Here is a 57,671-nt window from a genome sequence, read left to right as displayed (position 1 = left end):
TACCCATACCCGGGAATTCTACATCTACTACATCAAATTCATATTCTTCGTGTCTTCTCAATCCTGATCTCTCCTAGGTTATTTCTACTTTTATTTCATTGTAAAATTCTATGTAATCTATTATTAAATTTCAGTGCTTTCTAATAGTAATGCAGATACTCCCATTAAGTCCAATGGGAGTATTACATCAGTTAGTCATCAGATAAATTTTTAAGATAAAAATTCACCTTATGAACTGGCTTATTAAATTACTTACTAAAATTAATGACTCAAAATTTAATAAAAAATATTTATACATTCTGAAATTACATACTGCTTTTTAAAGTTGTTTACATTTTACTTCGTAATTTTTAAATGTGCTAGTTTTTCTCCAAAAGTACTTGATGCTTTTGCTTTATGCATTATTGTGTTATAGATTATGTTAACAACTACAAAGAGAATAATAAACATGCCTTCTTTGTCTTGAATATACAGTCCAAAAAGTCTTAAAATTAAATCCGCAATAAATAATACTGCTGCAGATATTCCTAAGGAAATAGCCTGATCTATTACGATGCTTATAAAGGAATCCTTTCCACTTACAGAATTTGTTTCCTTTTCAACTTTAATTTCTTCTTTAGTTTCTTCCTCTTTTTCTACAGCTCCTGTTTCTACTTCTGATACCTCATTAGATTGCTCAGGGGCTATCTCTGTGATATTTTCTTCCTTAATTTCCTTGTTTTCATTATCTTTTTCCATACTCATTTAGCATATCCTCCTGATTATTTAATATTATAATTCCAGATTGATTCTATGTATATCTATGCTGATGCATAACTTTATAAATTACTGTTCAGCATCGAAATATATTATAAAAATACAGCTTATACATATATTCATAACATTATTATGCAATAGTATATGTCATATGTAAACACATATTTGTTAAATATACTGTAACATTTACACTTGATATTATTAATTTTTTTGACTATAATATGTAAGAATTATTATATTACTAAATATTCATTTACTAAATATTCATTTACAAAATATTTTACATTTTATTTTTATTCTATACATAGTTTAAAGTTATACTATAATAGTATACTTTTGTATAGTTTATTTTAATAGGGGGTTCATATACTAATGTACATAAACAATAACATTGCAGAAAAAATCAAAAAATTTTTCATTAATAATTTAGATATAATTTATTTTGTAATTATATTATCAATAAAAGCCTTTAATTTCGATAAATCTATTTCCCCTACATATTTTAGCTATTTTTATGTTAGTGCAGCTATCATATCTTCTGTAGCTATTCTTGGAAGCATTGCTTTAATTTTTAAAAATAATACTAGGACAAGACTTCTCTATATATTTAATATAATTATAAGCCTACTTATAATTGTGGACACTGTTTATTATAGGTATTTTAAAGATGTAATATCTCTTGGAGTTGTGAGAAACGGCTTTCTTTTAGGAGGCGTTGGCGCCAGTGTAAAACAACTTATAAGTCCTACTGATTTCCTATATCTTTTAGATGTTTTCATATTAATCCCACTACTAAGATTCTATAGGAGAGTAGATAAACCAAATCCAAAATTTTTCAAAAGATTTGCCATGTTTCTAGTAGTATTTGCCATTTTTACCTCTATAGATGCGAAAAAAATCTATGACTTATCTGTAGAGCAGCCAAACCTTATATCTACAATGTTTAACAGAATCTATCTCACCCAGCACCTTGGAACAGTAAACTTTCATGTACTTGACGCTTATAATGTAATCAAGACAAGTGTATCCAATATGCAGAAATTGCCTCAAGAGAGACAAGATGAAATAAAAGCTTATCTTGAAAAGAAAAATTCCTCTACGGGAACAAATTTTAAGGGCGCGGCTGCTGGCAAGAATTTAATAGTAATCCAGGTAGAAGCTTTACAGCAATTTGTAATAAATCAAAAGATTAATGGTCAAGAAATAACCCCTAATCTCAATAGATGGATAAATAAAAGTATGTATTTTGACAATTACTTTTACCAGGTAGCAGCTGGAAATACTTCAGATGCAGAGTTCTTATCAAATAATTCACTATATCCTGCAGCCTCTGGTGCAGCTTACTATATGTATGCTGGTGATTCCTACAGTTCTCTTGCTAAGGAAATGGATGATAAAGGATATTATACTGCTGCATTACACGGTTTTCAGGAAGGCTTTTGGAATAGAAATGTAATGTATAAGGCTGAAAAATTTGATGATTTTTATGGAGAAAGAACATATAACCTTAATGAGAATGTGGGACTTGGTTTAAGCGATAAATCTTTCCTTAACCAAGCCTTTGATAAAATAAAAACTTTTTCTCAACCTTATTTTGCTTTTAACATAACCTTAAGCAGCCATTATCCTTATGATGATGTAAAAGGATATGCTAAGGGTACTACAGGAACCTTTAATACAGGCAAATATAATAATACTCTATTCGGTGATTATCTTAAGGGAATACATTATACTGATCAACAGCTTGGAATGTTTTTAGATAAGCTTCAAGCCTCTGGCATGCTTAATAATTCTATTGTTATGTTATATGGAGACCATTATGCTATCCCTAAAAATGACATGCCTTCACTCTATGATTTCGAGGGTATTAAAAATCCAACAGATTTAGATTGGTATGAACTCCAGAAGGTTCCAATGTTCATCCATTTCCCTGAGGATGCCAACAAAGGAGTAAATCATTTATATACCGGTCAAATAGATTTGTTCCCTACTATAGCTAATTTATATAATCTTCCTAACACATATATGCTTGGAAAAGATATGCTAAACAGTACTGAGGGAGACGTAAAATTCAGAAATGGTTCCTTTACAGATGGAAAGACTTTTTATGTATCCTGGACAAATACCTTTTATAATATTGCCAATAAAAAGGTTATTCCCTCTAATCCGGATTTGAATGCCAAAAAGAATACAACGCTTAAGGAACTTCAGTATTCTGATGATATTTTAAATCACAATCTTCTGAAGAAGTTTTTACAGGAAGATAGCCAGAGTAAGGCGGGTAACTAGAAAATAATTACTATTGTACAAAATATTTTGTGTAGAATACTCCCACCTCCTACAGGTGGGAGTATGTCCCTTACTTCCTTTTTATAATTATGTTAAAATAATATATAGCTTACTACATAGAAAGGATGTCTTAATAACATGTATCTTTTACAACTATATAATTATCCTGTGCTTACACTTGCAAAAAACATATCTACTCAAATAAATCTAAGTACATTGGCATTATTGTGCATATTCGGTTTTATTGCAGCCGCTGTAGATTCAATTGCTGGGGGCGGTGGTTTAATAAGTCTTCCTGCTTTTTTACTGGTTGGGCTTCCTACTAGATTAGCTTTAGGTACATATTATTTGCAGTACATGGACAAGTAAATTATGTTTTAGCAATTCCCGTAGCAATTTGCATGATTTTTGGTGCAAAATTAGGTACAAGACTTGCTTTACTTAAAGGTGCTAAGATAATAAAACCTGTATTTATAAGCATGTCCCTAGCTGTAGCAATAAAAATGTTAATTTCGATAATTAGTTAAATTGGAGCTGTATAAATAAAAAATCACTATCAAAACTTTAAAGAATAAATTTTGATAGTGATTATATGCTTAATATAATTTTTCTTATCTATATTTGTTCAAGAACTAATTTTCCCATTTCTGAAGTTCCCACTTTTTTAGTTCCTTCAGTATATATATCTGCTGTTCTATATCCAGCATTTAATACCTTTTCCACTGCTGCTTCCACATCTCTTGCTGCTTCTGACATATTCAATGAATATTCCATAAGCATGGCAGCTGAAAGTATCTGTGCAAGAGGATTAGCTATATCTAGTCCTGCTATATCTGGTGCAGAACCATGTATAGGCTCATACATTCCGAAGCTATCTTCTCTTATGCTTGAAGATGCCAGCATTCCTATGGAACCCGTTATCATAGAGGCTTCATCTGATAGTATGTCTCCAAATATATTGTTTGTTAATATAACATCAAATTGGGAAGGCTTTCTAACAAGCTGCATGGCGGTGTTATCAACATACAAATGATTTAATTCTACCTCTGGATATTCTTTAGCTACTTCGTTTACAGTTTTCCTCCATAATCTTGATGCATCAAGTACATTGGCTTTATCCACTGAAGTAACTTTCTTTTTCCTCTTCATGGCAGCTTTAAAAGCAGAATGTGCTATTCTTTTAACTTCATCTACATTGTATTTTTCTGTGTCATAAGCTGTTTCTACTCCATTTATCTCTTTGGTACCTCTGTCACCAAAATATATACCGCCTATAAGCTCTCTTACTACTAACAGATCAACGCCTTCATCTATTATTTCATTTTTTAAAGGTGATGCAGATTTTAATACGTTATAAACCTTAGCAGGTCTTAGATTTGCATATAATCCAAGTGCACCACGTAATCCAAGAAGAGCTCTTTCTGGCCTTTTGGAGCCTTCAAGATTATCCCATTTTGGTCCTCCTACAGCACCTAAAAGTACAGCAGTACTGCTTTTACATTCATCTATTGTTTCTTTAGGAAGTGGATTACCATAGGCATCTATAGCAGCTCCACCTGCCTTAACTTCCACAAAATCAAATTTCGTATCGTATTTTTTTCCAACCTTAGTCATTACCTTTACAGCTTCTCTCATAATATCTGGCCCTATTCCATCCCCAGGTATAACTGCAATTTTGAATTCATTCATCTATGATCAATCTCCTTATACTGCATATTCACTTTATCTTACTTCCACTGAAATTAAATATTCTTACTACTATAAGCTTATATGGCTTTAAATTCATACCAATAATCAGCAAAATTGCTATTAATATTTATTTGCAAAAATAACAGAATTGTATCTATTTCTATTATTTGAAGCTTCCATTTTTAACACAATTTATCAAACCTTCATTTTCCATAATATCTATCATAAACTGTGGATAAGCTTGAGCTTTATATTCTTTGCCTAAAGTAATGTTTTTTATTATGCCCGTAGTAAAATCAACTTCAAGTTCATGTCCATCTTTTGCATCATCCACAGCATCATCACATTCAAGTATTGGGAAACCTATATTTATAGAATTTCTATAGAATATTCTTGCAAAACTCTTAGCTACAACACAAGACACTCCTGCTGCCTTTAGTGCTATAGGTGCGTGCTCCCTTGAAGATCCACAGCCAAAATTTTTGTCTGCAACTACTATATCACCTTTATTTAATTTTTCTAAGAAATTTACATCCAGGTCTTCCATACAGTGTTTTGCAAGTTCCTTTGGATCTGATGAATTTAAATATCTTGCAGGAATTATAACGTCTGTATCAACATTATCTCCATATCTTAAAACTTTACCCTTTGCCTCCATTATAATACCTCCTCTGGTGAAACAATTTTTCCTGCTAATGCAGATGCTGCTGCTACTGCCGGACTAGCTAAATATACTTCGCTTTCAGGATGTCCCATTCTGCCTACAAAGTTTCTATTTGTGGTAGATATTGCTCTCTCACCTTTTGCAAGTATACCCATATACCCTCCAAGACATGGTCCGCAAGTTGGCGTACTAAGTACTGCTCCAGCTTCAATAAATATTTTTGCAAGACCTTCTTCTATAGCCTGAAGATATATACTTTGGGTTCCTGGAAGTATTATAAGTCTTACTCCCTTTTTAACTTTTCTACCTTTTAAAATTTCTGCTGTAACTCTTAAATCCTCTATTCGTCCATTAGTACAGGAACCTATAACAGCTTGGTCTATTTTTACATCTCCTACATTGTCTATAGTTCTTGTATTGTCTGGCAAATGCGGGAAGGAAACTGTTGGCTTTACTTCACCTAAGTCTATTTCAATTACTCTTGAATATTCAGCATCCTCATCAGCCTCAAATATTTTCCATTCTCTATTTGTTCTACCCTCTATATACTCTATAGCTTTTTCATCTACTGGGAATATTCCATTTTTTGCTCCAGCTTCAATAGCCATGTTTGCTATGGTAAATCTACCATCCATTGATATCTCTTTTAAGCCTTCTCCTACAAATTCCATGGATTTATAAAGGGCACCATCTACCCCTATCATTCCAATTATGTGAAGAATAAGGTCCTTACCACTTACCCATTTATTAAACTTACCCTTTAAAACAAATTTTATTGCTTCTGGTACTTTAAACCAAGCCTTTCCTGTTGCCATTCCAACAGCCATGTCTGTACTACCTACTCCTGTAGAAAAAGCCCCTAATGCTCCGTAGGTACAGGTATGTGAATCTGCTCCTATAACTATATCTCCAGGAATTGTAAGTCCTTTTTCAGGTAAAAGTGCATGCTCAATACCCATTTCTCCCACTTCAAAATAGTTTACTATTTCCATCTCCTGTGCAAATTCTCTCACCATTTTACAATGTTCAGCAGACTTTATATCTTTATTAGGTGTAAAATGATCTGGTACTAAGGCTATTTTATTTTTATCAAAGACTTTATCAAGTCCTAATTTTCTAAATTCTTTAATAGCTACAGGACTGGTAATATCATTACCTAAAACTAGATCTACATTAGCATTTACTAATTGTCCTACCTCAACATAATCTAGACCTGCATGCGCTGCTATTATCTTTTGCGTCATTGTCATGCCCTTTTTCATATTTCTTTTCCTCCTTGGGTTTAAGACTATATTTAATAATAATTTTATATAATAATCAGTTTTCCACTATATTCTAAACTACACTATATACTATTATAAACTTTTCTATTGTATAATTAAAATACATATTAATTATGTCTGTTATAACTATAGGTTATTTCAAAAACAATTGATCTCTAGAATATAGTATTATATTTTTCTTATAATTTCAATATTCAGTATATTCCAACTCTTTAATTGATAATTATGTTTATATTTTAATTATTTAATAAATTTACATATTCAATATATTAAAAAACCAAGTTTATTTTTTAATTATTAAACTTGGTTTTCTGAAAATACTATATTTAAATATTTTTATTATGTTAAATTATGTTTTATACTAATTTTTCTTTATCGCTCCAAGACATCATTTTTCTAAGTTCAGCACCAACTGTTTCCAATTGTTGATCTCTATCCATTCTCTTTTTAGCATTGAAATATGGTCTTCCAATTTGATTTTCTAAAAGCCAATTTCTTGCAAACACACCTTGTTGAATATCCTTTAATACACCTTTCATAGCCTTCTTAGTATCTTCTGTTATTATCTTTTCACCAGTAACATAATCACCGTATTCTGCAGTATCACTGATAGAATATCTCATTAGGTTAAGTCCACCTTGGTTTATTAAGTCTACAATTAATTTCATTTCGTGGCAACATTCAAAATAAGCCATTTCTGGTTGGTAACCTGCTTCAACTAATGTTTCGAAACCAGCTCTTATAAGAGCAGTTACTCCGCCGCACAATACTGCTTGCTCACCGAAAAGATCTGTTTCAGTTTCTTCTTTAAATGAAGTTTCTATAACTCCTGCTCTTGCTCCACCAATTCCAAGTGCATATGCAAGTGCTATATCTCTAGCTTTTCCAGTTGCATCCTGGTGAATTCCGATAAGACATGGTACTCCTTTTCCTTCTAGGAACTGACTTCTTACTGTATGACCAGGTCCCTTTGGAGCTATTAAGAATACATCTACATTTTTAGGTGGTACTATTTGACCAAAGTGAATAGCAAATCCGTGTGCAAATACTAATGCTTTTCCTTCAGTTAGATTTGGTTCTATTGATTCTTTATAAAGCTTACCTTGCTTTTCATCATTTATAAGAATCATTATTATATCTGCTTCTTTTGCTGCTTCTTCAGAAGTAGTAACTTTTAGGCCAGCTGCTTCCGCCTTTTCCCAAGACTTGCTGCCTTTATAAAGTCCAACGATAACATCAACTCCACTTTCATGCAAGTTAAGCGCATGAGCGTGGCCCTGGCTACCATAACCAATTACAGCAACCTTTTTTCCTTTTAAAAATCCTAAATTACAATCTTGTTCATAATAAACTTTTGCCATTATAAAATGCCCCCTAAATTTATTTTAAAAAATTTTTAAATTTTTTATGAGCTGATACTATTTATTATTTTACTACATTTGACGCACAATTAAAAAGCTTTTAATTTGTATTTTTTATAAAAAAATTATTTTTTTAATATATTTTATATTTTTTTACAAATTTCGGAATACCATACTTATTGCCTAGAATTATAGTTATTTATTTGAATATGCCTTAATACATGATTAAATTTCACTAACTATACTACGCAATAAATAAATGCATAACTTAGAAATTAATGCATTTTAAAAGTGTTATCAACTTTTCCAAAATCGTAACACCAAAATTTTAAATTGTCAACCTGTATAAATATATTTTTCAAAGTATCAATATTCATAAAATATTATATTATATTTATAATAAAGCATATGAAAAATTAAACAAATAAAAATTTTTAGAAAATATCATTGACATATTTTTATGATGATAGTATATTTATACGTAAATATTAGTTTTGAAAAACCTTGAAAGGGAAAAGTAAGTATAAGAGATGTCCAAAAGAGAGCAGGGGCAGCTGAAAACCTGCGGATAATTGTATACCGAAACTCACCCTGGAGTTGCAGACTGAATTAAGTAGGTTGTGCCGGCATGTAGCCGTTATATAAATTAAGTAATAAATTGGGTGGTACCGCGAAACAGTCTCCTCGCCCCAGGAAGGATGGCTGTTTTTTATTTTAAATTAAATGCTATGATAGGGACTAGTATACATAAGGATATCCAAAAGAGAGCGGGGGCAGCTGAAAACCTGCGGACAATTGTATGTTGAAAATCACCCTAGAGCTGCAGGCTGAAATCAGTAAGCTGTGCCGGTCTATTGATCGTTATTCCTACAAGAAAAATTTTGGGTGGTACCGCGAACAGACACTCGCCCCAGGGCATTGTGTCTATTTTTTTATACTTTTTTAGTTCACATTATAATATTAAGGGGGATTTAAATTGAAATTATCAGGTGCGCAAGTACTATTAGAATGCCTAAAGGAACAAGGAGTTGACGTAATTTTCGGTTATCCAGGTGGAGCTGTATTACCAATATATGACGCTTTATACCATGAGAAAGAAATAAAACATATATTAACTGCTCATGAGCAAGGCGCCACTCACGCTGCTGATGGTTATGCAAGAGCAACTGGAAAAGTCGGTGTTGTAATAGCAACCTCAGGGCCTGGTGCTACTAATACAGTTACAGGAATTGCTACTGCCTTTAGTGACTCAATACCACTAGTAGTTATTACGGGGCAAGTTGGTAAATCCTATCTTGGAAAGTCTTCTTTTCAGGAGGTTGATATAACAAGTATAACTAAGGCAATAACTAAAGAAAACTACATTGTACAGGATCCTGAAAGCCTTTCAGACACTATAAGAAGAGCTTTTAAAATAGCCTCAACTGGTCGTCCAGGTCCTGTACTTATAGATATTCCAAAGGATATACAAAATACTATTATTGATCATTATCCTTTAACTGAAACTGTTAGGGATATTTTGCCTGAAGCTGGTGATTTATCTCAAGCTATTAATCTAATAAAAGCGTCAAAAAAGCCAGTTATCTTTGCAGGCGGTGGAGTTATAAGTTCTAATGCTTCTAAGGAGTTATATGACTTTGCAAAAAAAATACAATGTCCCGTATCCTGCTCTCTTATGGGTCTTGGAGGTTTTCCTGGGGATGACCAATTGTTTCTTGGCATGGTAGGTATGCACGGAACTTATACCTCTAACTATGCATTTTCCAATTGTGATCTTCTTATTGCCATAGGTTCACGTTTTAGTGATAGAGTTACAGGCAAGGTTAGTTCTTTTGTGCCAAATGCCAAAATAATTCATATAGATATTGACGCTTCTGAGTTCAGCAAAAATTTGCCAGAGGACGTTTCCATAAGAGGCGACGTGAAAACCGTGCTTACAACTTTAATATCTTCCTTAGAGAATAAATGTGAGTCTCAATGGCTGGAACAAATTAACCTTTGGAAAAAATCACATCCACTTATGTATAAAAAAAATACCAGTGTAAATCCTCAAATCTTACTGGATAAATTGCATAAGTTTACAGAGGGAAACTGTATAGTTACCACAGAGGTTGGTCAAAATCAGATGTGGACTGCACAATTTTTTAAATTCTTGCATGCAAGAAGCTTTATTACCTCTGGTGGACTTGGAACCATGGGCTTTGGGCTTGGTGCTGCTATAGGTGCCTGTATAGGCAGTGGTAATAAAAAAGTAATAAATGTAGCTGGAGACGGCAGCTTTAGAATGAATTGCAATGAGCTGGCAACTTTAGCAAAATATAAACTTCCAGTAATTCAGCTTGTTTTAAATAATCATGTACTGGGTATGGTATATCAATGGCAGGATATGTTTTATAACAAAAACTTTTCCCAAACTGTATTTGATTCCACACCAGATTTTTGTAAACTTGCAGCAGCTTACGGAATAAAATCCTTTAAAATATCTTCAAATGATGAAATAGATGCAGTACTAGAAACTGCTCTGTCTTTAAATGAGCCTGTAATAATTGATTGTGAAATATTAAAGGAAGAAAAAGTACTGCCTATAGTTCCTCCTGGTGCTGCAAATACAGATTTGATTGAGCTTGAAGATTAAAAAAAGTTGGGATATATATCCCAACTTTTTTAATCTGAAATTCTATTCTGGTAATATTAAGAATCTTATTATAAATATTACTGCTAATATATAAATCAATGGGTGTACTTTCTTACCCTTTCCAGTAACTAATTTTACTATAGGATAAGATATTATGCCTGCAGCTATTCCATTAGCAATGCTATAAGTAAAAGGCATAATTACTATAGTAAGAAATGCAGGAAATGCTTCAGTAAAATCCTCGAAATTAATTTTTATAATTGAACCCAGCATCAAAACTCCTACAATAACAAGTGCTGGAGCCGTTGCCTGTGCCGGAACCATACCTACAAGACCTGAGAAGAATAAAGCAAACAAGAATAATACTCCTACTACTAATGATGTAAGCCCTGTACGTCCACCTTCTGCCACTCCAGCAGTAGATTCCACATAAGTTACTACAGTACTAGTACCAAATATTGAACCTACTGTTGTAGCTACTGCATCACATATAAGCGCCTTTGGCATATTTTTAACTCTTCCATTTTCATCAACCATATTTGCCTTTTGTGCTGTTCCAACTAGAGTTCCAAGAGTATCAAATAAGTCAACCAAGCAAATTGTTATAACTACCATTAATACACTGACTATTGCTCCTACAACACCTGCTTTACCTAGTCCAAGAAGTCCACCAAAATCCATTTTGAAAAATGTAGGTGCTATGCTTGGAGGAAGACCCACAAGCTGACTAATTGGTACCGGGTGAGTTATTTTAAGAGGTATACCAATAACTGTTGTAACTAATATACCTATTAAGATTGAACCCTTAACCTTTTTTGCCATAAGTATTGCTGTAATGACAATACCTATTAGTGTAAGGGTGGCACTTGGCTCAATAAGTTTACCAAAGCCTACCAATGTAGCTTCATTGGCGACTATAATACCACCATTTTTAAGTCCAATAAGTGCAATAAAAAGACCAATTCCACCTGAGATAGCAAATTTTAAAGTTTGAGGTAGTGCATCTACTATCTTTTCTCTTATAGAAGTTAATGTAATTATTATAAATAATACACCTGAAATAAAGACTGCTGCTAATGCCTGCTGCCATGTATAATGCAGCGTAAGACATACAGTGTAGGTAAAGAATGCATTAAGTCCCATACCTGGAGCCTGTGCAAAGGGTAAATTAGCATACAATGCCATTATAATAGTTCCCACAGCTGCCGCTATGCAAGTTGCAACAAAGACTGCATTTGCATCCATTCCAGTAAGCTTAAGTATACTTGGGTTTACAAATATAATATAAGCCATAGTAATAAATGTAGTAATACCTGCTACAATCTCTGTTCTTGGATTTGTCTTGTTCTCTGACAATTTAAAATATGATTCCAAAAATGATTTGTTTTGAGTTTCTTCCCCGTTTGTCAAAAGTCATTCCTCCTTAAAAATAAAATGTAGAATAAAGCAAAAAAACCCGTTATGAATATATAATTACATCCATTAACGAATCTTATTTTAAATTTTCTTATAAAGAAAATTTAAAATATTAACTTAGATTCATCCATAGTCAAAGATTTAAGGTACCTTGGTAGAAACTCTTGACCCATATTGTCAAGATTATACGGATGTTTTAACATTACGTGAAGAATTTTAACATTTAACATTTCAAAAGTCAACCTAATTTTTATTTTATACTGTTATAAATCAGTTTTGTATTGAATAAATGATAATACCGTACACCCTAATTAATATGTGCTGTACAGCATTATATGCTTAGCTTTATGAACGATTCTAATGCAATATTGATAATCGTTTTCTTTAATATATTTGCATGAATAAAAAAAATATATGTCATTATTGATTACGTGTATAATTTTAATTGTGACTTATATATAATTTATTTTTAATAAAAATTAGTATTAAAGAAGATTTTGAAAAAGATATCTATTATAATTGTAATAGATAAAATAAGGAGGCATTTACTAATGAAAACTAAATACTTTTTAGCAATAATTCTATTATCAGCCTTATGGGGTTTCTCTTTTCTATTTATGAAAATCAGTTCCCCTGAAATGGGAGCAATTTTTACAACAAATTTAAGAGTTCTTATATCTGCAATCACCTTGATAATTATCTGCTGTTTAAATAAATGTAAGATATCATTTTTAAAAATGTGGAGGGAGTATTTTATTTTAGGTCTGTTAAATGCAGCATTGCCCTTTGCCCTTATATGCACTGCAGAATTACATATAACTGCATCATTAGCAGCAATCTTAAATGCAACTACACCAACCTTTACGGCTATTGTTTCAGTAATTTGGAGCAAAGAACATTTAAATATGAAAAAGGTACTTGGTCTAATTTTAGGTTTTTTAGGGGTTATAGTTCTTGTTGGATTAACAAGTACACATGTTAGCAATATATGGATATATGCTCTTTTGTCTATATTAGCTGCATTTTCCTATGGATTTGTAGGAGTATATTCTTCTCTAAAGATATCTAAAAATGTGCCTCCCCTAAATTTAGCTTTTGGTCAACAATTAGCTGCTACAATAATATTGTTACCTTTTAGTATTTTAACTCTACCTAAACAAGTACCTAGTTCTAGAGCAATTATTTCTGTCATTTTATTAGGTATACTTTGCACTTCTATTGCTTATCTAATATATTTTTATCTCATTAGAGAAGTTGGTGCAGTAAAAACCTTAAGTGTAACTTTTTTAGTTCCTGTATTTGGCATTATATGGGCTGCTCTCTTTTTAAGAGAAAAGATTACTATTCAAAATATTATTGGATTAATAATTATAGCCGTAAGTATTATTTTAATTAACAATAGGATTCCCTATAAGAAAAAAATACAAACTCTTGAGAATAAAGTTATATAATAAATTCTGTTTATGCACTATCGTAAATCTTGATTCTAAAGATTGCATTGAAAATTTAATTGAAAATAACAAAGCACCATGAAATTCATGTAATTTTGTAAAAATTCTATAGTGCTTTGTTACAATCATAAAAGTTTAGTTATAATTGAATTTTACAATCCACATTTCTCAAAGGCTTGTTTTAAATCATTTATAATGTCATCAGGATCTTCAAGACCAACACTAAATCTAAGATGTCCATCCTTAAATTCCTCTGGATAAAAATGATTTCTTTCATCATCAGGTCCAGTGTAGACAATTAAACTTTCATCATGTCCAATGGATACCGCAGAAATAACAATTTCTAAAGAATTTACAAATTTATTATGGGTTTCCACATCTGCCTTTAGTCCAAAGGATATAACTCCAGAAAACATGTTCATCTGTTTCTTTGCAATTTCATGTTGTGGATGACTTCTAAGTCCAGGGTAAGCAACAAATTTTACTGCTGGATAACTCTCCAAAAACGCTGCAATTTTAAGTGCACTTTCACTATGTTGTTTCATACGTAGAGGAAGTGTTACAACACCACGCATTATTAGCCATGCATTGAAAGGACTTATAGCCCCTCCTACATTTACCATAGCCTCACGTTTAATCCTATCTATGAGTTCTTTCTTACCAATTACACCTCCACCCATAGCATCTCCATGTCCATTTATATACTTTGTCAAGCTGTGTACCACAAGATCTGCTCCTAGCTTAAGTGGATGCTGTAAAAATGGTGATGCAAAGGTACTATCTACTGAAAGTAAAGCTCCTGCCCTTTTTGCAAGCTTAGATATCTCTTCAATATCACTTATTCTAGTAGTAGGATTTCCCGGAGTCTCTATATGTATAAGCTTAGTATTTGGCCTTATTGCCTTTTTTATTTCATCTATATTTGAACTATCTACAAGAGTAGCTTCTATACCATATTTATCAGGTAGATATTCATTTAATAACCTGTATACTGCTATGTATGAAACATTAGAACAAATTACATGAGAATTCTTATCTAAAAATGTAAAAAATACAGCAGAAAGTGCAGCAACACCGCTAGCTAATACAACACAATCCTCTCCGCCCTCTAAAGCTGCTATTTTCTGTTGAAGATATATCTGATTAGCAGAAGTATTTCTAGTGTAAACTAAATTATTGGGATCACTCCAATTTAGAGTTGATGCATCTTCTGGAAGTCTATAGCTATTTGCCATGGTAAGGGGCCTTCTTATTGCTCCAGTTTCTTTGTCTATATCATTACCAGCATGGACACATTTTGTAATAAAGCTAATTTCATTTTTATCGGTCATAATATATCCGACCTTTCCTATATGTTTTATAAATATTATACAAAAATTATAAGTCATTTTTAAAAAAATAGCAAGTCACAATGTCACTAACTTCTTATATAATAAAATATATAAAATATATAAAATATATAAAATTTAAAAATATATGCATAAATAATAATTATATGGTAATAATGTTAAATGTAGTCTTCATGAAAAATCACTTTTCGAAAGACCTAGGTTTATATTGAACCTAGGTCTTTAAATTTTTCTAAATACTTGATGAATTCTATAGTAGAATTTAATATAATTTCCAGAAAAAGCTCTAGATAAGTTAGACTTAAAAAAACACTAGGCACGAAACCTAGTGTTTTCAATGGACGAGCAATCCTGTAAGCCGAGTTCTGTATTAGACAATCATCTATCTAGGCCTATTGTTACCATATAGGCTCAAGCGATACACCCAAAGACGGAACGGGCCATTCCATAAAGTCTTTCTATTCGATCTTGCTCCAGATGGGGTTTACATAGCCACATAGTTGCCAATGTGCTGGTGAGCTCTTACCTCGCCTTTCCACCCTTACTAGTATAGCTAAAAGCTACCTTTAGCGGTATATCTCTGTTGCACTTTCCTTAGAGTCACCTCCACCAGGAGTTACCTGGCACCCTGCCCTATGGAGCTCGGACTTTCCTCTCCTGCAAAAGCAGCAGCGATTGTCTGGCTTACTCGCAAATAATAGAATACCACATTACAATTACAAAATCAATGTTTTTTTGAATTTCATTTAGCTTCTTTCAGTTTTTTCCCATTATCATATATTAAAATCCTTCCACAATTATCACAATACACTATATCTTTTCCTTTGTATATATTATCTAAAGTCACTGATGAAACTCGCATTTTACAGCCTTCACAAATTTCATTTTTTAATTTTACTACTGCAACTTTCCTCTTATCAATCATAGAATAAAATACTTTTAATTCATTTTCTGGAATTATTTTTTTCAATTCCTCTACTCTATCCTCTGATTCCTTTAACTTATCTTTTGCATCATTTATTTTTTCACTAGTGACTTTTTTATAATTATAAAAATTGTTTTTAACATTTATTAAATCCATTTTGAGTGACTCTATATCTAGTTTTAATTTTTCTTCTACTTCTAAAAGTTCTATAGCTTTATCCTCTAAAGCTTTTAATTTCTCTTTGTTAATTTCAATATTGTTTTGAAGTGCATTTATAGATTTTACATCATTATCAGCATTATTATATAAATCATGTTCATTTTTATCTATTTTATTTTTTAAATTTCTTAAGTCCTTACCTATAGAAGTGTATTCAATTTTTAAATCTCCAAGAGCCTTACGCTTTCCATTGTATTTATCCTTCATATTTTCAAATTCTTTTTTCATCTTTTTTAATAAATAAAGATATGACCCATCATTTAAGACCTTTTTGCTCTCTTCAATATCCTGATAACACCTTTGAAGTTCAAGTAATAATTTTGAATTACCCATAGTAATCATTCCTCCCTGATTCTATAATAAGTAAGGTATTTTAGTTATAAATAACAAATATTAAGCATTTATCTATATAAAACAAAAGGAAGCAGAAATAGCATTAAGCTATTCCTACTTCGTTTTGTATGGATTTCTTGTAACTTCTGATAATAATACAGAATTATTATATCCTAATTTATTAATTTCATTTTTAAGAACAGAGGCTACTTTCTTTAATGCAAGCCATTCTGTTCCAAAATGTCCTGCATCAATGACAGCTATACCCATTTCAGCATAATCACTAGCATAATGATAAGTCACATCTCCTGTAATTATACAATCTACACCTAATTTTCTGCTCATATCCATATAAGAAGTTCCACTGCCATTAATCAATGCTATTTTTTCAATAAAACTTTCTTCCTCACCAGTATATGTTAAATGAGTAAGTTCCAGTTTCTCCTTTACTAATTCACATAACTCAGAAAGTTTAATTCTTTTATCTAAAACTACAACTCTTCCAATACCAGAATTTCCATCATTAAAACCTTCAGCTGTTGATGGTTCTATTACACTTGCATTAGAGAACCCTAAAATTTCTACCAATATATCGTTTAATCCACCCTTTACAGAGTCCAAATTAGTATGACTGGAATATAAATCTATATCATCTTTAATTAATTTTATAATTTTTTCTCCAAGGAGGGTTCCCGTGGTTATGGAATTTGGTCTTTTAAAGAGTAGAGGGTGATGTGTAAATATAAAATTACATTTTTTCCTCTTAGCTTCCTCAATAACAGTTAAAGTACAATCCAGTGCAACTAAAATAGAACTTATATTTTTCTCGAAATTTCCAACCATAAGTCCAACATTGTCATAATTTTGGCTTAATTTTTTAGGTGCAACTTTCTCCATAATGGAACAGATATCCTTAACTCTTAAAGACATTTCAACAACTCCTTAAGTTTTATGACCTTTCCTTCTAATTCACATTTTCTACTCATTGCAAGTTTACTAGTATAATTTATATCAGTTAATATTTTATCATATTTTCTAATTTTAAAAAAGATATATTTTTTTAAAAGTGGATGTTTTTTTTCTAGTAGTTTTTTACTTATTTCACAATATATATTATCAAACTTTTCAAGCTTACTATCATAAGCGATTTTTATAATCTCATAGTATTTATTCTCATCAACACAAAGTTCCTCGTCAATTATATTATAGCCATTTTCCAAGATATATTTTCTAAGTACATCTACATTCTGAACGGGCTGTAAAATTACATAATCTAAACTTTTGAAAACATCAATACTCTCTTCTAATATATCTCTTATTAAATTTCCACCCATCCCTGCTATAACAGCACAATTTACCTCTTGTGGCAAAATTGTAGTAAGTCCAGCTCCCAACCTACATTGTATCTGCTCTGATCTGTGTGAAAAATAAATATTGCGTTTTGCCTTTTCTACAGGCCCCTTATTTATATCAGAGGCAATAGCTCTATTACAAATCCCCTGTTCCACTAAATATATAGGTAAATACGCATGATCTGTACCTACATCTGCAATACATTCACATTTTTCAACCATATTTGCAATACTTTTCAATCTATTACTTATGTCCATCTCTACACCCCTATATACAATACTTCATTAGCTTATTATTTACTTTAACATCAATAAACCTTACTTAATAGTAGTTCACACTCTTGCTATATAATTTACATTAACAAATTTCTGATAAACAGAGTTCTTTGTTTCAGGTGGAGTTTTTTTCTCCAGCTGAAACTTAGAAATCGTTATCCAGGGACGTAGCAGCCGTTATCCATCCCTCTCTGTGAAAGCAGCTATTAAATAACCCTTGATATTATTCTTTGCTGAATTAACAAAAAAATCAAAGCTATAATAAGAGAAACATATATATATTTATAGGCGGATTTTCTATTATGCTTTGCACTAAAATGTGCAGCAAAATACATGCATAATAATATTGCTGTATTAAATGCACTATAACTCATTTGCTTGAATAAAAAGTCTCTGCTTGTACCAATAATAGTTGGTTGAAATTTTATATTAAAGCTTAATGGCATAGATGATGGAAGTAAGTTTTTATAGTAGAGTATAGCTGGGTGTAATGTAAAAAATGTAATTATAATTATTGATACAATCAATGGTATCATGAAGTGCTTATCCCTATATAGATTCATAGGCTTATTTAATTTTACATGCCAATCTCCTATAGCAATGTTCTCAGATATTAACTTATCTTCAAAGCTTTTAAAGCTTTCTGGCGAAACTCCGTATACCTCTTGGTTATTCTTTAGATAAAATATATTTTTACTGGAGGTCACATACATATTTACAAATCCAAATTTTTTAAAAAAACATTTTCCTATGACAAAATTCTTTTTGCCATATCCACTTAATTTTACTGCCTCAATACTCCCACTGGATTTACAGTATCTTTCCATTTCTTTGAAGGGTAAAATAGTTTTTTTTATTCCCCCAAAAGTGATTATATAAAAAGCTTCATTATCCACAGCATAATTAAGAGTAACGAACAGCGCTACATGGTAAAATTGATATATATTAAAAGCAATTAAAAAGGCTCTTAAAAAAATATTAAGCACATAGTCATTTAAATATATAGAACCTAAGCCAATAAGAATATCAAATAATAAAGTTATTAAAATTATAAATTCCATGCCTTTCCTTCTATCTAAGGGTTTAAAATATTCCATTCTATCACCTTCTCCAGAATTATTATAGCATAAAAGAAACATTATTAAAACTTATAGGAAAAAACCGCAACCACATTTACCTGATTGCAGTTTTTCTCAGATTATCAATCTAGATAATCTTTTAACTTTTTACTTCTGCTTGGATGTCTTAATTTTCTAAGTGCCTTTGCTTCTATCTGTCTTATTCTCTCTCTTGTAACATTAAACTCTTTTCCCACTTCTTCAAGAGTTCTGGCTCTTCCATCATCCAGTCCAAATCTCAATCTAAGTACCTTTTCTTCACGAGGAGTTAGTGTGTCAAGTACATTTATAAGTTGCTCTTTAAGCATAGTAAATGCAGCCGCTTCTGCTGGCGCTGGTGCATCATCATCTGGAATAAAATCACCAAGATGGCTATCTTCTTCTTCGCCTATAGGAGTTTCAAGAGAAACTGGCTCTTGAGCTATTTTCATAATTTCTCTTACTTTATCCACGGGCATTTCCATAATCTTGGCAATTTCTTCTGCCTGCGGTTCCCTACCAAGCTCTTGAAGAAGCTGCCTTGAAACTCTTATTAATTTATTAATAGTCTCTACCATGTGTACTGGTATTCTTATAGTTCTTGCTTGATCTGCTATGGCTCTTGTAATAGCCTGCCTAATCCACCAAGTAGCATAAGTACTAAATTTATATCCTTTTCTGTAGTCAAATTTTTCTACAGCTTTTATAAGTCCAAGATTTCCCTCTTGTATTAAATCCAAAAATTGCATTCCTCTGCCAACATATCTTTTTGCTATACTCACCACAAGCCTTAAATTGGCTTCCGCTAATTTTTTCTTTGCTACCTGATCTCCATCTTCTATTCTTTGTGCAAGATTAATTTCCTCATCAGGAGATAATAGTGGTACTTTACCAATTTCCTTGAGGTACATTCTAACAGGATCATCTATAGCTATTCCTTCTGGGACAGACAAATCTAATTCTTCTTCTTCAACTTCTATATCTTGAATATCTCCAATAATATCAATACCCATTGTCTCTAAGACTTCATATACTTTCTCAATTTGTTCCGGACTCAAGTCTATATTTTCCAGTTCATCCATTATTTCCTTATATGTCAAATTACCCTTTTTCTTACCTTTATCTACAAGTTTTTTTACAAACTCCATTTTTTCACTTTGAGTTTTTAAATTGGCCTCTTGCTCCACACCTTTAACTTCTGCTTCACTTTGTTTCTTTTCTTTCATGGAAATATCCTCCTTTCGTGTTTATAGCAAGTTATTTATTTCTTCTTGAATCATATTTAACTCTTTTACTTTCTCCAAAGATTTTTCAACCATTCCCTTAGTTTCATAATACTTTATCTCTTTCATTATTTCCTTTTTTGACTCCTCTAATTTAAATTTTTTAACATTAATTATATAATCATCAATAAGTTCTTCCATATCGCAATTATTATTATTAAATTTTTCTTCACAAATATTTATCCATTCAGAAGAACTTTCCGGGTCAGTACACTTCATTTCTATTGCCTTTTTTCTATGTTCTTCATCTAGGGATCTATTTTCAATTATTAAATTGAATATTTTCTTATGACTTTCTAAGTTTAAATCATCAGAAGATAATTTTTCCGTTATATAATCATATGCTTCTCTATTAAAATTCATAAGTTTCAATAAAAGTCTTTCCGCTTTAATATAAGCAGGCTCTAAATATAATTTTTGTCCATAATTATCCATATTATTCACGTTTTGTAAATCATTAGTGTTTTTATGCATTTCTTCACTTAAAAGGTCATAAATTGCTTGCTCTTTTATATCTGTATTTTCTGAAACTTTTTTAATATAAACATCCTTTTCGATGGGATCTAGATCAATTAAAATATCAGCTATTTGCTTTATATATGCAGGTATTTCCTCATTATTTTTAAAGTTAATATTATCTCCTGCCATTTTAATTCTATAATCTATAATGGGCATAGCATTATTTATAAGCACTTCAAAAGCCTCTTTACCATTATTTCTTATGAATTCATCTGGATCCTTTCCTTCGGGTACCTTCAATACTTTTACAACGAGTCCTACATCTCTTAATATCTTCAATCCTCTTAGAGTAGCTGTCTGACCTGCTGTGTCTGCATCATAGGATATTATTATATTATCAGCATATCTTTTTAAAAGTTTTGCTTGATTTACCGTAAGAGCAGTACCAAGTGAAGCCACTGTATTAGTAATTCCATATTGATGAAGAGTTATACAATCCATATAGCCTTCAACTATTATAAATGTTCTTTTATTGTCTCTTTTCAGTGCAAAATTTAATCCATATAGGTTTATTCCCTTTTTAAACAAGGCAGTTTCTGGTGAATTTAAATATTTTGGTTTTGAATCATCTAAAACCCTTCCCCCAAAGCCAATAACTTTTCCTTTATAATCAAATACAGGAAATATAACCCTATTTCTGAATCTGTCATATTTGTTGCCCTTTTCATTTTTTATTATTAAACCAGCATTTAATAGGTCTAAATCAGAATAACCTTTTTTCTTTAGGAAATTCATTATTCCATGCCAATCATTTAGTGCATATCCTAAGCCAAAGCTTCTTATGGTGCTCTCCAATATACCTCTGCCTATGAAATAATTTTTCGCCATTTTATTTGAATTTAAATTAGAGAAAAAAAATCTTGCAGCATCTACATTAAGTTTAAAAAGTTTATCATTTTCATTCTTTTTCTTGCTATTGCCCTTTTCTAAATAATCTAAATCCATATGAATTCTTTCCGCAAGTGTTTTTACTGCTTCTATAAATGACAAATTTTTTGTTTTCATCACAAAGGTAATTACATTTCCTGCTTCACCACAGCCAAAGCATTTATATATCTGTTTATCCACAGATACACTAAATGAAGGGGACTTTTCGCTATGAAAAGGACAAAGTCCCATATAGTTTCTACCACTTCTTTTAAGCTTAACCGTATCAGATATTACATCTACAATATCATTTTCATATTTAATTTTTTCTATAACATCTTCAGGTATCACCAGCACACTCCCACCCAACTAATTATTTTAAGACATCTCAAAAAAAATAATCAGTCAGTATGCTAGTTTATTTTGCATCATATACTTCTTTAAATCCCTATGCAGCATTATCATAGGAATCTGCATTCTGGTCTGATACAGAATATACCAACACCTTTGCCTTCCTATTTTCTTAGATGCCTAACACCAAACATCTAGTATTTCGACAAAAACTTTTAAATTCCTTCTTATTTTTAAAAATTTATTTAATTTATTGTTAATTTTATTATCCACAAACTATTTTGCCCAAATTAAATGATAAATTATTCTAATTATTTCAATAAACTACTAATTTGGGTACATATTTTTCATTAAAGGTTAGTAAGCAATAATCATCGCTCATTCCAGATATGTAATCAGCAACCCCTTGATAAAGTCCCTCTCTATTAACTATACCTCTATAAAATTGTGGAAGCTCTTTTTCATTCTTTAAAAAATAAAAAAATACCTGTTCAAGAATAAACTTAGCTTTATTCCTTTCAACCTTGAGTTTACTGCCACTATATACATTCTTAAACATAAAGCTTCTAAGACCTAAAAGTGCTGATTCTATATCTTTACTTAAACTTACTTCTATTTTACCCTCTTCAATATTTTTAAGAGTATTATATATACAATCTTTAACCAAAGTATCTACCCTATTACTACAGTTAGTTCCTAAGATTTCTATATAGTCCTTTGGTAATTCCTCCTCATGTAAAATTCCCGCCCTTATGGAATCATCTATATCATGATTTACATATGCAATTTTATCACTATATTTAACTACTTGACCTTCTAAAGTAAATGCCCTTTTATTTTTGTTAGAAAATCCACTGTGATTAAGTATTCCATCTAATACCTCTTTAGTAAGGTTTAAGCCTTTACCTTGATTTTCAAGCTTAGTAAGTACTCTTATGCTATTAATATTATGACTAAACCCATTTGGTAAAAGTTCATTTAGAATTTCTTCTCCATTATGTGCAAAAGCCACATGTCCTATGTCATGTCCCAATGAAATGGCTTCTATAAGATCTTCATTTAACCCTATACCTTTTCCTATAGTTCTAGCAATTTGTGATACTTCAACCGTATGGGTAAGTCTTGTTCTATAATGGTCACCAAAGGGTTTTATAAAGACCTGAGTTTTGTGTTTTAATCTTCTAAAGGATTTGCTGTGAACTATTCTATCTCTATCTACCATAAAGGAAGTTCTTATTTCATCAGGTTCTTCTTTTATTTCTCTTCCTATTGTCTTTACAGAGATAGTACCGCAAATATTCATTGATTTCTTTTCTTTTTCCTCAATTATCTCTCTTATACTCATTTTGATCACCTATCCTACATATCTTATTCTATAATAATTGCCAAAACTCCTTTTTTTATTTATATTGTTCTAAAATAATATGCTCAATATTCATTATTTTATTAATAACCTTTCATTTAAACGTATATTATAAAAATTTTATTAATATGATTATAATGTAAAGTCAGCTACATAAAAAAATACTAAATTAAAAATATTGCACAGCTATCTTCTACAAAAGTAATAGTATTCTAAAGATGGTTTAGTTATGAAAAAAAATTAGACTAGCATAAAGTTCACTTAATTTAAATATTTCTTATGTAAGGAGTGTTAATTATGCCTCAACCGGCTGTAAAATATATTTTATTATCTGAAGATAAATTAAGGAAATTCATATTAAGTAAGTATAATCTACAAGATGCTTCTATTTGCCAAGTAAAGTTTAAAGATACTGATAAACAAAGAGCTGTATATAAAATAGAATCCAATTCTAAAGCCTATTGTTTAAAAAAAGTTTACTATACCAAGGAAGAACTTCTCTTTGTATACTCCAGTATTGAATGGCTTTACAGATTTCAATTGAATGTTCCAAGAATACTCCCCACAGAATCTGGGGGAAGATTTGTTATCTATAATGATATGATCTTTATACTAACTTCCTGGATTGAAGGTGAAAAGTGTGACTACGATAATACTACACATATAATTGAATCTGCTAGAACCTTAGCCGAAATGCATAAGGCTACAGAAAACTTTTTTCCCATAGCAGGAAGTAATATGCGACTTGGATATGAAGACATATCTTCATCCATGAATAGACATTTTCATCAATTACTCAGCTATTCAAATTTGGCTTTTGAATATGAAGATGTTTTTTCCAGCATATTTGTTAAGAATTTTAACATATGCATTAATTTAGCTAAAATATCCAATGATGTAGCCTCACACATAAATTCTGATAATATGAGAAAATCTCTTTGTCATTTAGACTTTGTAAATAAAAATATAATATTTGATATAGATAATAAGGTCTGGATAATAGATTTTGATAAATGTAAAATTGATTATTGTGCTCACGATATCTCCTATTTTCTTAGAAGATTTTTAAAGCGTGAAAATACAAATTGGGATTTAAAGCTTCTAGTGAATTGTCTGTATGAATATGAAAATACTCTTCCTTTAACTATAGATGATTACAGGTACATCTTATCCTATATTAGTTTTCCACAAAAGTATTGGAAGCTTGCAAGAGACTATTATAATAACATAGATAAATGCAATAAAGCTGCTTTTATAAGCCTACTGGAGAAAACCGTTAAACACACAGAAAAACAGTTGGAAATGATTTATGGTTTTAAAAATTTCATTGAGAAAAACTATTTACTATGATTATCTCATAAAAAAATGATTTAGGCGATGCCACTTGCTGCACCGCCTAATATTCTAATTCTAATAATAATACTGGATAAGAACTCAAACTGATATCTAGAACTCTGTTTATTACCTTGGATTTTTCACCTGAGCTTGTGCTGCTGCCAGTCTTGCAAGAGGTACTCTAAATGGTGAACAAGATACGTAGTCAAGCCCTACGTTATGGCAAAATTCAACTGAGGATGGATCTCCTCCATGTTCTCCACATATACCAAGATGTATATCTGGTCTAGTTTTCTTTCCAAGTTCTGCTGCTATTTTTACAAGCTTTCCTACTCCGATTTGATCTAATTTTTCAAAAGGGTCAAACTCATATATTTTATTTTCATAATAGTCATCTAAAAATTTACCTGCATCATCTCTAGAAAATCCAAATGTCATTTGAGTTAAATCATTTGTTCCAAAGGAAAAGAATTCTGCTTCTTTTGCAATTTCATCTGCTGTAAGAGCAGCCCTTGGTATTTCTATCATAGTTCCCACACTATATTTAAGTTTTTCTCCACTTTTATCAATTATTTCATTTGCAGTTTTTAACACTATATCCTTAACAAATTTTAGCTCTTTTATTTCACCAACAAGGGGAATCATAATCTCAGGTACTATATTAAATCCTTTTCTTTTATTTACTTCAAGAGCCGCCTCTATAATAGCAGTAGTTTGCATCTGTGCAATCTCAGGATAGGATACAGTAAGTCTGCATCCTCTATGACCCATCATAGGATTAAACTCATGCAGCGAAGCTACTGTAATTTTAAGTTCATCAAAACTTATCCCCATTTCCTTTGATAGTGCTCTTATATCTTCTTCTTCAGATGGGAGAAATTCATGCAGTGGTGGATCCAAAAATCTTATAGTTACAGGTTTACCTTCCATAGCTTCATATATACCTATAAAATCTTTCTTTTGCATTGGCAATAACTTATCTAAGGCTTTCTTTCTCTGTTCTACAGTAGTTGCTACTATCATTTCTCTTACAGCTGGAATTCTATCTTCTTCAAAGAACATATGCTCAGTTCTGCATAGCCCTATACCCTTGGCTCCAAATTTAACTGCTTCCGCAGCTTCCTTAGGTGTATCAGCATTTGTTCTAACCTGAAGCTTCTTAATATCATCTGCCCATTTCATAAAGATTTCGAAATCACCGCTAATTTCAGGTAAAGTAGTTTTTATAGCTTCACCATATACATTTCCAGTACTTCCGTCTAAAGAAATATAATCTCCTTCAGAATACTGTTTTCCACCAACCTGAAATACTTTTTTTTCTTCGTCGATATTTATCTTGCCGCAGCCTGCCACGCAGCAAGTTCCCATACCTCTTGCAACTACCGCAGCATGAGAAGTCATACCTCCCCTTACTGTAAGTATACCTTCTGCTGCAACCATTCCCTCAATATCTTCTGGAGATGTTTCAAGCCTTACAAGCACTACTTTTTCTCCTTTTTCATGTTGTTCTTTTGCATCTTCTGCAGTAAAATAGACCTTACCACAAGCAGCCCCTGGTGATGCTGGCAAACCTTTGGCTATACAGGTAGCCTTTTTAATTTCATCTGTATCAAAAGCAGGATGCAGCAGTGTTTCTAACTGTTTTGGTTCAACCTTTAGAATAGCTTCTTCTTTAGTAAGTGAACCTTCATTAACCATGTCTACTGCTATTTTCAAAGCAGCCTGTGCAGTTCTCTTACCATTTCTTGTTTGAAGAAAATATAATTTTCCCTGTTCTATGGTAAACTCCATATCCTGCATATCTTTATAGTGATTTTCCAGACTGTGTGCTATATTTATAAATTCTTCATAACACTGTGGTGAATCTTCTTTAAGTTTTGTAATTGGCTGTGGAGTTCTTATACCAGCAACTACATCTTCCCCCTGAGCATTTATAAGATATTCACCAAATATTTTATTTTCTCCTGTGGCTGGATTCCTTGTAAATGCCACACCAGTGCCTGAAGTATTACCCATATTGCCAAATACCATAGTTTGAACGTTTACAGCAGTGCCCCATTCTCCCGGTATGTCGTTTAATCTTCTATATACTATAGCCCTGGGATTATTCCATGATCTAAAAACAGCTGTTACAGATTCTATAAGTTGATCTTTTGGATCTTCTGGGAAAGGTTTTCCTATTTCTTCAGCATAAAGTTTTTTATACTGAACCACTAATTTTTTTAAATCATTTTCGTCTAATTCAGTATCAAATTTAACTTTCTTCTCTTCTTTCGCTTTATCAATTAAATCCTCAAATTTCCTCTTTTCAATTCCCATAACCACATCAGAAAACATTTGAATAAATCTTCTATAGGAATCGTACGCAAATCTTATGTTATTAGTTAATTTCACTATTTTTTCCACAGTAATATCGTTTAACCCTAAATTAAGAATAGTATCCATCATTCCCGGCATAGAAACTCGTGCACCAGATCTTACTGACAAAAGTAGCGGATTATCCGAATTGCCAAAACGTTTACATGTAATTTTTTCGATTTCTTGTATAGCCTTATTTATTTGAATAATTATGTCATCAGACACATTTTTTTCATCCTCATAATACTTTATACAAGCCTCTGTACTTATTGTGAAACCTTGAGGAACTGGTATACCTAAATTAGTCATTTCTGCTAAATTAGCACCTTTTCCTCCTAATAGATTTCGCATTCTAGCATTCCCCTCACTAAAAAGATACACATATTTTTTATTTTCCATAGTCATATCCCCCTTTATTAACTTTCTATTTATTCTAATAAAATTAATTAGATAGACTAAATTAAACCCCTGATCTAAACATCATTTCCAAGTTTTACGAATAATTTTGTTATATTTGTCTTAGATATTTTTCCTACAATTTTGTATAATTCTTTACTTCCTTCAATAACTTTTTCAACTACAGGCAAGCTATCTACCTCATGTTCTATTATTTTTTTAGCTGCTAAATAGGCGGAATCTCCTGCTTCTACCCAAATTATATTTGGCATTCTAGTCATTATGACACCTGTTGGCACCTGATGCATATCTGTTCCACCAATAGCAGTTTTCAAAAAATCTTTCCTGGATACCGCACCTACAAGATATCCTTTGTTTTCAATAAACAATGTCCCCACATCATTTAAGAACAGGTATACAATAGCATCATAAACTTTAGTTTCTTCGTCCATAACTACTGGTTTAGACATTATATCTTTTGCTTTTATATTTCTTATATAATCATATAATATGCTATATGATGGCTTTTTTGAATAAATATAACCAACTTTAGGTTTTGCTTCCAATATTCCCGTCATTGTAAGAATTGCAAGATCAGGTCTTAAGGCTGCTCTTGTCAAGTTTAATTTTCCTGCTAACTGCTCGCTGGTTATAGGCTGTTTTTCTTTTACTAAATCTATTATTTCCTTTTGCCTTTGTGATAATTTAATGATTGACGCACCCTCTTTCTAAATCTTACATTCTAATTATAACACTTAATTCATTTTAATTGTATAGCACTTTTCATTTTTGCACAATTTTAATATACATCATATTGGCAAAAAATTATTTTGTCCAATTATATCATTTAATTCATTTTAATTGTATAACACTTTTCATTTTTATGTGATTTTAATGCAGGACATCAACAAAAAATCACTCCGTTAGAAGGCATAAAGTTAAAATAATTTATACCTTCTAACGGAGTTACTCAACAATTATTATTTACTTGTCTTCCTTATCTTCCTTATCTTCCTTATCTTCCTTGTCTTCCTTATCTTCTTTATCTACATCTTCAAACTTTACAGTATATTGATATGAATTACTATCATCTGACTTATTTCCATTAGATTGATCCTTAGTAAATTTATCTTTAACTTCTGTTGCTTTATCTTTTACATTTGAAACAGCATCTTTTATAATTTTATTAACTACCTCTACACTTCCATCTTCTTTTGTGATTTCTACAGTGACTTTAGTAATTACAGCAGTTAAAAATATTACAGCAAGTAATGCTGGCAGTGCTGCCATTATAGCAACACCTGCTGCTACACCTGCATTTACAGGTATATCCACAAGAATTTTTTCATCTTTTCTTACTACAATTCTTGTTACATTTCCTTTTCGTATAATCCCTTTTATCCATTCAATAAATTCTTCTTTTGATGTATAAATCTGTTCCTTAGTAGTTTTTGCATTTTTTTCAATATATATCAGTGCATCTACCACATTTCCATCTGTAGCCTCTAATGCTGCTTTTGCCTCAGTATAAGATACTCCTGTTCTTTCTCTTACAATGTCAATTTTTTCTAATGTTATTTCTGCCACATTAATCACTCCCTCTTAAACTATTTAATATTTCTAAGCTCTTTGGTTTTTTCCCATAACTTTGTAAAATTAAGTCGCTTAAAATTTTGTAGATTTCATCCTTAATTTTACTATCAAGATTAACTCTGTAGACTTTATCCATAGATAATTTAGATAAATAATTCAACGCTTTAAAAGCAGCAAAACTTATGTTTTTTCCATTATCTTTTTCACATTGATTACAAATACCACCATAATATTGATAACTAAAATAATTAGAAACAGATAACTTTTTTCTACATTTTACACAATAATCTAAATTAAAACCATACCCAGTCAATGTTAAAAGCTTAATTTCAAAAGCCCTAGTAAGAGTTTCTATATCCCCAACCTTATTTTTTATAAGATAAAAAGCAGTAACAAATGTTTTAAATAGTGCTCTATTGCTCTCACCTTCAGTCATTGATAAATCAATTAACTCACAAAGATAAGAAGTATAAGTTAATGTATCTAAGTCAGATAAAAATTCCTGAAAGGAATCTATTATTTCACCTTCATTTATATTAAACATACTCTTACCCTTGAATAAAGTATAATTGGCAAAACAAAAAAGCAGTGAAATAGGCATAAGCTTACTTTTATTTTTTTTTGAACCTTTTGCTATTACAGTTATTTTACCAAATTTTTCTGTAAATATCCATAAAATTTTGTCATTTTCTTTTATACCCTGGCTCTTTATAACTACGCCTCTGCTATTAAATATAGACAGAAAATCACCCCACTATCTATATTCTATCCTTTTTTCTTAGAATTAATTATTTTTTTATTTTTTTATATCCTAATTCATTTAGTAGAAATGGATTATCTCTCCATTCCTTTTTTACTTTAACCCAAATTTTTAAATTAGCTTTTATTTTCAAAAATTCTCCTATATCTTCTCTTGAATACTTAGTAATTTTTTTCAACATACTGCCATTCTTGCCTATTATAATTCCCTTATGAGAATTTTTCTCACAAAATAAAGTAGCTTCAATATTATATTTGTTATTATCATTCAGCTTCATTGACATTATTTCTACAGCTACGCCATGTGGTACTTCCTCTGTTAAAAGCCTTAGTGCCTTTTCTCTTATAATTTCACTTATAACAAATCTTTCCTGTACATCTGTCAGCATATCTTCAGGATAGTATTGTGGTCCCTCTGGCATATTTTCTATCATTATTTCAAGAAGTTTATCTACATTTTTCCCCTTAGCTGCAGATATAGGTATAATTTCTTTAAAATTAAATTTTTCAGAGTAATTTTTTAAAGTCTCTGCAACTCTCTCCTGAGTAGTTTCGTCTATTTTATTTAAAACTAAAAAAACAGGAATATTTATTTCCTTAAGCTGCTCTAAAATAAATTCATCACCTCTTCCCATTGTAACATCTGGAGTAGTTACAAAAACTATCAAATCTACATCCTTAAAAGAATCTGTAGCAACCTTAACCATATACTCTCCAAGCATATGCTTTGGTTTATGTATTCCCGGTGTATCTACAAATATGAGTTGAGAATTCTTGTCTGTTAATATTGTTTGAATATTATTTCTTGTAGTTTGAGGCTTACTAGATACTATGGACAGTTTTTCACCCATAATATAATTTAGTAAAGTGGACTTTCCCACATTCGGTCTACCTATAATTGTAACAAAACCTGATTTATGCATATTTTCTCCTTTTATTTTCTAATAAATTTTACTTTCAAAGCTGTTAGGCATATTCAAATAAATAACTAGTCAGTATGCTAGCCTATTTTGAATCCTACTGCGTCAGCAGAACCCTCAGATAGCCCACTATCATCGGAACCTGCTTCCTTGTATGCTTCAAAATATTCGTCGCATCTTTGACTTACTATTTATTTTCACATGCCTTAGTTATTTATGATGCCTAATTTAAATCTTTTTTTGAAAATGCTCCTGGTAATATTTCGCCAAAATTCTTTACAATATAGTCATTTTCATTTTTGGCCAAAACTATATCTGTACTGTAATCTGAAAATTCCTCAATAACCTGTCTGCATATGCCGCAAGGATATGTATAATTATGTAAATCTCCCACAATAGCAATAGCTTTAATAGTTTTTCCACCCTCAGATACAGCTTTAAAAATAGCAGTTCTTTCAGCACAATTTGTTGCTCCATAGGAGGCATTTTCAATATTGCATCCTGAATATATTTTACCATCCTCCATTATTACAGCTGCTCCAACCTTAAATTTTGAATAAGGTGCATAAGCTCTTTCTCTGTATTTTAATGCTTCTAAAATTAATTTTTTATAATCCATATATAAATATCTCCTATTGTTAATTTCTATTCAAACAATCTAAAGAGCAATATAGTTAAAAGTGTGCCAAATACCCCTCCAACTAACACCTCAAGTATGGAATGTACTTCAGAATCAACTCTACTTTGAGCAACTATAAAGGCTAAAAAATAACTTAATATAATCACCGTTGGTTCCTGTGCTATTAAGGTGATGGTAGTAGCTACTGCAAAAGCAATAGCACTATGGCCACTTGGCATTCCGCCTCTTAAGGGTGTACCTTCTCCAAACACAGCTTTAATTATAAGTGTAGTAATAGATACAATTACCAGTATAACAAATATCATATAGGGATTAGAGTTCTTAATCTTTGCTATTAATACAAATGATACAGGTCTCAATTTATCTCCAAATATAATGTAGCCAACTATAGCTGCATTTACGGCTGTAACTAGTACTGCACCAGCTGCTACATTTTTAGCTATTTTTGCTAATGGATGATAATAATTTGCAGACATATCTACAGTACATTCCACCGCAGTATTTATCATTTCTGCACTTATAACCATAGTAATAGTTATAGTTACAATTAATACTTCTACTTTACTCAAATCTGTAAAAAAACAGGCTGTAAGTACTAGAAGAGCACTTATCATGTCTATTCTCATATTTCTTTGAGTTCTCACAGCATACAGTATTCCATCAATAGCATAGTTAAAGCTATCTACCACCTTTTTTACCTTCATAACCAGGCATCCTCCTAGAAGCATTATATTCTGTTTATGTTGAATTTATTTAATATCTCTTCTTCTCTCTTTCTCATTACTACTTTATCTTCTTCCTTTATATGATCATATCCCATTAAGTGAAGTACTGAGTGAATAGTTAAATACGCACATTCTCTTATAAAAGAATGATCAAATTCTATGCTCTGAGCCTTTGCTTTTTCTAAAGATAATGCTATATCTCCTAGTACAATCATCCCCTCATCTAGAAAAATTTCTTCAAATTTATTTTCTCCATAAACTTGTTTATATACCTTTCCCTCTGGATATTCCAGCATAGGAAAAGACAGAACGTCCGTTATTTTGTGAATACCTCTCATTTCACCATTTATTTCTTCTATTTCCCTATTATCAATTAAAATAACAGAAATCTCGTAAGGCATATTCACTCCTTCTTCTTTAAGTGAATAATCAATTATATCCTTTATTGTTTTTTCATTCTCCGAGGAAAAGTCTATTTTATCCTGTCTGTTATCAATAAAAATCATGGAAAATTTCTCCCTCATTTCTTTATTTGAGATTTATCTATAGGATATTCAATTCTCTGATGATAAATACCATTTAACGTTTTTAAAAAAGATTTTCTTATAATATCTATATCCTTTAAAGTTAAATCACAGTTATCAAGCTGTCCTTCATTTAATCTATCTCTTATTATATTATTAACCATTTCTTCAATCTTACCTTTTGTAGGATTAGAAATTGATCTCACTGACGCTTCCACACAGTCCGCCAGCATTATTACAGCATTTTCTTTAGTTTTAGGAATAGGACCTGGATATTTAAAATTTTCTTCATTTACATCCTTTGGATTTTCACTGGAATTCTTCATGGTTATGTAAAAATATTTAACTAAAGTGGTCCCGTGGTGTTCGGCTATAGTATCTTGTATTGTTTTAGGTAATTTATATTCCCTTGCAAGCTCCAGGCCTTCCTTTACATGGGAAATTATAACCAGAGCACTTAAATTAGGTGATATTTTATCATGAGGATTATCATTTCCAATTTGATTTTCTTTAAAAAAATAAGGTCGCATTATTTTTCCAATATCATGATAATAGGCACATACCCTGGTAAGTACCGGATTACCTCCAATATTCTCCGCTGCAACTTCTGCAATATTGGCCACTAAAATACTGTGATGGTAAGTACCAGGAGCTTCCATTAGCAATCTTCTCAATAAAGGTTGATTTGGATTGGACAATTCTAAAAGTTTCACTGTGGTTACAATGTCGAATACACTTTCCAAAAATGGTAGAAAACCTACAGTTAATATAGCTGAAATGCATGCACCTAGAAATGAAAATCCTGTTATTGTAAGTACATCTATAACATTATTACTAATTAAAAAACCTACTGAAAATGTAATTATAGCATTTATCACTGCTATGTAAATAGAAGAATATAATATATCATTTCTCATCTGCATTTTTCTTAAAACAATAGCCGGAAGCAATGCACTAGTTATAGAAATCAGCGTTATTTGTGTATTAAATTCAACTACTACACTAATAAGTATACAATTAAGTATGCTTATAAATAAAGATACCCTATCATCTATTAGAAGTATTAAAAGCATAGGCATACACGCTAAAGGAATCAAAAATGGAGAAATAATATATATAGACCTAGCTAAAATTAAAGAAATCACATTAAGTAAAAATATAAGTATTAATTTACTATTATCCTCAAACAATCTCTCATGATATCTATATAAATAAAATACCTCTATAAGCAATATAATGAAAATCAATACTGCAAGGTTAATATAGATAAACCAATTTGAACTATTATTATTATCTAAAAGTCCCAAATCCTGCAACATTTGTAATTGTTCCTTTGTTACCGGTTCTCCTTCTTTGGCAATAATCTGATCCTTTTTTATTATAACAGGTGATACTTTCTTTTCGGCACTATCTCTCATTTCTAGTGTTCTATCTTCATCTAAAAAAAGATTGGGCTTTATGTAAGAATTAGATATTATAGTCCCCAAATCAATTATATCTTTATTGAATTTAGAATTACTAAATTGCAAATTTATATAATCTTGAGCTTTCTTAACATCATCACTATTACCTTCTCTTATGTCATTAGAGTATATTCCCTTAATATTTTTTATAATTAAAGCTTGAAAACTATTAAAATCATCTTTACTCATTGAAATTAAATTATTAATCTCAATATCCGATAAATTATAAGGTATAGAATTTTTAATATTAGAAGCTTTTTGGTTTATATCTGCATTGGAATTTCTAATATTATTTATTTTGTCAAAATTAGTATTTAAATCTACCTCTGAAGTTCCCTCTACCTCTGTCTTTTTATTATACTGTTGGCCTACAGAATCTGTGGCCTGCTTTCTTCGGGCATCAGTAGCCAATTTATCTTCTACTTCCCTTGAAGCTTTAATATCTACTTTAGCTATATCGCCCTCTTTAAGATCATATTTCTGAGTTACAAGAGAAGTAAGCATAATCCCATAGATTATAGCAAATGTAATAAAAAAGATATATACTTTTCTCGCATTTTTTCCTTTTATCAAACTTAATAATTTCATATAATTCACCCTTTTGTTTATCTAAAACATTTTTTACTATTTATTATCATCTATTTTGCAGTTTCTGCTATATCTTCTTCTGTAGTTACTAACACTCTTACTTTGCACATATTTCCCTGAACACTACTCTCTACTACTTTATCAATAATATTAACAGACTTATTAAAATTTATCACTAAATTTTGATATATAGCATCTGCGGTTTGGTTCACAGCAACTTTAGGATCTGTTTTAATATTTTTTTCTTTGACCTCACAGTATATTTCCTTTTTTATGAAATTATCATTTTCTTCTATTTTATCATATTTGGCAAATTTATTTAAACTATTTTTTAAATAAAATTTTTTGCCAAATATAGATATATAATAATTTACAATCTTATTACCTGTCCTATTTTTTTCCGTTCTAGACAATGGAACTTCTCTTGTTTCTTCATAATAGATTTTAGCTATAACACTGCCACTAGCATGTACCTGATAAGTACTCCCTTCATTTCCCTGCTCACCTTTAACAATAAGCTGACCTTTTCTAACTATATCACCCTGCTTAACCACAGCAGTTCCAGCCTTTGTATAGATTCGCACTATCTGGCCATCTTTTTTTGCTACAAGATTACAAGGTGAATCATCATTAATTACCTCAGGAGGTGACTGCCTTTCCGTAGCTGTTACCTTAAGCTTAGAGCCTTGTATTCTTACTCTTACCCACATTATATTTTCATTATTAGTCTTTAGTTTTTCTTCTATATCATATACATTTATATTCTTTTTATTTATGCCGGGAGCTATGCCAATATTCTTAAGTTCATCTCTTATTTCATAGGGTGCAATATTTTTTTCAGTAGTTATATCAATACCCCATATATAATTTGATAAATAGGATATAATTCCTATAAAAATAAATATACCCAGAACCATAGCTATTCTATTCTTTAGTTTCATTTTAAGAAATATCATACCTCTTCTATTTATTATCTTTATTTTACTTTTAGTCCTTGTAGCTAATTCTTTTACCTTATAGTAATTATTAAAGCTTGTATCAAAGGTTATAACATTTATACTATTTCTCTTTATATTTTTTATTACTATACCATGGCTCCACATCACATTTATAATTCTCTCAATTTCTTTAGATTGAAGCTGTACCGTTATAGTTCCATTTTTATACTCTTTAAAATTAAATTTATTTCCCATTTTATTTCCCCTCATATTCCACAGACTTAAAAATGCCACTTAGCACTATAGTAGTACCTGAAATAAATAGAATTTCAAAACCACTTCCCTGTACACCTATATTACCAAGGCTAGATTTTATTCTGATGAAATTATCACTAAACTGTAAAATTCCATGATGATTTTCGATAGTTATTTCATCATTCCCAACTATGATTATCTTAGGTATATTTAAAACAACATCTCTAGGTATATCTAATTTTTCAGCCAGATTCTTTTTTACCTTTGAAATCTTATTTTGCATACCTCTAACCCTCTAACCTACAAAAATGCTCTCATGTAAATTTATGAAAGGAAAATCAAATTAATTACTCAAAAAAATAAAAAGCCCGGCGAAACCGGACTTAACATATTACATTACTTATTTTAAATATTCCTTTACCAAGCTACTAATCATACTGTTATCAGCACGTCCCTTAGTTTTAGGCATTATAGCAGCCATAATTTTTCCCATATCTTTTATGCTATTAGCGCCAACTTCACTAGCTGCACCTTTTATTATATCTTTTAACTCATCTTCTGTTAATTGCTGAGGAAGGTAACTCATAAGAATTTCAATTTCAGCATTAGCTGTATCAACCAAATCCTGTCGTTTGCCTTTTTCAAATTCAAGCAAAGCGTCGCGTCTTGACTTAACTTCCTTTGCCAAAACCTCAATAACTTCTTCGTCATTTAATTTAACTGCCTTTGTCTTTTCAATTTGTAAAATAGCAGCCTTGGCCATACTGATCACATTGACCTTAAATTTATCTCTACCTTTTAAGGCATCTTTCCAATCCTGCTGTAGCTTTTCCTTAAGGGACATACGTCTACCTTCTTTCAAAACCCTATTTAAACTTTCTTTTCCTAGCAGCTTCTGATTTTTTCTTTCTCTTTACGCTAGGTTTTTCATAATGCTCTCTCTTTCTCACTTCTGAGAGAACTCCAGCTCTAGCACATTTTCTCTTAAATCTTCTTAAAGCACTTTCTAATGTTTCATTTTCTCCAACTTTAATTTCTGACATCTGTATCCCTCCCTCCGCTAGTACAATTCAAATCTTAAATTTAAACTAGCTTCTATATGGGCTAAGTAGCACATTGTTTATTATACAACATTATATTTATTAATGTCAACAATTTCAAATGTAATAAAGAATATTTTCCATAAAATCTGTAAATTGTTTTTTATTTTCTATCTAAAAGCTAATCTAATTTTCCGCCTCCTAAAAGATGGAAATGTATATGTGATACTGTTTGACCAGCATCTTCTCCACAATTTGATATTATCCTATAACCTTTCTCTGATATACCCAATTGCTTAGCAATTTTTACCATTACAGTATAAATATATCCTACAAGCTCTTCATCTTCAGCTTTTAAATCATTTGTACTGCTAATATGTTTTTTAGGTACAGTTAACACATGAACTGGTGCTTCTGGATTTATATCCTTAAAACTAAGTACCTTATCATCCTCATATACTTTATCACAAGGTATTTCACCTTTTATGATTTTACAAAATAGACAATCTTCCATTTTATCATCTCCCTATATTATTTATTCAACAGAATAGTTCATTTTCCTTTAGGCATGGTAAATAAATAACTAGTCAGTGAATCGTATATTCTTCTAACTCCAATCCACAAGTAATTCAGCAAATCATTGATAACAATTAATTTTCTTTATAAAAAAATTTTACAAGTAAATTTAGTGACATCAATATTTACGAGAATTACTTGCCAAATGTAGGTTTAATTTATGATTTCCCCAGTTAGATATTCATCTTCAATTTCAAGTAATTTGGTATTTTCTATTTTTGAACACAGGTTTTTATTTGATCTTGAAACTACTTTTATATAGTTTGGAGTATAGCCTTCGTACAAATTATTATCTTCCTTGAAAACATCTTCATAAAGTACCTCCGCTTTAGTACCTATAAATCTACTATTGAACTCTCTCTCTAATCCATTATTTAATTCTATTAAAGCCTTACTTCTTTTCTCTTTTGTATTTCCATCAACTTGATTTTTCATTTCAGCAGCCTTAGTTCCCTCTCGCGGACTATACTTAAATATGTGCATTTTTGATAATTTTATTTTCTTTAAAAAATTATAGGTAATATTAAATTCTTCATCTGTTTCTCCAGGAAAGCCTGCAATTACATCTGTAGTAATAGACACATCTTTAATACTATTCCTAAGATCTCTAACTATATTTTTATATTCCTCAGAAGTGTATTTTCTATTCATTCTTTCAAGCGTTTCATCACATCCACTTTGAAGAGAGAGATGAAAATGAGGACAAAGTTTTTTTAGAGAAGATATTCTTTCAATAACTCCCTCAGTAAAAAAAGTAGGATCAATAGAACCTATTCTCACTCTATTAATTCCCTGTATTTTATCTATTTCTTCTAATAGACTTACAAGATTATAATTTCCTTTTATATCTACCCCATAGGAGGCTGTATGTATTCCTGACAAAATAATTTCTTTAAACCCATGATCAGCCAATTTTTTTACTTCTTCTAATACCTTTTCAGGCTCCTTACTGCACACACCACCTCTTGCATAGGGTATTAAACAATAGGAACAGAATCTGTTACATCCATCCTGTATTTTAAGAAAAGCTCTTGTTTTATCCTGGTATTCCTCTATATTTAACTCTTCAAAAGCCTTATCAGTAAATACATCCTTTACTGCTATGATTTGCTTTTTCTCATTCATTGCTCTATTTACAAAATATACAATTTGTCCTTTATTTTTTGTACCCAGAATAACATCTACCCCATCTATTTTGGATATTTTATTAGAGGCAACCTGTGAGTAACATCCAACTACAGCAATTATAGCCTCTCCATTTAACTTCTTAACTTTACTTATCATTTGCCTGGACTTCCTGTCACCCATATTAGTAACTGTACAAGTATTTATAACATATACATCTGCCGCATTACTATGTGTTACAACCTGGTAACCTTCTTTTATAAATTTTTCTGCCATGGCCTCAGTTTCGTACTGATTTACTCTGCATCCTAATGTAACAAAAGCAACCTTCATTAAATTTCTCCTCCAATATCTCCTAGCTCATACATTAACAAAGAGGAACATACAAAGCCTGCAGTTTCTGTCCTTAAAATTCTTGGTCCTAAAGTCACTATATATGCACCAATTTCCTTCAATTTCTTTATCTCTTCCTCTTCAAAGCCACCTTCTGGTCCAACCATTATGGCTATGGTCTTTATTTGCTTTCCTTCTAAGGACCCAATCATATTCCTGATGCCTTGATTTTTTTCATTCTCATAGGGTACAACTACTAAATCAAAGTCCTCTACTTCCTTTAAAAAATCATTAAATTTAATTATATTTTTAACTTCCGGTATAATAGTTCTCTTACTTTGTTTGCAAGCTTCCAGTGCTATTTTATTCCATCTTTCTATTTTTTTTGACTCACTCAGCTCATTTTTTACTATAACCCGTTCCGTTATAACAGGAGTAACTGACATTACACCAAGTTCTGTGGCTTTTTGAGTTATCAGTTCCATTTTTACAGCCTTAGGTAAGCCCTGATATAAATGAATATTAATATTGCTTTCATTATTAATATTGATATTTTCAATGATATTACAGGTAATCATTGTCTTATCTATAGTTTTTATTTCTCCAAGAAATTCTTTTCCAATACAATTATTTATATTTATTTTATCTCCTATTTTAAGCCTTAATACTTTATAAATATGCTTAACATCGTCCCCTGTAATAATGGCAATGCTATCATTAATATTGTTTTCAGGCACAAAAAACTTATGCATAAAATCCTACACTCTCCCTACTAATGGTTAAAGTTGAGCTACTATACATATCCATTCGCCTTGATTATTTACTTCAAGTATATCGAATCTATTTTTCTTAAGAGTAGCGATAACTTCTTCAGCTCTATCTTTTATTATACCAGAGGAAATAAAATAACCTCCCTTTTCTAGAAATTTAAGTACATCTGGAGTAAGCAGCATTATTATGTCTGCTATTATATTTGCAACTACAATATTAGCTTTTCCATGAACAACCTCCATAAGGTTACCATGTATAATTTCAATGTTATTTATATCATTATATTTTACATTTTGTTTTGCTGAATCCACAGCAACAATATCTAAATCCACACCTATAACTTTTTTAGCATTCAATTTTGCAGCAGTAATAGCAAGTATTCCTGAACCCGTTCCTATATCAAATACTGTTAAATCATTTTTAATATATTTTTCTAAAGCCTGAACACACATTCTTGTAGTTTCATGGGTACCGGTCCCAAAAGCCATTCCTGGATCAAGTTCCACAATCAGCTCATAATCTTCTTTCTCGTAATCTTCCCAAATAGGTTTTACTACAACTCTTGCTCCAACTTTAGTTGGCTTATAGTATTTTTTCCAGTTATTTTCCCAATCAGCTTCATTTACTGTATTTACAGTAACAACTCCAGCTCCTTTATCTATACCAAATTCACCGAGGTTATCTATGGATTTTTTTATATATTCTATGTATTCATTAAAATTTTCATCTTCTTTGTAATATGCCTTTATGGTAGTTCCATCTTTTACCTTTAAAAGCGTTTCATCAAAATAATCCCAGTCACCAGGATGCTTCTTTTTAAACTCTATATCGTTAGGATCTTCTATGGAAACTCCTTTAACATCTGTATTATATAATATTCCATTAACAGCCTCTACGGCTTCACTAGTTGTAATTATGCTAACCTCTAGCCATTCTTTTTCCATTATTTTCAAACCTCCAATTTGTATCTCATGTATTCTAAAGCTACACTGCTTGATTTTACTTTAAGTATAAACATAATATAATAACCTAGTCTAAATCTTTTCATATAATAATCTATAGTAAGTCATCTAAAAAAAAATAGCAAGTGAAATAAATAACCTTCAATTAGTAATTTAAGAATTTTACGCAATGAAAAAGCATTCCGGCATATAAGAAAATTCATGTAATTTTCTTATATCTATTATTTTAGGCAAAACCTAAAATTCTTAACCGAAATGCGCAAAAATTATAAATTTTATTTTATCACACCAGCTTTCTCTATTTGCTCATCAATTTTCTTAAGAAGAGCCTTGTATTCTCTTATTACTTTCCTAACTTCATCTTCCCCATATTGCATTTCATCACTTATATCATATCTTAGTTCATCTATTCTACTAGTAATTAAGCCCCGTAACTTTTTGATATCATCACTTTCTAAACTTATTCTCATAAAAACCCCCCTAAAATTATTTTTATTTAATAATACTTATCCCTAGTATTATTATATCAAAAAAATCGCACATAATATGTACGATTTTTAAATTTATAAAACTTAACTTCAACTTAGGCGTCATTGCCTTGTTATTTATTTTCGAATACCCTATTTAAAGCCATGTTTTAATTTATCATAAAAAGAAGACTTTTTACCACCAGCTTCTGAAGTTTCTCCACTTGCCTCTTCAAACAGTTTAAGAGCTTCTTTCTGCCTTTCATTTAATGTCTTTGGTATGTCTACTATTACTCTTACGTATTGATCTCCTCTACCACTTCCATTAACTCTAGGTACACCCTTACTTCTAAGTCTAAATCTTGTTCCCGGTTGAGTACCAGCTGGAACTGTATATTTTACATCTCCATCTATGGTTGGAACCCTAATTTCAACACCTAAAGCAGCATCTGCGAAAGATATGTGAGTATCTATAAATATATCAAAATTTTGTCTTTTAAAGACCTTATGAGACGCTACTCTTATATTTATATACAAATCTCCAGCAGGTCCACCATTTCTTCCATGTTCTCCATGTCCTCTTAGTGGTATTACATTTCCAGTATCCACTCCTGCTGGTATCTTTACTGTTATCTTTCTCTTCTTTCTCTGAGTACCGGCTCCATGACAATCATTACAAGGTTCTGAAATTATAGTTCCTTTACCACCGCATTTATCACAGATACTTTCACTTACAAAACTTCCAAGAGGTGTATTTCTTTGAACTCTTATATGTCCAGTACCATGGCATTTATCACAAGTTTTTGGAGATGTTCCCGGTCTTGCCCCAGTTCCATGACAGGTTTCACAGGTTTCACTTCTAGTAATGGATATTTCTTTATCTACCCCAAAAACGGCTTCTTCAAAGGTTAAATTTATGGAATATTCCATATCATTTCCTCTTTCAGGACCATTTCTTCTACCGCTTCCGCCTTGTGAAAATCCGCCTCCAAAAAAAGATCCAAAAATGTCTCCTAAATCTGAGAAATCAAAACCGCTTGCATCATAACCTCCAAAGCCTCCTGCTCCAGCGCCATTAAAATCAGCGGTACCAAATTGGTCGTACTGTGCTTTCTTTTGAGGATCGGACAACACCTGGTATGCTTCGTTTATTTCTTTAAATTTCTCTTCTGCTTCTTTGTTTCCTTGATTTTTATCTGGATGATATTTTATAGCTAGCTTTCTGAAAGCTTTCTTTATTTCATCATCACTGGCACCCTTTTGCAATCCAAGTACCTCATAAAAATCTTTTTTTGCCATCCCATTCACCACCTACATAATTAGTTATTTACTCTTAACTGGATACAGAAATAGTATAATTTGTTGAAACCATAGATAATTATACTTTATCTTTATATAGTTTATCTAGAGTAATGTTCTCTTTATTTAAAAGTTTCCAACTTAAAATATAAGGGAATGGTAAAACCCTTCCCTTATATTTAGACATCTTTAAATAAATAGCCAGTCAGTATGCTAGCATCTTTGACTTTCTATTTATTTTCAGATTATTTATTACACTTTGTAAATTAAATTATTTGTCCTCATCTACTTTATAATCAGCATCTACTACATTGTCATCTTTTTTATCCTCTGAAGCTCCGGCTGCCCCTTGAGCTCCAGCTGCTCCATCTGCTCCTTGAGCCTCCTGAGTAGCTGCATATATTTTAGAGGAAACAGCATAGAAGGCATCAGTTAACTCCTGTGTAGCTTTCTTTATAGCTTCTAAGTCCTCTCCCTCTTTAACTTTCTTTACATCTTCAAGTTTTGCTTCAATACTTGATTTGTCTTCTGCTGATACTTTATCTCCAAGATCTTTTAATGTCTTTTCTGTCTGGTAAACAATCTGATCCGCATTATTCTTTACTTCTATTGATTCTTTTCTCTTCTTATCTTCTTCAGCATATTTTTCTGCTTCTTTAACAGCCTTATCTATTTCATCATCACTAAGATTTGTTGATGCAGTAATTGTTATATTAGCTTCTTTTCCAGTTCCTTTATCCTTTGCAGAAACATTTACTATACCATTTGCATCTATATCAAAAGTAACTTCTATTTGAGGAATTCCTCTTGGTGCTGGAGCAATTCCTGATAATGTAAATCTACCAAGAGTCTTATTATCATTTGCCATTGGTCTTTCACCTTGGACTACATGTATTTCAACGGAAGTTTGACCATCTGCTGCTGTTGAGAATACCTGACTCTTTCTTGTAGGTATAGTAGTATTTCTTTCTATTAATGGAGTAGCAACATTTCCAAAAGTTTCAATTCCAAGTGTTAATGGTGATACATCAAGAAGTAATACATCTTTAACATCGCCAGTTAAAACACCTGCTTGAATAGCTGCACCTACTGCAACACATTCATCTGGATTAACGCCCTTTGAAGGATCTTTACCAGTAAATTCTTTAACAGCTTCCTGTACTGCTGGAATTCTTGTTGAACCACCAACAAGTAATATTTTATCAATATCACCTATGCTGAGCCCTGCGTCCGCAAGTGCCTTCTTCATTGGTTCTATTGTATCTGCAACTAGCTGATGAGTTAATTCATTGAATTTTGCTCTTGTAAGATTAAGATCTATATGCTTAGGTCCAGTGGCATCAGCAGTTATAAATGGTAAATTTATATTAGTTTGAGCAGAAGATGATAATTCTATTTTAGCTTTTTCAGCAGCTTCTTTTAATCTTTGAAGTGCCATCTTGTCATTTCTTAAATCTATACCATTTTCAGCTTTAAAAGTATCAGCTATATAATCCATAACTTTATTATCGAAGTCATCTCCACCAAGACGTGTGTTACCGTTAGTAGCTTTTACTTCAAAAACTCCGTCTCCCAGTTCTAGTATAGATACATCAAAAGTACCACCACCAAGGTCATAAACAAATATCTTTTGATTTGTATCCATTTTATCAAGACCATAAGCAAGTGATGCAGCTGTAGGCTCATTTATAATTCTCAACACTTCAAGTCCAGCTATTTTTCCAGCATCCTTTGTAGCCTGTCTTTGGCTATCATTAAAATACGCTGGTACAGTTATAACTGCTTGAGTAACTGGTTCACCTAAATAAGCTTCAGCATCAGCCTTTAATTTTTGAAGTACGAAAGCTGATATTTCTTGTGGTGTATGCTCTTTTCCATCTATATTAACCTTATAACTAGTACCCATATGTCTCTTTATGGATATTATTGTCTTATCAGGGTTTGTAATTGACTGTCTTTTTGCAACCTGACCAACTAGTCTTTCACCATCTTTTTGAAAAGATACAACTGATGGAGTAGTTCTTGCTCCTTCTGCGTTTGCTATAACAACAGGATCTCCTCCCTCCATAACTGCCACACATGAATTTGTTGTTCCTAAGTCAATACCTATTACTTTTGACATAATATAAAACCTCCTAGTTTTCATTAAAAAATTTATTTCATTTTATTTAAGTAATAATCCTATTTAATTTGCTACCTTTACCATGCTATATCTTATAACCTTATCTTCTTTTTTATATCCCTTTTGCAAAACTTCTGCAATGGCATTTTCTCCAAGATTTTCATCTTCCACATGCATAACTGCATTGTGTATATTTGGATCAAATTCACCACTGGCATCTATTTCTTCTACTCCAAGCTTTGTAAGAGACTCTTTAAACTGTCTTACTGTCATGTCAATTCCCTTTTTTAAATCTTCTACACTTCCTTCAATAGAAGAAGCTCTTTCCATATTGTCTAGTGCTGGTAAGATATCCTTTAGCACATCTAAGCAAGCATCTGAATATATACCTTCTTTTTCCTTAGCTGTCCTGTTTCTATAATTTTCATATTCAGCTGCTGTTCTAAGAAGTCTTTCTTTAACAGTATCCAGTTCATTCTTCAATTTTGCATTTTCATCCTTAAGCTTACTGCTCAGTATTTTCATTTCTTCAAGCTCCTTCTCTGAAGATGAGTTATCCTCTTGTAATTCTTCAAATTCTTCATCTTCAAGTTTTTGCTCATCTTCAAGAATTTCAGATGAATCGGTATCCACCTTATCTTTTAAAGTTTCGTTTACCTCTTCATTTTTTAAGCTTTCATTTGTTTCGCCCTCAACATTATTAGTTTTATTAATGCCAGACATTCACTTCACCTCTAATCATCAAGATAAATCTTATTGATATTTTTATTTAATTCTTTTGTTACCTTTGTTAATATAGAAACAACCTTTGAATACGGGATTCTGGTTGGGCCTATTACACCTATTGAGCCAAGCTGCCTTTCGCCTAAACTATAAACTGCAGATATAATGCTGCAATCCTTGGCACCTTGAATATAATTTTCATGACCAATACGTATGGATATTTTAGATTTACTATCTAAAATATTCTTTATATTGCTACCATCATCTATAAAAGATAAAATTTCTCTAGCTTTTTCTATATCCTTAAATTCAGGATAGTCCAGTATATTAGTAAGTCCCTCAAAATAAACCTCTGAGCTACTATTATTGTCATTTAAGCTATCATAAAGATGAGGAATAATAGCGTCAAAAATGTCTTCATATCCAAGAAGATCCTTCCTAAGATTATTTATAACCTCTAGGTTTATCATATTTATGCTTAAATTTTTAAGTCTGGAATTTAACAAATTATTTATCTTATTTAGCACCTCATTGTTTAAAGACCTATTAACCCTTATAATATTATTCCTTATAAGACCACTATCAGTTACAATTACTGCTACAATATTAAAGCTATCTATACCCATGAGCTGTATAGATTTTATTCTGCTTTCTTCTACAGATGGAGTCTTAACAACACTTATCAATTTTGTAAGCTCTGATAGCAAAACAGTAGCCTGGCGTACAAGTCTATCTACTTCAAATAATGCAAAATTTATAAGCTGATTTTTTATCATATTTTCTTCTTCTGGTGATAATTTTGAAATCTGCATTATTTGGTCAACATAAAATCTATAACCTTTATCTGAAGGCTTTCTACCAGAGGAACTATGAAGCTGTTCAATATAACCCATTTCCTCAAGATCTGACATTTCATTTCTTATGGTAGCAGAGCTTATACCCAAATCATATTTTTTAGCTATAGTTCTGGAGCCAACCGGTTCTGCTGTATTTATATAATCATTTATTATTGCATTAAGTATCCTTAGTTTCCTATCATCTATTATATCCATCACTATCACCTCTTTATTAGCACTCGCCACTGTTGAGTGCTAATCGTCATGTTTTTAAAATATCACTGGATAATTTTTTTGTCAACTTTTTTTATTATAATTAATCCCTGGAAATACGGGCATTTAAAGAATTTATCTTCTTAATTCTTTAATTTTCTAAGTATATTGCTATATTACCCTTTAAAGTAAATATACTTTACCCAGCTAACTTCTTTCCATGAATATCACTTATTTAATTAGATTTATTTCTTGCCTATTTCAGATGATTCAATAATAAAATCGCTTAAAATATAATTAGAAATTTCTATTCCTCTAGATGATAGATACAATCTATTTTTTTCAAGAATTATCATACCATTAGATTTATATTTTTTTATTGCATCCCCATAAACAGAAAATATATCTTTCTTAAATCTCTGCCTGAACTCTTCTATAGAAATTCCTTTAATCTTTCTAAGTCCTAAAAACATAAACTCTTCCATATTATCTTCAAGAGTATTATTATGTAATTCCACCACAGCACTGCCAGCTTTCGTAATGGCTTCTACATATCTTTTCACATTAATTTCATTTCTATACCTAATTCCATCATAATAAGAATGTGCTCCAGAGCCCACACCTATATAATTTTTTAAATTCCAATATACCAAATTATGTTTACATTCTAAACCATTCTTTGAGAAATTTGAAATCTCATATTGTAAATATCCTTTCTCACTTAAAAATTCTTTTACAAGGGAATACATTTCACTTACTGTATCCTCATCTGGTAAATCCTCTTCACTATATAAATTAAAGAATGGAGTACCTTTTTCTACTATAAGACTATAACAAGATAAATGTTCTGGATTTAAATTAATTACAATTTCTAAGGTGTGCCTCCACATTTCAATATCTTGACCTGGCAGACCGAACATTAAATCAACATTTATATTATTAAAGCCCATATCTCTAGCCATATTATAGCTATTTAAAAAGGTATTAAAATCATGTATTCTTCCTAATTTCTCTAATAATTCATCCTGTACTGCTTGAAGACCTATGCTTAGTCTATTTACGCCCATATCTTTTAGCAGTTTAAGCTTTTCTCTTGTAAAGGTTCCTGGATTACCTTCTATTGTAAACTCTATTTCCTTGGATAAATTTAATTCCTCTAAACTTTTTTTTAAAATTTTTAAAACTTCTAAATTCAAATAGGTGGGAGTTCCCCCACCTATAAAAATTGTTGATATTTTTTTATTGCCAAGCTTTCTTATTTCTATGCTCAAAGCTCTAATATAATCTGTCATTAGTTCTTCACTGTTAGCAAAAGAAGGGAAATCACAATATAGACATTTTTGTTTGCAAAAAGGTATATGAATATATAAGGCTGTTTCTTCCATAATTAATCCACCTTCAATATAGACATAAATGCTTCTTGTGGAACTTCTACGCTTCCAACCTGTCGCATTCTCTTCTTACCTTCTTTTTGCTTTTCAAGAAGTTTTTTCTTTCTGCTTATATCTCCTCCATAGCATTTAGCAAGTACATCCTTTCTAAGTGCTTTTACAGTCTCTCTTGCAATAATTTTTGCTCCTACCGATGCCTGTATTGGAATCTCAAACATCTGTCTTGGTATTATATCCTTTAGCTTTTCAGCTATATTTCTTCCCCTATTATATGCTCTCTCCTCTGGAACAATCATTGAAAGTGCATCTACCACATCTCCATTTAACATTATATCCAATTTCACAAGTTTGGTCTGAATATACCCATTTAATTCATAATCAAAAGATGCGTATCCACGGCTTTTAGATTTTAGCACATCAAAAAAATCATATATGATTTCATTTAAAGGTATCTTATAATTAAGCATAACTCTTGTTGTTTCTATATATTGCATATCTATAAAAACACCTCTTCTATCCTGACAAAGTTCCATAATAGGTCCTACATAATCAGAAGGAGTGATTATAGAGGCTTTAACTATGGGCTCTTCCATAAATTTTATTTCAGTAGTTTCTGGCAAATTTGTAGGATTAGTTATATTTAAAAGAGTATCATCCGTCTTTGTAACCTTATATATTACTGAAGGTGCCGTAGTAATAATATCAAGATTAAATTCTCTTTCTATTCTCTCCTGAATTATCTCCATATGAAGAAGTCCAAGAAAACCACATCTAAAACCAAAGCCCAGTGCTATAGAAGTTTCAGGTTCAAAGTTCAGGGCAGCATCATTTACCTGAAGCTTTTCCAGTGCCTCTTTAAGTTCACCATATTTAGCTCCATCCACAGGATAAATACCACTATAGACCATTGGTATAGCCGGTCTGTAACCAGGAAGTGGTTCCACAGCACCCTTACCAGCCTCAGTCATTGTATCTCCAACCCTAGCATCTCTTACATTTTTAATAGATGCTGTTACATAGCCAACGTCCCCAGCTCTAAGTTCGTCTATAGGATAAAAATTAGGCACGAATACACCTACCTCTGTAACTTCATACTGCTTATCTGTGGCCATAAGTTTTATTTTAGTTCCTGCTTTTACAACACCATCTTTAACTCTGATATAGCTTACTACACCTTTATAGCTATCATAATAGGAATCAAATATAAGAGCCTTTAATGTTGCATCTTCGTCTCCCTCTGGTGCAGGTATCTTATTGACTACTGCTTCTAGAACATCTTCTATATTCAGTCCTGTTTTTGCTGAAATAAGTGGTGCATCTGCTGCTTCTAATCCAATTACGTCTTCAATCTCCTGTTTTATTTCCTCTGGTCTTGCACTAGGTAAATCTATTTTATTTATTACAGGCACTACTTCAAGACCGTGATCTACGGCTAAATAACAATTGGCAAGAGTCTGAGCCTGTATTCCCTGAGTAGCATCTACTACTAATATAGCTCCTTCACAGGCAGCTAAGCTCCTGGATACTTCATAATTAAAGTCCACATGTCCTGGAGTATCAATTAAATTTAATATATATTCCTCTCCATTTTCTCTTTTATATATAAGTCTTGCTGCTTGAGATTTTATGGTTATACCCCTTTCCCTCTCAAGTTCCATATTATCAAGTACCTGCTGTTCCATTTCTCTCTTAGTAAGGGTACCTGTTTTTTCTAACAATCTATCTGCCAGTGTGGATTTACCATGATCTATATGCGCAACTATACAAAAATTTCTTATATGTTGTTCTCTCTTACTTTGCATTAATTTTTACCCCCATTTATTTTAAAGTATTTCTTTTAATAATTTCTAAAATTTATCTATAACTGTTTATTATAACACTTACTTATTCCTAAAAGGTATATGCAGTAATGCTTTCCTGATTAATATTTTATTATTAAGTATACAAAAATATCATGCATAATAAAATCAGCTTAAATTATAACACAAATCCTCTAGACAATGTCAATATTAAGCTGCATTAATCTTCTATTTAATAATACTATAATAAATTTTTGTTTTAAGTACAGCTATTTTAGAAGTTATATTATTTAATTTTTCGTTGCTGCTGCTTAAATTATCTGTAACCCTACTAATTAATTTTTCCCATATATTTGATATATAAGCTATTTGATTCTTTATGTTCTCTATAATGCCGTTATTTAAATAGACTTTATAATTTTTAGTTTCAAATCTTAAATCCAGCGGATTCATACTGAAAAGTATTCTAAATCTTGGAACGTAAACTTTAAAAACTATATCAGTATCATCTTTTTCATATTTTTCAGGATTATCCATTTTATCCTCCAGTATATCCAGCTTTTTTTCCATGTCATCCAGATTATATTGGTTAATCCTATTTCTATATGCTTCTTCTGAAGCCTTCATATGTATCTCATTAGAGTATATAGTTCTGTTTAAAACAATATTATTTATACAAAGGCCAAGAATCACACCTGCTATTATTAATATCATAAAAAGATAATATATTTTACTCTTCATAAAAAAAAGTACCTCCTGCTATTTAAAGGATGTACTTTTTTTATTTTTTTATTCATTATTTACCATTTATATATTCTGCAATCATCCTTGCAATATACTTTGATGTTGCTTTTGATTCATCAAGAGTGTTTGGAGTGGATCCCACCTCTAATAAAAATGCATTATTGCTCTTTGCTTGATTAAAAAAATTCATTCCATAATCATAATAGTAAATTCCATTGCCAATAACCAATCCTGGAAAATTTTTTTTAGCACTATTTAATAAAGCATTTACAATAGTCATGTTTTTATCAAAATGAGGATTTTTTCTTGCCATGACGAACATAAACTTAGCTACATTTTCTCCGTTTATTTTTGCAGTAACATCATTTTTATTAGGATCTGAATCTCTATGCATGTCAATTATCATTTTAAAATCACCATATTTTTTTAAGTATTTGTCCAAAGTTTCCCCAGATCTCTCATAACTTTTATTATAGGCCAATACATTATGTATAGTGGTATCATGTATTACAGAGATACCATAATTATTAGAGAGTTCCTTAGCAAGCTCATCACCTACAGCACATACATTTTTTGTGGGATCAAGATTATCTGGTCCGTACTGCCCATAACTCTCCGTTGTATGGGAATGATATATAAGTACCTCTGGTTTTGAATTATCAAGATTTTTTTTTAATTTAGGATTATAAATTTGAAAGGTTTGATTTGAAGGATTTGAGCTATCACCACTGCTGTTATTGGTACTGTTTTTAGTTATATCACTGTCCTTTAAATTAAAATCACTTATTTTTGCTATACCTGTATCATTACTATTATAAGCCACAGAATTATTATCTTCTCTAAAATAAGATACCTCTTTTTTTAGGATTTCATCAGGATGGCTTAAATTAATTCCTATATAATTTAAGATCCCACTTTTTAAGGAAAGTGTACTCTCTGCCATATCCTCTTCATCAAAATTAGTAACTTTCACTATAGGCATAACGTAATTAACTAGCTGTACATAAAGCATATTTCCCCTTCCACCAGTTAATTTTTCCTGAGTTTCTTGTACATTAAAAAAGCTGAAAAATATATAAATAGAAAATATCATTATGGTAACGCCTAAAATTAATATAAAACTATTCTTCCCATTGTTTATCCTTTTATTAACATTAACCATCCACATTACCTCCCGCTTAGGCATATGAAAAGAAATAAAAAGTCACAGCTTCCCATTCTATTTTGTATTAAATGAAACTGTTGATTCCATAACAACAAAGCTATACTTATTAAAAATTTCTCACAGAAAAGTATACTGCAAAATAGGCCATAATAAACTTATGACTAATTATTTCTTTAACTTGAATTCAACAAGCAATCCCTCAAACCATTGATAATATTTAAATCCCTTTTAAATATTTTTACAAGTAAACATAGATATGTTAAGAGTTAAGAGGATTACTTACACAATCTAGGTTTAAGATGCCTTAATTAGACTATATGAAAAATAATGTGTATTTATAACTTCTTATTGCAAAAATTTATTTATATCATCTTTATCAAGAGCAGGTTGAAGAGAAATATTAATCCCATTTGCTATTATCTTTGATATAGAATCTATAACCATATCCACTTCTTTAGGTGTTACCATAAGATTTCCCACATAGGGATGCAGTATTTCCTGTATCATTTTCTGTTTTTCACCTTTATCTATGGATTTCAACATATCATAAAATTTTCCTCCCTGTTCTGAACTTCTAATCATTTCATCTAACACCATATCAATAGTATCATTTGCCATAGTAGCTGCGTCTACTACTGTAGGAACGCCTATGGCTATAACAGGAATTCCCAGTGTCTTTTCGCTTATCTCCATTCTCCTATTTCCTACCCCAGAACCAGGAGAAATACCTGTAGTTCCAATTTGAATAGTTGAGTTTACCCTTTCCATTTTTCGAGAAGCCAATGCATCAATACAAATTATCAAATTTGGTTTAATTTTATTTACTACACCTTTTATTATTTCACTAGTTTCCATGCCTGTAATTCCAAGTACTCCTGGTGCAAGAGCACACACAGGCCTTATCCTCTCATCAATACTATCCGGTACAAGCTCCTTTAAATGTCTTGTTATCATTATCTTAGAAACCACTTTAGGTCCTAAAGCATCAGGAGTTATGTTCCAGTTACCAAGTCCTACTACAAGAGCTGTCATACTATCCTCAAGTTTTATGAGCTTTGAAAGTTCTTCTCCCAGTACCTCACTTACATCATCCATAGCATCTACATCATAATGAATCATTTTTGGCATATCTATAGTTATATATGTACCCTTAGGTTTTCCAATAGCTCTTTCTCCCTGCTCCGTAAGTACCTTTACATTAGTTATTTTTATTTTTCCTTTTTTTGTACTTGATACTTCAACCCCTTGAATTTTTTTACTATTCTCTTTTTCATATAGTTCCTTTGCTTCTACAGCAAGATCTGTTCTTATACTCAAAACAATCACTCCTCCTATTAAATCTGTACTCTAAATCTATCTTTCCCCTGCACACTTTAACTATTCTATTTTTATTACTGTAATTCATAATTTAAGAAAAGTACGAATTAAAATTGGAAAAAATTACACCCCTGGGGTGCAAATTTTATTAAAGATATAAATAAATTTAATCTTTGATGCTGTATTAATGCTTGAAGAATGTAATTTTTAATGTTATAATGGTTTTTGTTAAATATGAGAAAACCCGCATAATATTCCCCAAAGGCGAGTGTTATAAAAATATAAGGGGGTGAAAATTAATGGCTAACATAAAATCTGCAAAAAAGAGAATAAAAGTTACTCAAACTAAAACTCTTAAAAATAAGATGTTAAAATCTGCTTTAAAAACTGTTATAAAGAAATTTGAAGTAGCAGTTACAGCAAATAATGCTGAGGAAGCTAAAGCTAACTACGTAAATGTGGTTAAATCTTTAGACATGGCCGCTTCAAAGGGAGTTATTCATAAAAATAAAGCAGCTAGATCTAAGTCAAGATTAGCAGTAAAATTAAATGCTTTAAACGCATAGTAAATAAACCGGTGTAAATAACACACCGGCCTATTTATTTTTTGTAAATATACATTGAATTTATCTAAAAATAATTCCCACCAAAAACTTCAAATAAACTATTAGTAATTTAATTTTAAACCATGGCACTCCTTATTATAAGAAGCTCCAGCTTAACTCGTTCATCACTGCCTTGACTTTTTAGTTCTTTTTCGGTTTGGGCACATATTTCCTCTGCTTTTATTATTTGTTCTAAAGTATATTTTTTACACTGTGTCATAATTTTTTCGCATACAAAAGGATGAAGTCTATATTCTCTTGCCAATTCTTCCTTGCCCTTTTTATTGTTCATACCAATTTTTAAATTTATCATAATTCTAAATTGTCTTTCTATCATTGATAATATATTTGTTGCCTTCTCTCCCCTATATATGAGTTCCGACAGAACTTCTATAGCTCTTTCCGGCTTTTTTTGAGATAAAAAATCCACAAGATTAAAAATATCATCATCACTTCTTTCTGGAAGAAGATCTAGTATATCTTGCTTTTCGATATCTCTATCACCAGTATAGGAACAGAGTTTATCCACTTCATTCTTAATTATATCCATATTATTTTCAACTTCACTGCAAAAAAAACTTAAATTAGCCCTGTCAATATTTTTTCCCTTCTGATTGAATATTTCCTTAACCTTTTTCTGAAGCATCATTCCTCTTAATTTGGTGAACTCCACTACGCAGGCACTTTTATCCATTTTTTTTACTTTGTTGCTTACCTTTTCTCTATCATTTTCAAAAATATAGTATATAATTAATATACATTGTTCTGGTAAATTTCCACCATAATCCTGAATTTTTTTCAGTATGTTTTCACCATTTTTATTTATATTTTTAGCCCTATCACCAAGAAAATCAGCTCTATATATAACTATCACCTTTTTATCACTCATAAACGGGAGTGTCTCACAAGCATTAACTATTTCATCATAGCTTACTGAAGCTCCATCAAACTCAAAATAATTTAAATCCAAAAAATTAGGATTTACTGTGATTTCAGTAATTTTTCTGATGTTTTCCTTTATTAATTGCTCATTGTAACCACAAAAGATATAAAAATTATCTACTTTCTTTTTTATTCTTTCTTCTAACTCTAAGAAATTTATCATTTTGTCCCCCTATTTTTAAATATAAAATAAATATCAAATGAAAACCGCAAAATATATTTTATATACTACAAATAAAATAATATAAAGCATATTAATCTAACAGCCTTTGAATATCATTAAGCGCCCCTAATACTCATATACTATAACTTTATCCATAAATATTTCAAAATCAATATTACTTTTAGGTAAATCAATTTTTTTATTTTCCTTATTTATATCAATTTTCATTATAGCATAATTTTCAATCCAATTTACAGTCTTATATCTTAGCCTATCTCCCCTTAAATCAATAACAGAGCTATTATTGTCCAAGCTTGTAACTTGTATGACATTATTTATACCCTGTGCTTTAGGAATATAAATAAGATACTTTTTATTTATTATAATTTTGTAATCAGCTTCAAAGTTAGTCATAAAACTATTTACATTAAAGCGCCCTTGAAGTTCACTCTTTTCTTCATCATTATCAATTTTATAATTGGATATTAAAATATTGTTTCCCTTATATCTCACTATAAAGCCACTTCCACTCTTTAAACTAACCTGATCTATTTTAGGGAAAAAATTATATTGATAAATTATTATGGCTAAACCTAATATTATTGGAGCAAATTTAAATTTTTCATATCCCTTTTTTATAAATATGTAGCATGGATACAAGGACAAAATGAATATTATATTTATAGTTGACATATACACCATAGGCGGTGAAATTTTTACTAATAAGGATGTACCTCCGCTAATTGCTGCCATTACAATATTAATAAGCATGCACAGTATATTAAAAATAGGTTGTATAAAGCATGTTACCAAAGCTATATTAGACAAGACTACAATAACTGAGTACATTGGAATTAAAAATAAATCTCCAAGTAAAAATCCAAGAGCAAAATTTTTAATAGTAAATAACACATAGGGCATGGAGAGAGATTGAGCACTTAAAGTTAAACTTACACTTTCATTTATTTTATCGGGTAATCTATACAATATCTTCGATAATTTTTTATAAAATAAACTTATTCCAAGAGTAGACAAAAAAGAAAGGGCAAATCCTATATCTATAACATAATAGGGTTTAGCCATAAGTAAAACCATAGCAGCCATACTTAATGCTGAAAAGGCATCATAATTTTTGCTAAATTTTTTTGATAATTTTAATATAATTATCATTATAAGTGATCTTAGGGTAGCCGCTTGAGCTCCCGTAAATATTGCATATATAGCAGCTACAATAATAGATATTTCTAAATTAAGAAAACTTTCTAGTGATTTAAAAATTATAACCATATGTAGTCCCGATACACTTATAACATGTACTATACCCAATTTTTTAAAATCATATTTATCCTCCATAGACAGGTATGAGGTATCGCCAAAAGCTACAGACATTATTTTGGCCGTATTATTTTCTCCAAGTCTCCAATAAAATTTTCTGTATATGTTCTTTCTAAAGGAATACAAATGGGAAATTATATCCTCCTGGCTATTTTCAATGTATTTTACTTTAAGAGTTCCAAGATTTCCTTTTGAGTAATCTATATCTTTTTTAAATTCTCCAGTTGCCCTTATTTTTTCTCCTTCATTTACATCGAAAATATTCCCACTTATATTTATGTTTCTTCCCTCATAACTTCCTACAGCATAAAACTTATTTTTTGTAATTATTCTAACTGTGTAACTAGATTTATTGTCTAAATTAATATCAAAGTAAAAATTAAAGCTTAAAAAACCTAGTATAAAAAAGCCTACCATAATCAAAGTATATTTTTTTTCGCAGGTTAAAAATATACATATAAAAAAAGATGCAGCAATAGCCACATCTAAAACTAGGTTGTTTTTCAGAATGAAAGCACAAAGACATCCTATTACCATGGAAATGCAAAAATATATAAGAGGCTTATCCATTATTTTCTTGCCTCATTCAATGAATCAGGTATCTTATACTCTTCAAGTTTAAAATCCCTCTCATAATTAACAGCAACAGTAATTTTCATTATTCCTCTACTATCGTCAAGGCTTATTTCTTCAACCTTTGGTATACCATCTCTACCCTTTTCCTTAAAATAATTATCTACCAAATTTTGTGCTGAATCCCTGTTAAAATTATTATATTTAAATAGAAAGTCTTTTTTAGGCATATCTAAATATACAACATTGCTTCCTTCTTTAACAGTTTCAAAAATATCTTCCATCATAGTATACACCTCCGTGTTATTATTTTATCCAATAACTTTGAGGTTTAAACAAAATATTATTATAAAGTACTTAAATTATCTCCATTTTTCTCTTTAAAACTTTATCTTCATCTAATCCTCTATTTGAGTTACTTTGAAATAAATTAACCACATCATTCCATGATAGATTGTACCAATCAGTCATAAGATATTTACCCCCATCAATGAATCTTACTTATAATATATCTTCATTATACTAAAGTATCATATTTTGTTAAATATTTAGTTGCATTTAAAATTGCATTTAATAACAATGGCCTTTATAGATTGAAAATTTTTATTTTAAATTTTAAAATCATAGTCACTTCCATAAAATATTTTATATATTGATAATGAGAATATTTTATTATTCTACTGTAGTATCAATGGGAGGGATTTTATGGATACTTCGATTATTAGCCCAAACATTCCAGTAGATCTATTTGAAAATCTATATTCAGCTGATCGTCATCGCTTGCGCCATAACTTAAAAGACAATAATTATAAATTTCTAGGTCAAGGTGCAAGCAGAATGGTTTATGAATTTGACGAAAATTTTGTAATTAAAATATCTAAAAATAGAACTGGAAAATATCAATCTAGAACTGAAAATTACATCTATACTGACATTGATGAAAAGTATAAAAAATATTTTTGTCCTATAGTATGGTATAAAGAAAGCATGATAGTTATGAGAAAAGCTTTACCTTTTACAGAAATGCTTGGATTAAGCCGCGGAAATATTTTTGAATTTACTAATATTAAACCAGATAGCGAATTTTTTCAAACTCTAAAGAAAATTGCAAAGCATTATGATCTGCTCTATCCAGATATAAAAACAATTTCATCTTGGGGAATATTAGACAAAAAACCTGTATTAATTGATTACGGAT

General features: G+C 30.8%; 53 protein-coding genes, 1 other RNA gene, 1 riboswitch and 2 other annotated features (2 of these 57 running past the window's edge). Of the genes, 8 read left to right on the top strand and 46 right to left on the bottom strand.

Going from position 1 to position 57,671, the window contains the following annotated elements; genetic code table 11:
* Both rlmD and CLOPA_RS10540 read right to left on the bottom strand, forming a co-directional pair.
* A protein-coding gene (gene rlmD / locus CLOPA_RS10545) for a 23S rRNA (uracil(1939)-C(5))-methyltransferase RlmD (RefSeq protein ID WP_015615414.1) crosses the window boundary here: on the bottom strand, positions 1-61 show its 5' end (the start). The gene continues 1,307 nt to the left of window position 1, outside the view; the window shows 61 of its 1,368 coding nt (coding positions 1-61); its start codon is at positions 59-61; its stop codon lies beyond the left edge, outside the window.
* Positions 62-336: 275 nt separating this feature from the next.
* Positions 337-744, bottom strand: coding sequence for a hypothetical protein (locus tag CLOPA_RS10540; protein ID WP_015615413.1), 408 nt, complete (start codon positions 742-744; stop codon positions 337-339).
* 384 nt (positions 745-1,128) lie between these two features.
* On the opposite strand from CLOPA_RS10540, the gene CLOPA_RS10535 reads away from it, so the two are divergent.
* From CLOPA_RS10535 to CLOPA_RS26645, 3 genes are all read left to right on the top strand, one after another.
* Entirely contained in the window at positions 1,129-3,045 is a 1,917-nt protein-coding gene (locus tag CLOPA_RS10535; RefSeq protein ID WP_015615412.1) for an LTA synthase family protein, read from the top strand.
* 138 nt (positions 3,046-3,183) lie between these two features.
* Positions 3,184-3,414, top strand: a complete 231-nt coding sequence (locus CLOPA_RS26095; RefSeq protein WP_041710861.1) for a hypothetical protein — start codon at positions 3,184-3,186, stop codon at positions 3,412-3,414.
* Between the two features lie 32 nt (positions 3,415-3,446).
* Positions 3,447-3,572, top strand: coding sequence for a hypothetical protein (locus tag CLOPA_RS26645; protein ID WP_347460064.1), 126 nt, complete (start codon positions 3,447-3,449; stop codon positions 3,570-3,572).
* Positions 3,573-3,660: 88 nt separating this feature from the next.
* On the opposite strand, the gene leuB is transcribed toward CLOPA_RS26645, so the two are convergent.
* The 4 genes from leuB to ilvC form a co-directional block, all read right to left on the bottom strand.
* Positions 3,661-4,734: a 3-isopropylmalate dehydrogenase gene (gene leuB / locus CLOPA_RS10525; RefSeq protein ID WP_015615411.1), complete on the bottom strand. Its 1,074-nt coding sequence runs from the start codon at positions 4,732-4,734 to the stop codon at positions 3,661-3,663.
* Between the two features lie 163 nt (positions 4,735-4,897).
* Positions 4,898-5,392, bottom strand: coding sequence for a 3-isopropylmalate dehydratase small subunit (gene leuD, locus CLOPA_RS10520; RefSeq protein ID WP_015615410.1), 495 nt, complete (start codon positions 5,390-5,392; stop codon positions 4,898-4,900).
* Complete coding sequence (leuC, locus tag CLOPA_RS10515; RefSeq protein WP_015615409.1) at positions 5,392-6,660, bottom strand: 3-isopropylmalate dehydratase large subunit; 1,269 nt, start codon at positions 6,658-6,660, stop codon at positions 5,392-5,394. The genes leuD and leuC overlap by 1 nt, the downstream gene beginning before the upstream one ends.
* Before the next feature lie 377 nt (positions 6,661-7,037).
* On the bottom strand, positions 7,038-8,042 hold the full coding sequence (ilvC, locus tag CLOPA_RS10510; protein ID WP_015615408.1) for a ketol-acid reductoisomerase: 1,005 nt from the start codon (positions 8,040-8,042) through the stop codon (positions 7,038-7,040).
* A gap of 495 nt (positions 8,043-8,537) precedes the next feature.
* Positions 8,538-8,737: a binding site (T-box leader), on the top strand.
* 24 nt (positions 8,738-8,761) lie between these two features.
* Positions 8,762-8,958: a binding site (T-box leader), on the top strand.
* Positions 8,959-9,018: 60 nt separating this feature from the next.
* On the opposite strand from ilvC, the gene ilvB reads away from it, so the two are divergent.
* Complete coding sequence (gene ilvB, locus CLOPA_RS10505) at positions 9,019-10,677, top strand: biosynthetic-type acetolactate synthase large subunit (protein ID WP_015615407.1); 1,659 nt, start codon at positions 9,019-9,021, stop codon at positions 10,675-10,677.
* A 42-nt stretch (positions 10,678-10,719) separates the two neighbouring features.
* Here the strand turns inward: ilvB and CLOPA_RS10500 are convergent, their stop codons facing one another.
* Positions 10,720-12,087, bottom strand: coding sequence for an NCS2 family permease (locus CLOPA_RS10500; RefSeq protein ID WP_015615406.1), 1,368 nt, complete (start codon positions 12,085-12,087; stop codon positions 10,720-10,722).
* Positions 12,088-12,203: 116 nt separating this feature from the next.
* A riboswitch (purine riboswitch) is annotated at positions 12,204-12,304 on the bottom strand.
* A 340-nt stretch (positions 12,305-12,644) separates the two neighbouring features.
* Here CLOPA_RS10500 and CLOPA_RS10495 point away from each other — a divergent pair.
* Positions 12,645-13,544, top strand: coding sequence for a DMT family transporter (locus CLOPA_RS10495; RefSeq protein ID WP_015615405.1), 900 nt, complete (start codon positions 12,645-12,647; stop codon positions 13,542-13,544).
* Between the two features lie 152 nt (positions 13,545-13,696).
* Here the strand turns inward: CLOPA_RS10495 and CLOPA_RS10490 are convergent, their stop codons facing one another.
* The 9 genes from CLOPA_RS10490 to CLOPA_RS10455 form a co-directional block, all read right to left on the bottom strand.
* A complete protein-coding gene (locus CLOPA_RS10490) occupies positions 13,697-14,875 on the bottom strand; it encodes a trans-sulfuration enzyme family protein (protein ID WP_015615404.1) in 1,179 nt (392 codons plus the stop codon).
* A 356-nt stretch (positions 14,876-15,231) separates the two neighbouring features.
* Positions 15,232-15,584, bottom strand: an RNA gene (gene rnpB, locus CLOPA_RS24000) — RNase P RNA component class A.
* A gap of 51 nt (positions 15,585-15,635) precedes the next feature.
* Entirely contained in the window at positions 15,636-16,370 is a 735-nt protein-coding gene (locus CLOPA_RS10485) for a zinc ribbon domain-containing protein (RefSeq protein ID WP_015615403.1), read from the bottom strand.
* A 114-nt stretch (positions 16,371-16,484) separates the two neighbouring features.
* The gene (locus CLOPA_RS10480; RefSeq protein WP_015615402.1) at positions 16,485-17,300 is read right to left on the bottom strand and encodes a Nif3-like dinuclear metal center hexameric protein; all 816 of its coding nucleotides are present in this window, start codon (positions 17,298-17,300) and stop codon (positions 16,485-16,487) included.
* Positions 17,291-17,980 (bottom strand): tRNA (adenine(22)-N(1))-methyltransferase, encoded by a 690-nt coding sequence (locus CLOPA_RS10475; RefSeq protein ID WP_015615401.1) that lies wholly within the window; start codon positions 17,978-17,980, stop codon positions 17,291-17,293. The genes CLOPA_RS10480 and CLOPA_RS10475 overlap by 10 nt, the downstream gene beginning before the upstream one ends.
* 224 nt (positions 17,981-18,204) lie before the next feature.
* A complete protein-coding gene (locus tag CLOPA_RS10470; RefSeq protein WP_015615400.1) occupies positions 18,205-19,095 on the bottom strand; it encodes a PH domain-containing protein in 891 nt (296 codons plus the stop codon).
* Positions 19,096-19,199: 104 nt separating this feature from the next.
* A complete protein-coding gene (gene rpoD, locus CLOPA_RS10465; RefSeq protein WP_015615399.1) occupies positions 19,200-20,321 on the bottom strand; it encodes an RNA polymerase sigma factor RpoD in 1,122 nt (373 codons plus the stop codon).
* A 21-nt stretch (positions 20,322-20,342) separates the two neighbouring features.
* Positions 20,343-22,115, bottom strand: coding sequence for a DNA primase (gene dnaG, locus CLOPA_RS10460; protein ID WP_015615398.1), 1,773 nt, complete (start codon positions 22,113-22,115; stop codon positions 20,343-20,345).
* Positions 22,116-22,431: 316 nt separating this feature from the next.
* The gene (locus CLOPA_RS10455) at positions 22,432-23,460 is read right to left on the bottom strand and encodes a deoxyguanosinetriphosphate triphosphohydrolase (RefSeq protein ID WP_015615397.1); all 1,029 of its coding nucleotides are present in this window, start codon (positions 23,458-23,460) and stop codon (positions 22,432-22,434) included.
* Positions 23,461-23,775: 315 nt separating this feature from the next.
* Between CLOPA_RS10455 and CLOPA_RS10450 the strand changes: the two genes are divergently transcribed.
* Positions 23,776-24,828, top strand: a complete 1,053-nt coding sequence (locus CLOPA_RS10450) for a CotS family spore coat protein (protein WP_015615396.1) — start codon at positions 23,776-23,778, stop codon at positions 24,826-24,828.
* Between the two features lie 111 nt (positions 24,829-24,939).
* On the opposite strand, the gene ppdK is transcribed toward CLOPA_RS10450, so the two are convergent.
* The 27 genes from ppdK to gpr all read right to left on the bottom strand — a co-directional run bounded on the left by ppdK (position 24,940) and on the right by gpr (position 52,855).
* Complete coding sequence (ppdK, locus tag CLOPA_RS10445) at positions 24,940-27,570, bottom strand: pyruvate, phosphate dikinase (protein ID WP_015615395.1); 2,631 nt, start codon at positions 27,568-27,570, stop codon at positions 24,940-24,942.
* A 74-nt stretch (positions 27,571-27,644) separates the two neighbouring features.
* Entirely contained in the window at positions 27,645-28,280 is a 636-nt protein-coding gene (locus CLOPA_RS10440) for a helix-turn-helix transcriptional regulator (RefSeq protein WP_015615394.1), read from the bottom strand.
* 271 nt (positions 28,281-28,551) lie between these two features.
* Positions 28,552-29,154 (bottom strand): DUF4342 domain-containing protein, encoded by a 603-nt coding sequence (locus CLOPA_RS10435; RefSeq protein WP_015615393.1) that lies wholly within the window; start codon positions 29,152-29,154, stop codon positions 28,552-28,554.
* Position 29,155: 1 nt separating this feature from the next.
* Positions 29,156-29,902: a DNA repair protein RecO gene (recO, locus tag CLOPA_RS10430; protein WP_015615392.1), complete on the bottom strand. Its 747-nt coding sequence runs from the start codon at positions 29,900-29,902 to the stop codon at positions 29,156-29,158.
* Positions 29,903-29,948: 46 nt separating this feature from the next.
* Positions 29,949-30,842 (bottom strand): GTPase Era, encoded by an 894-nt coding sequence (era, locus tag CLOPA_RS10425; RefSeq protein ID WP_015615391.1) that lies wholly within the window; start codon positions 30,840-30,842, stop codon positions 29,949-29,951.
* A gap of 220 nt (positions 30,843-31,062) precedes the next feature.
* Positions 31,063-31,458: a cytidine deaminase gene (locus tag CLOPA_RS10420; protein WP_015615390.1), complete on the bottom strand. Its 396-nt coding sequence runs from the start codon at positions 31,456-31,458 to the stop codon at positions 31,063-31,065.
* A 26-nt stretch (positions 31,459-31,484) separates the two neighbouring features.
* On the bottom strand, positions 31,485-32,183 hold the full coding sequence (locus CLOPA_RS10415) for a diacylglycerol kinase (protein WP_015615389.1): 699 nt from the start codon (positions 32,181-32,183) through the stop codon (positions 31,485-31,487).
* Between the two features lie 23 nt (positions 32,184-32,206).
* Complete coding sequence (ybeY, locus tag CLOPA_RS10410; protein ID WP_015615388.1) at positions 32,207-32,710, bottom strand: rRNA maturation RNase YbeY; 504 nt, start codon at positions 32,708-32,710, stop codon at positions 32,207-32,209.
* Between the two features lie 14 nt (positions 32,711-32,724).
* Complete coding sequence (locus CLOPA_RS10405; RefSeq protein WP_015615387.1) at positions 32,725-34,779, bottom strand: HD family phosphohydrolase; 2,055 nt, start codon at positions 34,777-34,779, stop codon at positions 32,725-32,727.
* Positions 34,780-34,829: 50 nt separating this feature from the next.
* Positions 34,830-35,972 (bottom strand): sporulation protein YqfD, encoded by a 1,143-nt coding sequence (gene yqfD, locus CLOPA_RS10400; RefSeq protein WP_015615386.1) that lies wholly within the window; start codon positions 35,970-35,972, stop codon positions 34,830-34,832.
* 1 nt (position 35,973) lies between these two features.
* Positions 35,974-36,255: a sporulation protein YqfC gene (yqfC, locus tag CLOPA_RS10395; protein WP_015615385.1), complete on the bottom strand. Its 282-nt coding sequence runs from the start codon at positions 36,253-36,255 to the stop codon at positions 35,974-35,976.
* Between the two features lie 117 nt (positions 36,256-36,372).
* Positions 36,373-36,816: a GatB/YqeY domain-containing protein gene (locus tag CLOPA_RS10390; RefSeq protein ID WP_015615384.1), complete on the bottom strand. Its 444-nt coding sequence runs from the start codon at positions 36,814-36,816 to the stop codon at positions 36,373-36,375.
* A 22-nt stretch (positions 36,817-36,838) separates the two neighbouring features.
* Positions 36,839-37,015: a 30S ribosomal protein S21 gene (gene rpsU, locus CLOPA_RS10385; RefSeq protein WP_003441547.1), complete on the bottom strand. Its 177-nt coding sequence runs from the start codon at positions 37,013-37,015 to the stop codon at positions 36,839-36,841.
* Positions 37,016-37,193: 178 nt separating this feature from the next.
* Positions 37,194-37,526, bottom strand: a complete 333-nt coding sequence (locus CLOPA_RS10380; protein ID WP_015615383.1) for a histidine triad nucleotide-binding protein — start codon at positions 37,524-37,526, stop codon at positions 37,194-37,196.
* 215 nt (positions 37,527-37,741) lie between these two features.
* Positions 37,742-39,046, bottom strand: coding sequence for a tRNA (N(6)-L-threonylcarbamoyladenosine(37)-C(2))-methylthiotransferase MtaB (mtaB, locus tag CLOPA_RS10375; protein WP_015615382.1), 1,305 nt, complete (start codon positions 39,044-39,046; stop codon positions 37,742-37,744).
* Positions 39,046-39,798 carry a 16S rRNA (uracil(1498)-N(3))-methyltransferase gene (locus tag CLOPA_RS10370; protein ID WP_015615381.1) on the bottom strand — a complete coding sequence of 251 codons (753 nt, stop codon included), beginning with the start codon at positions 39,796-39,798 and terminating at the stop codon, positions 39,046-39,048. Before CLOPA_RS10370 ends, mtaB begins: the two co-directional genes overlap by 1 nt.
* A gap of 27 nt (positions 39,799-39,825) precedes the next feature.
* Entirely contained in the window at positions 39,826-40,761 is a 936-nt protein-coding gene (prmA, locus tag CLOPA_RS10365) for a 50S ribosomal protein L11 methyltransferase (RefSeq protein ID WP_015615380.1), read from the bottom strand.
* Between the two features lie 293 nt (positions 40,762-41,054).
* Positions 41,055-41,249 (bottom strand): hypothetical protein, encoded by a 195-nt coding sequence (locus CLOPA_RS10360; RefSeq protein WP_015615379.1) that lies wholly within the window; start codon positions 41,247-41,249, stop codon positions 41,055-41,057.
* A gap of 150 nt (positions 41,250-41,399) precedes the next feature.
* Entirely contained in the window at positions 41,400-42,545 is a 1,146-nt protein-coding gene (gene dnaJ, locus CLOPA_RS10355; protein ID WP_015615378.1) for a molecular chaperone DnaJ, read from the bottom strand.
* A 271-nt stretch (positions 42,546-42,816) separates the two neighbouring features.
* On the bottom strand, positions 42,817-44,667 hold the full coding sequence (gene dnaK / locus CLOPA_RS10350) for a molecular chaperone DnaK (RefSeq protein WP_015615377.1): 1,851 nt from the start codon (positions 44,665-44,667) through the stop codon (positions 42,817-42,819).
* Between the two features lie 63 nt (positions 44,668-44,730).
* A complete protein-coding gene (grpE, locus tag CLOPA_RS10345) occupies positions 44,731-45,390 on the bottom strand; it encodes a nucleotide exchange factor GrpE (RefSeq protein WP_015615376.1) in 660 nt (219 codons plus the stop codon).
* 11 nt (positions 45,391-45,401) lie between these two features.
* Positions 45,402-46,442 carry a heat-inducible transcriptional repressor HrcA gene (gene hrcA, locus CLOPA_RS10340; protein WP_015615375.1) on the bottom strand — a complete coding sequence of 347 codons (1,041 nt, stop codon included), beginning with the start codon at positions 46,440-46,442 and terminating at the stop codon, positions 45,402-45,404.
* A gap of 242 nt (positions 46,443-46,684) precedes the next feature.
* Positions 46,685-47,824 carry a radical SAM family heme chaperone HemW gene (gene hemW, locus CLOPA_RS10335; RefSeq protein ID WP_015615374.1) on the bottom strand — a complete coding sequence of 380 codons (1,140 nt, stop codon included), beginning with the start codon at positions 47,822-47,824 and terminating at the stop codon, positions 46,685-46,687.
* Between the two features lie 2 nt (positions 47,825-47,826).
* Positions 47,827-49,632, bottom strand: a complete 1,806-nt coding sequence (gene lepA, locus CLOPA_RS10330) for a translation elongation factor 4 (RefSeq protein ID WP_015615373.1) — start codon at positions 49,630-49,632, stop codon at positions 47,827-47,829.
* A 225-nt stretch (positions 49,633-49,857) separates the two neighbouring features.
* Positions 49,858-50,370 carry a hypothetical protein gene (locus tag CLOPA_RS10325; protein WP_015615372.1) on the bottom strand — a complete coding sequence of 171 codons (513 nt, stop codon included), beginning with the start codon at positions 50,368-50,370 and terminating at the stop codon, positions 49,858-49,860.
* 55 nt (positions 50,371-50,425) lie between these two features.
* The gene (locus CLOPA_RS10320; RefSeq protein ID WP_015615371.1) at positions 50,426-51,535 is read right to left on the bottom strand and encodes a stage II sporulation protein P; all 1,110 of its coding nucleotides are present in this window, start codon (positions 51,533-51,535) and stop codon (positions 50,426-50,428) included.
* Positions 51,536-51,883: 348 nt separating this feature from the next.
* Positions 51,884-52,855: a GPR endopeptidase gene (gene gpr / locus CLOPA_RS10315; RefSeq protein ID WP_015615370.1), complete on the bottom strand. Its 972-nt coding sequence runs from the start codon at positions 52,853-52,855 to the stop codon at positions 51,884-51,886.
* Between the two features lie 299 nt (positions 52,856-53,154).
* Here gpr and rpsT point away from each other — a divergent pair, with 299 nt between their 5' ends.
* Positions 53,155-53,421, top strand: a complete 267-nt coding sequence (gene rpsT / locus CLOPA_RS10310) for a 30S ribosomal protein S20 (RefSeq protein ID WP_015615369.1) — start codon at positions 53,155-53,157, stop codon at positions 53,419-53,421.
* A 115-nt stretch (positions 53,422-53,536) separates the two neighbouring features.
* Here the strand turns inward: rpsT and holA are convergent, their stop codons facing one another.
* The 3 genes from holA to CLOPA_RS10295 all read right to left on the bottom strand — a co-directional run bounded on the left by holA (position 53,537) and on the right by CLOPA_RS10295 (position 56,760).
* Entirely contained in the window at positions 53,537-54,565 is a 1,029-nt protein-coding gene (holA, locus tag CLOPA_RS10305) for a DNA polymerase III subunit delta (RefSeq protein WP_015615368.1), read from the bottom strand.
* A 126-nt stretch (positions 54,566-54,691) separates the two neighbouring features.
* Entirely contained in the window at positions 54,692-56,470 is a 1,779-nt protein-coding gene (locus CLOPA_RS10300) for a ComEC/Rec2 family competence protein (RefSeq protein ID WP_015615367.1), read from the bottom strand.
* Positions 56,470-56,760: a hypothetical protein gene (locus tag CLOPA_RS10295; RefSeq protein WP_015615366.1), complete on the bottom strand. Its 291-nt coding sequence runs from the start codon at positions 56,758-56,760 to the stop codon at positions 56,470-56,472. The genes CLOPA_RS10300 and CLOPA_RS10295 overlap by 1 nt, the downstream gene beginning before the upstream one ends.
* Positions 56,761-57,178: 418 nt before the next feature.
* Here CLOPA_RS10295 and CLOPA_RS10290 point away from each other — a divergent pair, with 418 nt between their 5' ends.
* Positions 57,179-57,671, top strand: the 5' portion of a protein-coding gene (locus tag CLOPA_RS10290; protein WP_015615364.1) for a hypothetical protein. 35 nt of this gene lie beyond the right edge of the window; only the first 493 of its 528 coding nucleotides appear in the window; its start codon is at positions 57,179-57,181; the stop codon falls past the right edge of the window.

Source organism: Clostridium pasteurianum BC1 (assembly GCF_000389635.1).
Lineage (GTDB): Bacteria > Bacillota > Clostridia > Clostridiales > Clostridiaceae > Clostridium_I > Clostridium_I pasteurianum_A.
Note: the sequence above shows the minus strand (reverse complement) of the source record. Positions and strands in the feature narration are given on the sequence as shown.

What these genes read in the sequence shown, in the direction of transcription:
- holA (WP_015615368.1), bottom strand. Translation starts at nt 54,565, where the DNA reads ATGATAAATTTCTTAGAGTTAGAAGAAAGAATAAAAAAGAAAGTAGAT.
- rpsT (WP_015615369.1), top strand. Translation starts at nt 53,155, where the DNA reads ATGGCTAACATAAAATCTGCAAAAAAGAGAATAAAAGTTACTCAAACT.
- hrcA (WP_015615375.1), bottom strand. Translation starts at nt 46,442, where the DNA reads ATGGATATAATAGATGATAGGAAACTAAGGATACTTAATGCAATAATA.
- CLOPA_RS10380 (WP_015615383.1), bottom strand. Translation starts at nt 37,526, where the DNA reads ATGGAAGATTGTCTATTTTGTAAAATCATAAAAGGTGAAATACCTTGT.
- rpoD (WP_015615399.1), bottom strand. Translation starts at nt 20,321, where the DNA reads ATGAAAGAAAAGAAACAAAGTGAAGCAGAAGTTAAAGGTGTGGAGCAA.
- CLOPA_RS10325 (WP_015615372.1), bottom strand. Translation starts at nt 50,370, where the DNA reads ATGAAGAGTAAAATATATTATCTTTTTATGATATTAATAATAGCAGGT.
- CLOPA_RS10540 (WP_015615413.1), bottom strand. Translation starts at nt 744, where the DNA reads ATGAGTATGGAAAAAGATAATGAAAACAAGGAAATTAAGGAAGAAAAT.
- CLOPA_RS10455 (WP_015615397.1), bottom strand. Translation starts at nt 23,460, where the DNA reads ATGAGTATAAGAGAGATAATTGAGGAAAAAGAAAAGAAATCAATGAAT.
- CLOPA_RS10450 (WP_015615396.1), top strand. Translation starts at nt 23,776, where the DNA reads ATGCCTCAACCGGCTGTAAAATATATTTTATTATCTGAAGATAAATTA.
- leuC (WP_015615409.1), bottom strand. Translation starts at nt 6,660, where the DNA reads ATGAAAAAGGGCATGACAATGACGCAAAAGATAATAGCAGCGCATGCA.
- CLOPA_RS10475 (WP_015615401.1), bottom strand. Translation starts at nt 17,980, where the DNA reads ATGGACATAAGTAATAGATTGAAAAGTATTGCAAATATGGTTGAAAAA.
- lepA (WP_015615373.1), bottom strand. Translation starts at nt 49,632, where the DNA reads ATGCAAAGTAAGAGAGAACAACATATAAGAAATTTTTGTATAGTTGCG.
- grpE (WP_015615376.1), bottom strand. Translation starts at nt 45,390, where the DNA reads ATGTCTGGCATTAATAAAACTAATAATGTTGAGGGCGAAACAAATGAA.
- ybeY (WP_015615388.1), bottom strand. Translation starts at nt 32,710, where the DNA reads ATGATTTTTATTGATAACAGACAGGATAAAATAGACTTTTCCTCGGAG.
- CLOPA_RS10300 (WP_015615367.1), bottom strand. Translation starts at nt 56,470, where the DNA reads ATGGATAAGCCTCTTATATATTTTTGCATTTCCATGGTAATAGGATGT.
- yqfD (WP_015615386.1), bottom strand. Translation starts at nt 35,972, where the DNA reads ATGGGAAATAAATTTAATTTTAAAGAGTATAAAAATGGAACTATAACG.
- ilvC (WP_015615408.1), bottom strand. Translation starts at nt 8,042, where the DNA reads ATGGCAAAAGTTTATTATGAACAAGATTGTAATTTAGGATTTTTAAAA.
- era (WP_015615391.1), bottom strand. Translation starts at nt 30,842, where the DNA reads ATGCATAAATCAGGTTTTGTTACAATTATAGGTAGACCGAATGTGGGA.
- CLOPA_RS10390 (WP_015615384.1), bottom strand. Translation starts at nt 36,816, where the DNA reads ATGTCCCTTAAGGAAAAGCTACAGCAGGATTGGAAAGATGCCTTAAAA.
- CLOPA_RS10485 (WP_015615403.1), bottom strand. Translation starts at nt 16,370, where the DNA reads ATGGGTAATTCAAAATTATTACTTGAACTTCAAAGGTGTTATCAGGAT.
- CLOPA_RS10295 (WP_015615366.1), bottom strand. Translation starts at nt 56,760, where the DNA reads ATGATGGAAGATATTTTTGAAACTGTTAAAGAAGGAAGCAATGTTGTA.
- CLOPA_RS10490 (WP_015615404.1), bottom strand. Translation starts at nt 14,875, where the DNA reads ATGACCGATAAAAATGAAATTAGCTTTATTACAAAATGTGTCCATGCT.
- CLOPA_RS10405 (WP_015615387.1), bottom strand. Translation starts at nt 34,779, where the DNA reads ATGAAATTATTAAGTTTGATAAAAGGAAAAAATGCGAGAAAAGTATAT.
- hemW (WP_015615374.1), bottom strand. Translation starts at nt 47,824, where the DNA reads ATGGAAGAAACAGCCTTATATATTCATATACCTTTTTGCAAACAAAAA.
- yqfC (WP_015615385.1), bottom strand. Translation starts at nt 36,255, where the DNA reads ATGCAAAATAAGATTTCAAAGGTAAAAAAGAATCTGGCTGAAAAATTA.
- CLOPA_RS10370 (WP_015615381.1), bottom strand. Translation starts at nt 39,798, where the DNA reads ATGCATAAGTTTTTTGTGCCTGAAAACAATATTAATGATAGCATTGCC.
- CLOPA_RS26645 (WP_347460064.1), top strand. Translation starts at nt 3,447, where the DNA reads ATGATTTTTGGTGCAAAATTAGGTACAAGACTTGCTTTACTTAAAGGT.
- CLOPA_RS10415 (WP_015615389.1), bottom strand. Translation starts at nt 32,183, where the DNA reads ATGAAGGTAAAAAAGGTGGTAGATAGCTTTAACTATGCTATTGATGGA.
- leuB (WP_015615411.1), bottom strand. Translation starts at nt 4,734, where the DNA reads ATGAATGAATTCAAAATTGCAGTTATACCTGGGGATGGAATAGGGCCA.
- CLOPA_RS10470 (WP_015615400.1), bottom strand. Translation starts at nt 19,095, where the DNA reads ATGGAATATTTTAAACCCTTAGATAGAAGGAAAGGCATGGAATTTATA.
- CLOPA_RS10495 (WP_015615405.1), top strand. Translation starts at nt 12,645, where the DNA reads ATGAAAACTAAATACTTTTTAGCAATAATTCTATTATCAGCCTTATGG.
- prmA (WP_015615380.1), bottom strand. Translation starts at nt 40,761, where the DNA reads ATGGAAAAAGAATGGCTAGAGGTTAGCATAATTACAACTAGTGAAGCC.
- leuD (WP_015615410.1), bottom strand. Translation starts at nt 5,392, where the DNA reads ATGGAGGCAAAGGGTAAAGTTTTAAGATATGGAGATAATGTTGATACA.
- CLOPA_RS10320 (WP_015615371.1), bottom strand. Translation starts at nt 51,535, where the DNA reads ATGGTTAATGTTAATAAAAGGATAAACAATGGGAAGAATAGTTTTATA.
- CLOPA_RS10360 (WP_015615379.1), bottom strand. Translation starts at nt 41,249, where the DNA reads ATGAGAATAAGTTTAGAAAGTGATGATATCAAAAAGTTACGGGGCTTA.
- CLOPA_RS10480 (WP_015615402.1), bottom strand. Translation starts at nt 17,300, where the DNA reads ATGTCTTTAAGAGTTAAGGATATCTGTTCCATTATGGAGAAAGTTGCA.
- dnaK (WP_015615377.1), bottom strand. Translation starts at nt 44,667, where the DNA reads ATGTCAAAAGTAATAGGTATTGACTTAGGAACAACAAATTCATGTGTG.
- CLOPA_RS26095 (WP_041710861.1), top strand. Translation starts at nt 3,184, where the DNA reads ATGTATCTTTTACAACTATATAATTATCCTGTGCTTACACTTGCAAAA.
- CLOPA_RS10420 (WP_015615390.1), bottom strand. Translation starts at nt 31,458, where the DNA reads ATGGATTATAAAAAATTAATTTTAGAAGCATTAAAATACAGAGAAAGA.
- CLOPA_RS10535 (WP_015615412.1), top strand. Translation starts at nt 1,129, where the DNA reads ATGTACATAAACAATAACATTGCAGAAAAAATCAAAAAATTTTTCATT.
- mtaB (WP_015615382.1), bottom strand. Translation starts at nt 39,046, where the DNA reads ATGAAGGTTGCTTTTGTTACATTAGGATGCAGAGTAAATCAGTACGAA.
- ppdK (WP_015615395.1), bottom strand. Translation starts at nt 27,570, where the DNA reads ATGGAAAATAAAAAATATGTGTATCTTTTTAGTGAGGGGAATGCTAGA.
- dnaJ (WP_015615378.1), bottom strand. Translation starts at nt 42,545, where the DNA reads ATGGCAAAAAAAGATTTTTATGAGGTACTTGGATTGCAAAAGGGTGCC.
- rpsU (WP_003441547.1), bottom strand. Translation starts at nt 37,015, where the DNA reads ATGTCAGAAATTAAAGTTGGAGAAAATGAAACATTAGAAAGTGCTTTA.